The organism is Lysobacter sp. CA196, assembly GCF_052078695.1.
In the GTDB taxonomy this organism is placed as follows: domain Bacteria; phylum Pseudomonadota; class Gammaproteobacteria; order Xanthomonadales; family Xanthomonadaceae; genus Lysobacter.
The window spans coordinates 1-56,707 of record NZ_JBQJIN010000029.1 but is presented as its reverse complement, the minus strand read 5'-3'; the positions used below and the strand labels follow the sequence as shown (position 1 = coordinate 56,707).

The 56,707-nt window shown below is 68.3% G+C and carries 48 protein-coding genes and 1 pseudogene (1 of these 49 cut by a window edge); 37 read left to right on the top strand and 12 right to left on the bottom strand.

The genetic code is table 11. From position 1 onward, the window contains the following. Positions 1-1,927 carry the 3' portion of a TonB-dependent receptor plug domain-containing protein gene (locus tag ACTOWK_RS19735; protein ID WP_441331811.1) on the top strand. It extends 863 nt beyond the left edge of the window, so only the last 1,927 of its 2,790 coding nucleotides appear in the window; its start codon lies off the left edge, out of view; it ends in the stop codon at positions 1,925-1,927. A gap of 80 nt (positions 1,928-2,007) precedes the next feature. On the opposite strand, the gene ACTOWK_RS19730 is transcribed toward ACTOWK_RS19735, so the two are convergent. Further along, on the bottom strand, positions 2,008-2,778 hold the full coding sequence (locus ACTOWK_RS19730) for a trans-aconitate 2-methyltransferase (protein ID WP_441331796.1): 771 nt from the start codon (positions 2,776-2,778) through the stop codon (positions 2,008-2,010). Positions 2,779-3,058: 280 nt separating this feature from the next. Here ACTOWK_RS19730 and ACTOWK_RS19725 point away from each other — a divergent pair, with 280 nt between their 5' ends. Continuing rightward, on the top strand, positions 3,059-3,397 hold the full coding sequence (locus tag ACTOWK_RS19725; protein ID WP_441331795.1) for a hypothetical protein: 339 nt from the start codon (positions 3,059-3,061) through the stop codon (positions 3,395-3,397). 69 nt (positions 3,398-3,466) lie between these two features. Here the strand turns inward: ACTOWK_RS19725 and arsB are convergent, their stop codons facing one another. Continuing rightward, positions 3,467-4,492 (bottom strand): ACR3 family arsenite efflux transporter, encoded by a 1,026-nt coding sequence (arsB, locus tag ACTOWK_RS19720; protein WP_441331810.1) that lies wholly within the window; start codon positions 4,490-4,492, stop codon positions 3,467-3,469. Between the two features lie 44 nt (positions 4,493-4,536). Next, positions 4,537-4,896 (bottom strand): ArsR/SmtB family transcription factor, encoded by a 360-nt coding sequence (locus tag ACTOWK_RS19715; protein ID WP_441331794.1) that lies wholly within the window; start codon positions 4,894-4,896, stop codon positions 4,537-4,539. 46 nt (positions 4,897-4,942) lie between these two features. Here ACTOWK_RS19715 and arsH point away from each other — a divergent pair, with 46 nt between their 5' ends. The 6 genes from arsH to ACTOWK_RS19685 all read left to right on the top strand — a co-directional run bounded on the left by arsH (position 4,943) and on the right by ACTOWK_RS19685 (position 12,256). Further along, positions 4,943-5,791: an arsenical resistance protein ArsH gene (gene arsH, locus ACTOWK_RS19710; RefSeq protein WP_441331793.1), complete on the top strand. Its 849-nt coding sequence runs from the start codon at positions 4,943-4,945 to the stop codon at positions 5,789-5,791. 3 nt (positions 5,792-5,794) lie between these two features. Continuing rightward, positions 5,795-6,214: an arsenate reductase (glutaredoxin) gene (gene arsC / locus ACTOWK_RS19705; protein ID WP_441331792.1), complete on the top strand. Its 420-nt coding sequence runs from the start codon at positions 5,795-5,797 to the stop codon at positions 6,212-6,214. A gap of 58 nt (positions 6,215-6,272) precedes the next feature. Then, a complete protein-coding gene (gene arsN2, locus ACTOWK_RS19700) occupies positions 6,273-6,728 on the top strand; it encodes an arsenic resistance N-acetyltransferase ArsN2 (protein ID WP_441331791.1) in 456 nt (151 codons plus the stop codon). 205 nt (positions 6,729-6,933) lie between these two features. Next, complete coding sequence (locus ACTOWK_RS19695) at positions 6,934-7,602, top strand: ECF-type sigma factor (protein ID WP_441331790.1); 669 nt, start codon at positions 6,934-6,936, stop codon at positions 7,600-7,602. Positions 7,603-7,648: 46 nt separating this feature from the next. After that, a complete protein-coding gene (locus ACTOWK_RS19690; RefSeq protein WP_441331789.1) occupies positions 7,649-10,162 on the top strand; it encodes a protein kinase domain-containing protein in 2,514 nt (837 codons plus the stop codon). A 309-nt stretch (positions 10,163-10,471) separates the two neighbouring features. Then, positions 10,472-12,256 carry a hypothetical protein gene (locus ACTOWK_RS19685; protein ID WP_441331788.1) on the top strand — a complete coding sequence of 595 codons (1,785 nt, stop codon included), beginning with the start codon at positions 10,472-10,474 and terminating at the stop codon, positions 12,254-12,256. A 91-nt stretch (positions 12,257-12,347) separates the two neighbouring features. On the opposite strand, the gene ACTOWK_RS19680 is transcribed toward ACTOWK_RS19685, so the two are convergent. Both ACTOWK_RS19680 and ACTOWK_RS19675 read right to left on the bottom strand, forming a co-directional pair. Beyond that, the gene (locus ACTOWK_RS19680; RefSeq protein WP_441331787.1) at positions 12,348-12,761 is read right to left on the bottom strand and encodes a hypothetical protein; all 414 of its coding nucleotides are present in this window, start codon (positions 12,759-12,761) and stop codon (positions 12,348-12,350) included. A 69-nt stretch (positions 12,762-12,830) separates the two neighbouring features. Next, positions 12,831-13,652, bottom strand: coding sequence for a hypothetical protein (locus ACTOWK_RS19675; protein WP_441331786.1), 822 nt, complete (start codon positions 13,650-13,652; stop codon positions 12,831-12,833). Between the two features lie 329 nt (positions 13,653-13,981). Between ACTOWK_RS19675 and ACTOWK_RS19670 the strand changes: the two genes are divergently transcribed. The 4 genes from ACTOWK_RS19670 to ACTOWK_RS19655 all read left to right on the top strand — a co-directional run bounded on the left by ACTOWK_RS19670 (position 13,982) and on the right by ACTOWK_RS19655 (position 17,857). Further along, positions 13,982-15,037, top strand: a complete 1,056-nt coding sequence (locus ACTOWK_RS19670) for a two-component system sensor histidine kinase NtrB (protein ID WP_441331785.1) — start codon at positions 13,982-13,984, stop codon at positions 15,035-15,037. Further along, entirely contained in the window at positions 15,034-16,440 is a 1,407-nt protein-coding gene (ntrC, locus tag ACTOWK_RS19665) for a nitrogen regulation protein NR(I) (protein ID WP_441331784.1), read from the top strand. The genes ACTOWK_RS19670 and ntrC overlap by 4 nt, the downstream gene beginning before the upstream one ends. A gap of 258 nt (positions 16,441-16,698) precedes the next feature. Next, complete coding sequence (locus ACTOWK_RS19660; protein WP_441331783.1) at positions 16,699-17,274, top strand: superoxide dismutase family protein; 576 nt, start codon at positions 16,699-16,701, stop codon at positions 17,272-17,274. A gap of 100 nt (positions 17,275-17,374) precedes the next feature. Then, a complete protein-coding gene (locus ACTOWK_RS19655; protein ID WP_441331782.1) occupies positions 17,375-17,857 on the top strand; it encodes a GNAT family N-acetyltransferase in 483 nt (160 codons plus the stop codon). A gap of 141 nt (positions 17,858-17,998) precedes the next feature. On the opposite strand, the gene ACTOWK_RS19650 is transcribed toward ACTOWK_RS19655, so the two are convergent. Then, positions 17,999-18,916, bottom strand: coding sequence for a hypothetical protein (locus ACTOWK_RS19650; RefSeq protein ID WP_441331781.1), 918 nt, complete (start codon positions 18,914-18,916; stop codon positions 17,999-18,001). Between the two features lie 114 nt (positions 18,917-19,030). Here ACTOWK_RS19650 and ACTOWK_RS19645 point away from each other — a divergent pair, with 114 nt between their 5' ends. After that, the gene (locus ACTOWK_RS19645; RefSeq protein WP_441331780.1) at positions 19,031-20,308 is read left to right on the top strand and encodes an acetyl-CoA C-acetyltransferase; all 1,278 of its coding nucleotides are present in this window, start codon (positions 19,031-19,033) and stop codon (positions 20,306-20,308) included. A gap of 1,064 nt (positions 20,309-21,372) precedes the next feature. On the opposite strand, the gene ACTOWK_RS19640 is transcribed toward ACTOWK_RS19645, so the two are convergent. After that, positions 21,373-22,884: a sulfatase-like hydrolase/transferase gene (locus ACTOWK_RS19640; protein ID WP_441331779.1), complete on the bottom strand. Its 1,512-nt coding sequence runs from the start codon at positions 22,882-22,884 to the stop codon at positions 21,373-21,375. Between the two features lie 307 nt (positions 22,885-23,191). On the opposite strand from ACTOWK_RS19640, the gene ACTOWK_RS19635 reads away from it, so the two are divergent. Further along, the gene (locus ACTOWK_RS19635; protein ID WP_441331778.1) at positions 23,192-24,772 is read left to right on the top strand and encodes a CocE/NonD family hydrolase; all 1,581 of its coding nucleotides are present in this window, start codon (positions 23,192-23,194) and stop codon (positions 24,770-24,772) included. A 168-nt stretch (positions 24,773-24,940) separates the two neighbouring features. Next, positions 24,941-25,519: a hypothetical protein gene (locus ACTOWK_RS19630; RefSeq protein ID WP_441331777.1), complete on the top strand. Its 579-nt coding sequence runs from the start codon at positions 24,941-24,943 to the stop codon at positions 25,517-25,519. A 102-nt stretch (positions 25,520-25,621) separates the two neighbouring features. On the opposite strand, the gene ACTOWK_RS19625 is transcribed toward ACTOWK_RS19630, so the two are convergent. The 3 genes from ACTOWK_RS19625 to ACTOWK_RS19615 are packed head-to-tail and all read right to left on the bottom strand — an operon-like array spanning position 25,622 to position 28,768. After that, a complete protein-coding gene (locus ACTOWK_RS19625; RefSeq protein WP_441331776.1) occupies positions 25,622-26,887 on the bottom strand; it encodes a heme biosynthesis HemY N-terminal domain-containing protein in 1,266 nt (421 codons plus the stop codon). Positions 26,888-26,944: 57 nt separating this feature from the next. Next, complete coding sequence (locus ACTOWK_RS19620; protein ID WP_441331775.1) at positions 26,945-27,955, bottom strand: uroporphyrinogen-III C-methyltransferase; 1,011 nt, start codon at positions 27,953-27,955, stop codon at positions 26,945-26,947. A 48-nt stretch (positions 27,956-28,003) separates the two neighbouring features. Next, positions 28,004-28,768, bottom strand: coding sequence for a uroporphyrinogen-III synthase (locus tag ACTOWK_RS19615; protein WP_441331774.1), 765 nt, complete (start codon positions 28,766-28,768; stop codon positions 28,004-28,006). A 134-nt stretch (positions 28,769-28,902) separates the two neighbouring features. On the opposite strand from ACTOWK_RS19615, the gene ACTOWK_RS19610 reads away from it, so the two are divergent. The 6 genes from ACTOWK_RS19610 (at position 28,903) to ACTOWK_RS19585 (ending at position 33,830) form a co-directional block, all read left to right on the top strand. Continuing rightward, positions 28,903-29,361 (top strand): YiiD C-terminal domain-containing protein, encoded by a 459-nt coding sequence (locus ACTOWK_RS19610; protein ID WP_441331773.1) that lies wholly within the window; start codon positions 28,903-28,905, stop codon positions 29,359-29,361. A gap of 48 nt (positions 29,362-29,409) precedes the next feature. Further along, entirely contained in the window at positions 29,410-29,859 is a 450-nt protein-coding gene (locus ACTOWK_RS19605; protein ID WP_441331772.1) for a hypothetical protein, read from the top strand. Positions 29,860-30,009: 150 nt separating this feature from the next. After that, on the top strand, positions 30,010-30,447 hold the full coding sequence (locus tag ACTOWK_RS19600) for a rhodanese-like domain-containing protein (protein ID WP_441331771.1): 438 nt from the start codon (positions 30,010-30,012) through the stop codon (positions 30,445-30,447). A 173-nt stretch (positions 30,448-30,620) separates the two neighbouring features. Then, positions 30,621-31,136 (top strand): protein-export chaperone SecB, encoded by a 516-nt coding sequence (secB, locus tag ACTOWK_RS19595; protein WP_441331770.1) that lies wholly within the window; start codon positions 30,621-30,623, stop codon positions 31,134-31,136. 19 nt (positions 31,137-31,155) lie between these two features. Continuing rightward, positions 31,156-32,202: an NAD(P)H-dependent glycerol-3-phosphate dehydrogenase gene (locus ACTOWK_RS19590; protein ID WP_441331769.1), complete on the top strand. Its 1,047-nt coding sequence runs from the start codon at positions 31,156-31,158 to the stop codon at positions 32,200-32,202. Positions 32,203-32,288: 86 nt separating this feature from the next. Then, a complete protein-coding gene (locus ACTOWK_RS19585; RefSeq protein ID WP_441331768.1) occupies positions 32,289-33,830 on the top strand; it encodes a hypothetical protein in 1,542 nt (513 codons plus the stop codon). Positions 33,831-34,001: 171 nt separating this feature from the next. On the opposite strand, the gene ACTOWK_RS19580 is transcribed toward ACTOWK_RS19585, so the two are convergent. Further along, on the bottom strand, positions 34,002-34,619 hold the full coding sequence (locus ACTOWK_RS19580; RefSeq protein WP_441331767.1) for a porin: 618 nt from the start codon (positions 34,617-34,619) through the stop codon (positions 34,002-34,004). 365 nt (positions 34,620-34,984) lie between these two features. Between ACTOWK_RS19580 and ACTOWK_RS19575 the strand changes: the two genes are divergently transcribed. The 13 genes from ACTOWK_RS19575 to ACTOWK_RS19515 all read left to right on the top strand — a co-directional run bounded on the left by ACTOWK_RS19575 (position 34,985) and on the right by ACTOWK_RS19515 (position 50,704). Continuing rightward, positions 34,985-35,743 carry a 2OG-Fe(II) oxygenase gene (locus tag ACTOWK_RS19575; protein ID WP_441331766.1) on the top strand — a complete coding sequence of 253 codons (759 nt, stop codon included), beginning with the start codon at positions 34,985-34,987 and terminating at the stop codon, positions 35,741-35,743. Positions 35,744-36,020: 277 nt separating this feature from the next. Next, complete coding sequence (locus tag ACTOWK_RS19570; protein WP_441331765.1) at positions 36,021-36,800, top strand: peptidoglycan-binding domain-containing protein; 780 nt, start codon at positions 36,021-36,023, stop codon at positions 36,798-36,800. 200 nt (positions 36,801-37,000) lie between these two features. Continuing rightward, complete coding sequence (locus tag ACTOWK_RS19565) at positions 37,001-39,244, top strand: TonB-dependent receptor (RefSeq protein ID WP_441331764.1); 2,244 nt, start codon at positions 37,001-37,003, stop codon at positions 39,242-39,244. Next, complete coding sequence (locus ACTOWK_RS19560; protein ID WP_441331763.1) at positions 39,241-39,969, top strand: ABC transporter ATP-binding protein; 729 nt, start codon at positions 39,241-39,243, stop codon at positions 39,967-39,969. Before ACTOWK_RS19565 ends, ACTOWK_RS19560 begins: the two co-directional genes overlap by 4 nt. Beyond that, positions 39,966-41,369 carry an ABC transporter permease subunit gene (locus tag ACTOWK_RS19555; protein WP_441331762.1) on the top strand — a complete coding sequence of 468 codons (1,404 nt, stop codon included), beginning with the start codon at positions 39,966-39,968 and terminating at the stop codon, positions 41,367-41,369. The genes ACTOWK_RS19560 and ACTOWK_RS19555 overlap by 4 nt, the downstream gene beginning before the upstream one ends. Next, a complete protein-coding gene (locus ACTOWK_RS19550; RefSeq protein ID WP_441331761.1) occupies positions 41,366-42,862 on the top strand; it encodes a DUF3526 domain-containing protein in 1,497 nt (498 codons plus the stop codon). Before ACTOWK_RS19555 ends, ACTOWK_RS19550 begins: the two co-directional genes overlap by 4 nt. A gap of 3 nt (positions 42,863-42,865) precedes the next feature. Beyond that, positions 42,866-44,803 (top strand): TonB-dependent siderophore receptor, encoded by a 1,938-nt coding sequence (locus ACTOWK_RS19545; protein WP_441331760.1) that lies wholly within the window; start codon positions 42,866-42,868, stop codon positions 44,801-44,803. Between the two features lie 27 nt (positions 44,804-44,830). Next, positions 44,831-45,781 (top strand): GHMP family kinase ATP-binding protein, encoded by a 951-nt coding sequence (locus ACTOWK_RS19540; protein WP_441331759.1) that lies wholly within the window; start codon positions 44,831-44,833, stop codon positions 45,779-45,781. Next, positions 45,781-46,842, top strand: coding sequence for a pyridoxal-phosphate dependent enzyme (locus ACTOWK_RS19535; RefSeq protein WP_441331758.1), 1,062 nt, complete (start codon positions 45,781-45,783; stop codon positions 46,840-46,842). The genes ACTOWK_RS19540 and ACTOWK_RS19535 overlap by 1 nt, the downstream gene beginning before the upstream one ends. Positions 46,843-46,866: 24 nt before the next feature. Beyond that, positions 46,867-48,207 carry an ATP-grasp domain-containing protein gene (locus ACTOWK_RS19530; protein ID WP_441331757.1) on the top strand — a complete coding sequence of 447 codons (1,341 nt, stop codon included), beginning with the start codon at positions 46,867-46,869 and terminating at the stop codon, positions 48,205-48,207. A 32-nt stretch (positions 48,208-48,239) separates the two neighbouring features. Then, a complete protein-coding gene (locus tag ACTOWK_RS19525) occupies positions 48,240-48,572 on the top strand; it encodes a hypothetical protein (protein ID WP_441331756.1) in 333 nt (110 codons plus the stop codon). Further along, positions 48,569-49,453 (top strand): Rossmann-like domain-containing protein, encoded by an 885-nt coding sequence (locus ACTOWK_RS19520; protein ID WP_441331755.1) that lies wholly within the window; start codon positions 48,569-48,571, stop codon positions 49,451-49,453. Before ACTOWK_RS19525 ends, ACTOWK_RS19520 begins: the two co-directional genes overlap by 4 nt. 9 nt (positions 49,454-49,462) lie before the next feature. Continuing rightward, entirely contained in the window at positions 49,463-50,704 is a 1,242-nt protein-coding gene (locus ACTOWK_RS19515) for an MFS transporter (RefSeq protein WP_441331754.1), read from the top strand. Positions 50,705-50,787: 83 nt separating this feature from the next. Here the strand turns inward: ACTOWK_RS19515 and trmL are convergent, their stop codons facing one another. Continuing rightward, entirely contained in the window at positions 50,788-51,252 is a 465-nt protein-coding gene (gene trmL, locus ACTOWK_RS19510) for a tRNA (uridine(34)/cytosine(34)/5-carboxymethylaminomethyluridine(34)-2'-O)-methyltransferase TrmL (RefSeq protein ID WP_031372749.1), read from the bottom strand. A gap of 152 nt (positions 51,253-51,404) precedes the next feature. Here trmL and ACTOWK_RS19505 point away from each other — a divergent pair, with 152 nt between their 5' ends. The 3 genes and pseudogenes from ACTOWK_RS19505 to ACTOWK_RS19495 all read left to right on the top strand — a co-directional run bounded on the left by ACTOWK_RS19505 (position 51,405) and on the right by ACTOWK_RS19495 (position 56,251). Beyond that, positions 51,405-54,296, top strand: coding sequence for a M16 family metallopeptidase (locus ACTOWK_RS19505; protein WP_441331753.1), 2,892 nt, complete (start codon positions 51,405-51,407; stop codon positions 54,294-54,296). A gap of 367 nt (positions 54,297-54,663) precedes the next feature. Continuing rightward, positions 54,664-54,978, top strand: a pseudogene (locus ACTOWK_RS19500) (DUF4156 domain-containing protein); the annotation flags it as partial. Between the two features lie 250 nt (positions 54,979-55,228). Further along, entirely contained in the window at positions 55,229-56,251 is a 1,023-nt protein-coding gene (locus ACTOWK_RS19495; protein ID WP_031372746.1) for a 3-oxoacyl-ACP synthase III, read from the top strand. Positions 56,252-56,707 lie beyond the last annotated feature (456 nt).

Here is a 56,707-nt window from a genome sequence, read left to right as displayed (position 1 = left end):
GCCGGACGGCGAGGACGGCCACTACTGCGGCAGCGACGAGTCGATCGGTTACGGCACCATGATCAACAAGCGCGAAGGCCTCAATGCCTACGCCTCGTTGAGCTACGCCTTCGGCGACGCCAGCGAATGGTTCGCCGACCTGCAGCTGGGCTACCACGAGTTGTCGATGTACCGCGACGTCACCGAATGGAGCTACCAGGCCCCGGACGGCAACGAGGCCGGCTATTTCCACAACCGCGCCACCGATCAGGTCGAGTACTGGCAGCGGCAGTTTTCGCCGGAGGAAATGGGTGGGCTGGATCGCGGAATGATCCGCAACAGGCAGCGCACTTTCAGCCTCGCCACCGGGTTCAAGGGCCGCTTCGGCGAGGCCTGGGACTGGGAAGCCGCGCTGAGCCATTCGCAGTATCAGTCGACGATCAGTTGGCCGCAGATCGTCGCGTCCCGGGCCAACGATCTGTTTCTCGGCCCGCAGCTCGGCGTCGACGACGACGGCTTCGCGATCTTCGACGCCGACCCCGAGCGCCTGTACCGGCCGTTGAGCCGGCAGGAGTACGACGCCATCGCCGCGCGTTCGACCTATCGGCCGAAGTCGCGCACCGACGCGCTGTCGCTGACCCTGACCAATACCGAGCTGTTCGCCCTGCCGGCCGGCGCGGTCGGCTTCGCCGGCACGCTCGAACTCGGCAACCAAAGCTACGACCTGCGCCCCGACCCGCTCGCCACCGGCTACCACTACTACAGCTGGCGCGATTCCGACGGCCGCGGCAGCCGCGACCGCTGGGCCGCGGCGGGCGAATTGCGCGTGCCCTTGCACGAGCGCTTGAACCTCAGCGTCGCCGGCCGCTACGACCAATACCGCTACGGCGGCCACGACATCGACAAGTTCACCTACAGCGCCGGCCTGGAATGGCGGCCGATCGACTTCCTGCTGCTGCGCGGCTCCTACGGCACCGCGTTCCGCGCGCCGGACCTGCATTACGTGTTCGCCGGCGAAGGCAATCAGGAATCGAGTGGGATCGACTATTACCGTTGCCGCAGCGAAGAGCCCGACAGCGATCTCAACGATTGCTCCTACGGCGACGAAGGTCTGGTCGTCACCCGCAGCGGCAACCGCAAGCTGGAACCGGAAACCAGCACCTCGTGGACCGCCGGCGTGGTCTGGTCGCCGCGGCCGAACCTGGACTTCTCCGCCGATTACTTCGATATCGACTTGAGCGACCAGGTCCAGGACCTGCGCATCGACGACGTGTTGCGCGATGAAGCCGGCTGCCGACTCGGCACGCGCGCCGATCGCAGCGCGGTCGATGCCGGCTCGCCGACCTGCGCCGATGCCCTGGCGCGGGTCCGGCGCACCGGCGAAGGCAAGCTGTACGGCGTTTACGTCAACCCGATCAACATCGCCCGCGAACGCACCAGCGGCGTCGATTTCAGCACCCACTACCGCCTCGACACCGGCCTGGGCACCTTTCGCCTCGGCGCCAGCTACACCTGGGTACGCGAGCATGAAAGCCAGCAGTACGCCGGCGACCGCGTCGAAGACCAGTTCGCGGTCAACAGCGGTTTCGACATCCCGCGCACCAAGGCCAGCGCCAGCGTGAGCTGGGAAAAAGAGCGCTGGTCGGCGACCGTGCACGGCGAGCGCCTGGGCCGATTGCCGAGCGGGGATTCCTACAACGAGATCTACGAGCCCGACGGCGACGCCCGCGCCTGGATCGGTGCGACCTATCGCTACAACGCCTCGTTGCGTTATCGCTTCAGCGACCACGCCCAGTTGTCGCTGGCGGTGACCAACCTGTTCGACAAGCTGCCGCCGAAGGATGCGACCTACAGCAGCTATCCGTATTACGACGTGTCCTGGTTCGATGCCGTCGGCCGCCAGGTCTTTCTGCAGTACACCCACAAATTTGGCGGCCGAGCTTTATAGGCCAACCCCGCGTCCCGCGGCAAGGATGGCCGCGGGGCGATTTTCCATCGGCCGGACGCGGGCAGGCGCATGCCGCGAGGTCAGTGTTGCGCGGTGCGCGCGACGACGAAGATGCGGCGGAACTCGAACCAGGTGGTGCCGTCGCTGCGCGGCGGATAGGCGCGGTCGAGCCGCGGCGCCAGCTCGGCGCGGAAGCGCTGCCAATCGGCGCCGTCGAGCACGGCCTGGATCGGCCGCAAGGCGGTGCCGCTGATCCATTCCAGCACCGCGTCCGGGCCGGACAGACGCTGCACATAGGTGGTTTCCCAGGCATCGACCTCGCAGTCCTGGCTCGCCAGCAGTTCGGCATAGGCGCGCGGCGCCTCGACCGAGCTGCCTTCGCGCAATTCGACCGAGCCCAGCAGCGGCGCCCACGACGCGCTGGCCGCCAGCTCGCGGACCAATACGTGGGAGGGCGCATCGAAGTTGCCCGGCACCTGGATCGCCATCCACGCGCCGCCCGGCAGTTCGCGGGCCCAACGCCGCAGCAACTCGCGATGCTCGGGCACCCACTGCAGGACGGCATTGGAGACCACCACGTCGGTGTCGGGTTGCGGCAGCCAATCGCGTATGTCGCGCAACTCGGCGGCGACCCCGGCCGCTTGCGCCGCCTCCACCATCTCCGGCGAGTTGTCGCTGGCTTCGAGCGTGGCCTTGGGCCAACGTGCGGCGAGCGCGCGGGTCAGGTTGCCCGGGCCGCAGCCCAGGTCGACCACGCGCCGCGGATGCTCGGCGCGCACGCGTTCGATCAGGTCGAAGAACGGCCGACCGCGCAGATCGGCGAAGTCGAGGTATTTCTCGGGGTCCCACATGGCGAGCTCCGCGAACCGATGGTCGCTGTCTTGGGTGGTCCGTCTTCGTGCACGCGCGGCCTGCGGTCGGGCAGGCGCGCTGCGGAACTCGGCGTCGTAGTTCACGCTCAGCATTCCATCACCGACGTTAACGCGATGTTGAATCGTGTAGACGATCACAACCGGAGCGTGAGCGACTAAGGCCTTCGGCAAGCCTATGAACGAACGGTCATAAACTTCGTCGCCGCATCGATTATCGTGCCGCGCACAGGGGGCTTCGTCCTGACCGGAGCCTTGCACCATGAGTACGAAACCTTCCGTAGACGCTACGACACTGCCCTTGAGTTACTGGGCGTTGAACTATCGTCATGCGGCGTTCTATCGCGATGGCACCCGGTTCGAGGACTACGCACCGGCGATCTATCTCGGCATCACCGCACAGATCGAGAATCCGCGCCTCGTCTTCGACGACGTGGTGCCCGAGCTGGAAGCGCGTTATCAGCAGATCTGTTCCGGATCGACGCTGTCCTGGTCGCAGGCCGCCTCGGCGGCGGAAGCGGCGTGGACGCGTGCGCGGATGATTTCCGGCGCGGCCCGCGCCGCGTTCGAAACCGAGCTCGCGCGGCGTCGCGCCGCCTGAACCCGGCGATGCGCGCCCGTGGCGGTCGGCCCGGGCGCGCAGATCGTCCCCATGTAAGCGGGCCTGGGTTCAAGCGCGAGCGTCGTACCAGCCCTTGCTGGCATTGACGATCCGCACCACCGACAACATCACCGGCACTTCCACCAGCACGCCGACCACGGTCGCCAGGGCGGCGCCGGAGTGCACGCCGAACAGGCCGACCGCGGCGGCCACCGCCAGTTCGAAGAAATTGCTCGCGCCGATCAGCGCCGACGGGCCGGCGACGCTGTGCGCCACGCCGAGCTTGCGATTGAGCAGATAGGACAGGCCCGAGGTGAAATACACCTGGATCAGGATCGGCACGGCCAGCATCGCGATGATCGCCGGCTGGGCCACGATCTGCCGGCCCTGGAAACCGAACAGCAGCACCAGCATCAACAGCAGGGCGGCCAGCGACAGCGGCCCGAGGCGATGCAGCAGCTTCTGCAAAGCCGCATCGCCGCCACGGCGCAACAGCAACTTGCGCAGCAGCATCGCGATCGCCACCGGTGCGACGATGTACAGCCCGACCGAGAGCAGCAAGGTCGACCACGGCACCACGATCGACGACAGCCCCAACAACAGGCCGACGATCGGCGCGAACGCGACCACCATGATCAGATCGTTGAGCGCGACCTGGCTCAGGGTGAATTCCGGGTCGCCGTCGCACAGGTGGCTCCACACGAACACCATCGCCGTGCACGGCGCGGCCGCGAGCAGGATCAGGCCGGCGACGTAGGAATCGAGTTGCTCCACGGGCAGCCGATCGGCGAAGGCATGGCGGATGAAGATCCACGCCAGCAACGCCATCGAGAACGGTTTGACCGCCCAGTTCACCAACAAGGTCACGCCGATGCCGCGCCAATGCCGCCGCACCTGCGCCATCGCGGCGAAGTCGATCTTCAACAGCATCGGCACGATCATCAGCCAGATCAACGCCGCCACCGGCAGGTTGACCTTGGCGACCTCGGCCTCGCCGAGAGCCGCGAACAGGTCCGGCATGGCATAGCCGAGCGCGGTGCCGGCGACGATGCAGGCCAGCACCCACCCGCTCAGGTGGCGCTCGAACGCGCCCATGCGCTTGGACAACGGTGCCGGCGCGGCGGCTTGCGCGGCCGCGCTCATGCCTGCGCTTGCTTCGGGCTTGCGCAACTGCCGGCCTGCGGATCGCAGTTGGCGGGCGCGCACTGCTCAGGCTGGCCGCCGCAGCAGTTGCGGGTCAGGAACTCGATCAGGCCGTTCATGGCGCCGAAGTCGGCGCGGTAGCAGATGTAGCGGCCCTGCGACTCGCCCTGGACCAGGCCGGCGGCGCTGAGCTCCTTGAGGTGGAAGGACAGGGTCGCGCCCGGCAGCGCCAGGGTCTCGGCGATCTCGCCGGCCATACGGCCGGCCGGGCCGGCCTCGACCAGCAGGCGGAAGATCGCCAGGCGGGTGGACTGGCCCAGGGCGGCCAGGGCGGTGGTAGCTTGATTGATTTCCATAATTCCAGAATAGTAGAAACGACAATAGACCTCAAGCCGACCCGCCATGACCCAGCTGCCCCATCTCGTCAGCGCCGCGCTCGATCTGCCCGACCTCGACAAACTCGCGCCCACCGGCGCGACTCATCCGCCGCGGATCCTGATCCTGTACGGCTCGCTGCGCCCGCAATCGTTCAGCCGCAAGGCCGCGCTGGAAGCCGAGCGCATCCTGCGTCACTTCGGCGCCGAAACCCGGGTGTTCGACCCGCACGATCTGCCGATTCTCGACAGCGCCGGCGCCGACCACCCCAAGGTGCGGCAACTGCGCGAGTGGTCGCTGTGGTCCGAAGGCCAGGTCTGGGTCAGCCCGGAGCGCCACGGCAGCCCGACCGCGGTGTTCAAGAACCAGATCGACTGGCTGCCGCTGGAGGAGGGCAGCGTGCGCCCGACCCAGGGCCGCACCCTCGCGGTCATGCAGGTCTGCGGCGGCTCGCAGTCGTTCAACGTGGTCAATGCGCTGCGCGTGCTCGGCCGCTGGATGCGCATGATCACCATCCCGAATCAGTCCTCGGTGCCGAAGGCCTGGCAGGAGTTCGACCAGCACGGGCGCATGAAACCCTCGCCGTATTACGATCGCATCGTCGACGTGATGGAAGAACTGTTCAAGTTCACCTTGCTGCTGCGCGACCGCAGCGACTACCTCGGCAGCCGCTACAGCGAACGCAAGGGCGACCTCGCCGCGCAGGCGTTGGCGGTGGCTTCCGGCGCGGTGGCGCTGCCCGTGGGCGCCGCTGCGGAGAGCGCCGCGAACGATGGCGCGAACGAGGCCGATACGAACACCGCAACCCGCCCCAGCAGCGCTGCGCGCACGCCGTCGGCATGCTGCGGCAGCGCCTGCGCCTCCAACCAGAGCTGAGCTATGGACGTCACGATTTATCACAACCCCGCCTGCGGCACCTCGCGCAATACCCTGGCCCTGATCCGCCACGCCGGCATCGAGCCGACCGTCATCGAATACCTGCAGAACCCGCTCTCTCGCGCGGCCCTGGTCGAACTGATCGCCGCCGCCGGCCTCAGCGTGCGCGAAGCCATGCGCCAGAACGTAGCGCCCTACGTCGAGCGCGGCCTCGACGATCCGGCGCTGTCGGACGGCGCCCTGATCGAAGCGATGCTGCGCGATCCGATCCTGATCAACCGTCCCTTCGTGGTCAGCCCGCTGGGCGTGCGCCTGTGCCGCCCGTCCGAACTCGTGCTCGACCTGCTGCCGCCGATCACCCGGCCTTTCAGCAAGGAAGACGGCGAAGTGATGATCGATGCCGATGGGCGTCGGGTGTCGTGAAGCCGGGCCGAGCGATCGGCGAAGATACGCGCGATCCCCTACCTGCTTGGTGCCCATGATGACGTTGGCCATACGCCGCATCGCCCCCGACGAAACCGCCGCCGTGCGCGCCTTGCTGATCGACAGCGGCCTGCCGGTCGAGGACCTGTCCGGCGCCGCGATCGAATTCCGCATCGCCGTCGAGGACAACGGGGCGATGCTCGGCGTGGTCGGCATCGAGGTCTTTGATGAGGCCGGCCTGCTGCGCTCGCTGGCGGTCGCACCGCAGGCGCGCCATCGCGGCATCGGCCACGCCCTGGCCGCGTCGCTGGAAACCGACGCGCGTGCGCGCGGCCTGCGCCAACTGGTGTTGCTGACCCAGACCGCCGAAGCCTTCTTCGCCCGCCGCGGCTACGCCGTCATCGACCGCGCCGCCGCCCCGGCCGGCATCCAGCGCAGCGCCGAGTTCCGCTCGCTGTGCCCGGCCTCGGCGGTGTGCATGAGTTTGCTGCTGGAGCCGGCGCGGTTTGGTTGACGATTCGGCTGAGAATTATCCGAGCAGCGAGTTTCGCGCCTCGGTAGATCAGGCGGGACCCGAAGCGGTCTAGGCCACCTTGTAGTCAAGCTTGAGCGCCCGCGTCGCCGCTGCCAGCCACCTCTCGCGATCGCTCCGCCCTGCGTCCTCATCCGGCCGCGGACTGCGTTAGTCGTAGGAGGCAGGACAGAGATGGATCTCGGCTATGGCGGTTTTGGAGTGGTTGGAGTCGCCGCGGGCGACGGTTACGAGCGAGCCTGCGGTCGAAGCCTCCGGGTTGCCGCCGCCGACCGATGAGGGAACGGCGTTCGGGTCGCAACAGGCCGATATAACCGCGTTGCTGCAGCGTTGGGGTGCGGGCGATGCGCAGGCGCTCGATGCCTTGCTGCCCTTGGTCTACGCCGATCTGCGTGCGATCGCGCGGCGCGAGCTGTACGGCCACCGCGGTCACGACACTTTGCAGCCGACGGCGTTGGTCAACGATGTGTTTTTGCGTCTGCTCGGCAGCGATCGGCCGCAGTGTCTGGGCAGCCGCGCGCACCTGTTCAATACCGCGGCGCGGATCATGCGGCAGTTGTTGGTCGATCGGGCCCGACGCGCGGCGTGCGACAAGCACGGCGGCGCCTGGCGGCGCGACGATTTTGCTTATGCGCTCGATCTGCCGATCCCGGAGCGCACTTTGCTGCCGGAACTCGACGTGGCCTTGGATGAGTTGGCCAAGCTCGACGAGCGCATGGCCAAGGTCGTCGAGCTACGTTATTTCACCGGGCTCAGCGTGGCCGAGGTCGCGCGTTTGCTCGAGGTCGAGGAGCGCACGGTCTATCGCGACTGGGCCGCGGCCCGCGCCTGGCTGCGCGAGCGTTTGTCCGAATGACGGCGATGCCTGGTTCCGTGTCGGCGGCCGTGAGCTTGGCCGGATCATGACGCTCGACGACGCCTTCGAACGGCGTGCCTTGCAGCTGTTTCGCCAGGCGCTCGACTTGTCGCCGGACCAGCGCGACGAGGTGCTGGCGCGTGCCTGCATCGGCGACATGCCCTTGCTTGCGCGGGTGCAGGCCTTGCTGGCGCAGGTGAACGAATCGGAAGTCGACTCCGATCCGGCAAGCGCATCGCCGCAAGACGCTGCGAGCGCGATGACGCTCGGTCCTTATCGGCTGCTCGAACGGATCGGCCGCGGCGGCATGGGCGAGGTGTTCCGTGCCGAGCGTTGCGATGGCGCGTTCGAGCGCGAGGTCGCGCTGAAGCGCATCTGGAACAACTTCGCACCCTTGACCGAGCGCTTCCTGCGCGAGCGCCAGGTGCTCGCGCGGCTGCAGCACGCCGGCATCGCCCAGTTGTACGACGGCGGGGTGACAGAGGCGGGCCAGCCCTGGTTCGCGATGGAGCTGGTGCGCGGGGAACCGATCACCCGCTGGTGCGCGGTTCGATCAGCGACGATCGAGCAACGCGTCGCGCTCGTGCGGCAGGTTTGCGCAGCGGTCGACTTCGCCCACCGCGCCCTGATCGTGCATCGCGACCTCAAGCCGGCCAACGTCCTGGTCGACGACGCCGGCCAGGCCAAGCTGCTCGATTTCGGCATCGCCAAGTGGCTCGACGAGGCCGACCCCGAACAAGCCCAGACCCTGGCGATGACGCCGGCCTGGGCCGCGCCGGAACAGCGCGACGGGCGCCCGGTCACCACCGCGACCGACGTCTATCAGCTGGGCATGCTGCTGCGGGTGCTGCTAAGCGACGACTTGCCAGCGCTCGGTTCGGTGCCGACCCGGCTCGCGCAGGCCTTCGATGCGTTGCGCGAGCGCGACGCGGCGGGCGCGCAGGCGGTCGCGCGGGAGCGGGCGGCCACGCCGGAGCGTTTGCTTAACCGCCTGCGCGGCGACCTCGACTGCATCGTCGCCCAGGCCACCGCGCTGGCGCCGCAGGAGCGTTATCGCAGCGCGGCGGCCCTGGCCGACGACTTGCAGCGTTGGTTGGAGCAGCGGCCGGTGCAGGCGCGCGGCGACGACCGGGTCTATCGCTGGCGTCGGACATTGCGTCGGCATTGGCCCACCCTGACCGCCGCGACGGCGATGCTGCTGCTCGCGAGCGGCATGGCCATCTACCATTTCGCCAGGCTCGGCGACGAGCTCGAGCGCACCCGCGTCGCCCGCGATCAGGCTGCGGCCGCGCAAACCAGGGCCGAGGCGCAGCGCGAACAAGCCGCGGCGACCGCCGAGTATTTCGTCGATCTGTTCAAGCAGGCCCGGCCGCGCGAGACCACCAGCGGCGAGGTCTCGGCGCGGGCGCTGATGGCGGCCAGTCTCGAAGAGCTGATGGCCGATCGCAAACGCGACCCGTTGGTGCGCGCATCGCTGCTGGCGGCGAATGCGCGCGCGTCGAGTTACCTCGGCCGCGAGCCGGACGCCGAACGCGCCGCGGCCGCGGCCATCGCGCTGTGGCAAGCGCATCCGGACGCGGATCGCGAAACCCTGATCAAAACCCGCTGGCGGCGCGTCGGCTACCTGCATCACCTGCAGCGCGACGACGAAGCCGAGCGCGAGTTGCGGATCGCCATCGCGCAGGCGGCGCGGATCGTGCCACGCGATCCCGACCTGCGGACCAATCTCGAACTGGCGCGCGCCAATCTGGCGAGCAGCCGCGAAGACACCGGTGCGGCGCGCAGCGCCTATGCCGAAGTGTTGCGCCTGACCGCGCCTGCGCTGCAGCGTCCGCCGGCTTGCCGCGCGCATTACGGTGCGCTGGCCAACCTGGCGATGCTGGACATCGACGAGCACCGGCCGGTCGAGGCGGAGCGGCGTTTGCGCCGCGCCTTCGCGATGATCGGCCCCTGTGGCATCCGCGACCGCGCCGACGGGCTGATCCTGCGCCGTGTGCTCGCGGTGGCGCTGATCGACCAGGCGCGGCTGGCGGAGGCGCGCAGCCTGATGAACGAGGTGCTGCGCGAGTCGCGCGCGCATTTCGGCGCGACCGATTCGTTCCTGGCCCATGCCGTGTTCGTGCAGGCCTTGCTCGAGGTGATCGAACGGCGGCCGCAGGCGGCGCAGCCGTTGTTCGTCGAGTTGTCCCGTATCGACGAGGCGACGTTGCCGCCGACCAGCCCCAGGCGCCACGCCGGCGCCGGCCTGCGCGCGCTCGCCCTGATCGCCGGCGCCGACCGGATGCGCAGCGGCGACGTTGAGGCGGTCAACGCCTTGCACGAGGCGGTGCGGGCCTTGCAGGCGATCGTCCGCCACGACACGGCTGCGACGCAGAAGTTTTCCGCGAACGAACGCGCCAGTCTCCGCTTCCATGCCCTCGCGCTGGCCTATGCGCAGTGCCGGCTCGACTCCTCGTCGCCGGCGCGCGCGAACTTCGCCGTGGCGCGAACCGCCGCTGGCGCCATGCGCCCGTGGCGCACCCGCCTCGGCGAGGAGTGGCATCGGCGCTGCGGCGGCTGATCGGATCGCCGATTCGCCTGGCGCCAGGCCGCCATTCGCACACCCATCGAATCCGGCCGTCGCCGCCGCTGGCCGGCCGGCTTAGCTCCAACCTGGCTCGCCGCCGGTTCGACGCCGGCCTCGATGCCGGCCGACGCCTCCCGGTCCGAACGACCGCGCCGGCCATGTCAGGTTTCGCGGCCTCGTCTCGTACCCCTTATGCCACCGACGTGGCATCCCTCGCTCAGGTATCGGGTCGTAACGGACTGCGACGACGCAACGGCAACGCATTCGCATCGAACACCGCTGCCTTCCACCAGGAGTTTTCTCATGCAGCTCATCTTTCATCGCAAGCCGGGGCGGCGCCTGCCGCTGCTGTCGACCGCGCTCGGCGCGCTGTCGCTCGCCCTTGTCGCGACCGCTTTACCCGCTACGGCCGCGGCCGCAGCCGGGCAGGCCTCGGTCGTACAAGGCCGCACCAACACGCTCGCTTCGTTCAGTCCCACCGTTTATTCGGACGGCCTGCAGCGCCAGTACCTGGTCAAGAACGGCCGCGTCTACAAGCGCACCGAACCCAACTGGAACATCTGGGAGAACATCACCGCGGCCTTCAACACCGTCCGGCAGGGCATCGGCGAGATCACCGCGTTCGACGTCGAGCTGTACCGCGACGGCCTGCATCGGCAGTTCCTGACCCGCGGCGGCCATGTCTACCGGCGCATCCAGACCGGCGTCGACCAGTGGGGCGCCTGGGAGAACATCGACGCGGCGTTCCCGGGTACGGGCAGCGCGCCGATCAGCTCGTTCTCGGTGGCGGTGTACGCCGACGGCCTGCAACGTCAGTTCGTGGTGCGCGGCGGGCAGGTGTTCCGCCGCACCCAGACCGCGAGCGGCGGCTGGCCGGCGTGGGAAGACATCACCTCGGTGTTCTCGGGCGCGGGCAGTTCCGAGGCGACCATCACCGCTTTTCACGTCGCGCTCTACAACGACGGCAAGCTGCGCCAATTCGTGACCCGCGGCGACCAGGTCTATCGCCGCACCGAGCCGAACTGGAACACCTGGGAAGACATCTCGTCCCTGTTCGACGGCGTCGGCCGCTCCAGCGACCCGCGCGTCGACGAGCCGATCCATAAGCGGGTCATGGTGATCGAATTCAATCCCACCATCCGCAGCATGAACCACCAGCGCCTGAGTCAGGCGAAAGGCTGGTACGACCCGCGGGTGCTGGAGCAGCAGTACATCCAGTTCCTCGAACAGGCCAGCAGCCAGGTGGTGCAGTACTCGATCGCCGAGCACGTGTTCGTCGATGCATTTACCCCGCGCACGCAGAACCCGATCTATACCGAAGCGACCTATCTGAAGTGTCTGGCCGACGAGCCCGACACCTGCCCGCTGCAGAACGATTTCGACTACGTCAGCGTGCTGCGGCAATACGACGTGTGCGAGAAAGCCAACGCCGGCGAGATCGACGAGCTGTGGCTGTGGGGCGGGCCGTACTTCGGCTACTTCGAAGCCAATATGGCCGGGCCCGGTGCGTTCCCGACCAACGGCGATCCGATTCCCGTCGAACTCACCACCTGCGAGGTCAAGCTCAACATCATGGGCTTCAACTACGAGCGCGAGCCGGAGCGGATGTTGGAGGACATGGGGCATCGCGTCGAAGGCACGATGAAACACCGCTTCGGCCGTTGGGCGAACAGTCCGCCGGCGCCGCCGCCGGCGATGTTCCCGCCCGATGCCAACCTGCTCGAACGCTTCACCGCGCGCGGCTTCGATGCCACCACCGCGGCTTGCGGCAACATCCACGGCAGCCTCAACACCCCGCAGTACGATCCGGCCAACCGCTGGGGTTACGACTTCACCAACGGCCATTACGAGTACAACACCTGCGACGACTGGGAGAACTATCCGAGCCTGACGCCCGGTGCGACCACGCTCAACAACTGCACCAAGTGGGGCGGACCGCGTTGCACCTTCCCGGACGGCTACCGCGCGGCCGACCGAGGCTGGCATTTGTACTGGCTCGGCAAGGTGCCGAACTTCGTCGGCCGCCACCTCAACGTGCAGAACAACTGGTGGTGGTACGTGATGGACTGGGACGTGGTGGCGCCTTAAGCGCGGTAGCTGGGCGCGACATCGAAGCGACGGGCGGGGCGCAAGCCTCGCCCGTTCCTTGTTATGGCCGTCGCAATCGCTTGCGCAAGCTTCAACCCGTCGATCGGTCGACCAGTGTCGCCAGCTTCTTCGGCGCCAGCACGCAGTAGCTCTCGGTCAACAGGTCGGCGACTTCGTCCCAATCGGTGGCGCCGTCGAGGATCGTGCCGACGATGTTCGGAAACCACACCGGCCGGAAGAACGGCGCACGTTTGAAGCACGGCGCATCCGCGCGCGGCAACGGCAGGCGAAAAGTCAGCACCGTCGCGGGCCCTTGCGTGCCCGCGGCTTGTGCGTAGACCGGCGGCCAACCCGCGGCGATCGTCAGCACATGGGCGAAGTTCTTCTTGCCGATCATCCAGCGCGTGCCGACCCAGGCGCGCTCCTCGTGCGCCTCGGGCAAGCCGAGGCAAATCGATGAGAGCCGGGTCACGATCGCGGTGGAGACGTCGGGGTGGTCGGCCATGACTCGGTCTCGGGAGCGGGGCAGAGCGGATTCTGCCGGTTTCGCGGCGAAAGCGGCGACGGCCCGCCTTCACCCATAAACGATCGCGACGACTCCATTCGGATTGGAGCCCTGCTCCACCATCACCCCGGTGACGTTTCCTTCGTAGCAGACCTCGCGCAGCGGCGCGTGATTGCGGTCGTCGAAACCGGGTGCGATGCCCCTGTCCTGGGCGTAGTACTGGCAGTAGATGGGCGGCGGCGATTCGTTTTTCTTGCGCTGCGTGGTCACCGCGATGTAGAAGCCCTCCAGCGATTGGCCGCCGACGCCGCCGAACAAGGTGAAACCGACGCAATCGTAGTTCTTCTTGTCGACCGGGTTCATGATCGACTTGGCCGCCGGTATCGTGGCCGACAGCGGCAAGATGTTGGGCAGACCGTTCGGGCCGAAACGGAAGTCGATGTTTTCCAGGTCGGTGGATGCGGTGTTGAACAGCACGCCCTGGAGATGCAGCTTGATGTTGAAAATTTCGATCAGGTCCAGCACCAGGTTGTACAGGCTGATGCCGATGCCGATCTCGGTCATCGCCGCGCCGGCGATGCCTTCGATCAGGTCGTTGGCGAAATTGTTGCCCGGGTCGTTGGGGTTGCTGGGGATGTCGGGCAGGGTGTACTCGCGGGTCGAGATGATGCCGGTCGCGTCCTGGTAGGCCCGCAGCAGGGCCATCATGTCCGCGTGCGGACGCAGCCCCCTCTTGAACGCCTCATGCGCCGCGGTCATGTTGGCGAGGAAGGTCGTCACCGCGCCGGGCGCCGTGTGCGGATTCTTCAAGCCCTCGCTGAGCGCCTGGAAGGCCGCGCTGTCCTTCCTGACCCAGGTGACGTGCGAGTACTGGCAATCCGGATAGCTCATGGTCGTGTCCTTTCTGGGTGATGGCAGGGCGAGGCGAAGCGCTCGGCGCGTTGCGCACGAGCGCGGTGGCCGGCGGGGCCGGATCTGAACTTGGTCGCCGCGCAAGACGGGTGGTCTCACGCGGGCCCGGCCGTCCTCGCCTGGATCAACGTTCCCCAACGCTTCCAAGAGGCGGGTGGCACGGCTTCGTGCGTGTTAACGGGGCCGGTCAGGGCAAGCGGCCATTCGGGGGCCATGCTCCGAACGCGAATGCACCGGAATGGGCCGGCGTTTCCAGGCCCGTGGCGGCTCTTGCCAACGCCGCCGGCGCTTTGCACTAGTATGGTGCAATGCCCTCCGATCCCCTGCCCACGCCGGACCTCAGCCTCGACAGCCTGACCACGCCGATGGCCTGGAGCGACGCGGCCGGGGCGATCATGGGCTGCAACATCGCGTTCTCGCGCTGGTTCGGGATCGGCGCGCGGCGCCTGCTGGGCTGGACCCTGGCCGGACTCGATGCCGGCGACGGGCGCCTGGCCCTGGCCCTGACCCGTCAGGGCGGCGACGAAGCGCCGCTGCGGATGCGGCGGATGCGCCTGCGCTATGCCGACGGCGAGGACCGTTTCGCTGACCTGTGGCTGAGCCGCCGCGACGATGGCGGTTGGTTGCTGGAGGCGCACCCGGTCGACGAATTTCCCGGCGACGACCCGGCGCTGTTGCTGCCGTCGGCGCTGTCGGCTTCGTTGAAGGGGCTGGCGCACGAGTTGCGCAATCCCCTGGCCGGGCTCAAGGGCGCTTCGCAGTTGCTCGCGCGCCGGGCCGAAGACGCCGAGTCGCGCGAGCTGATCGAACTGATCGACAGCGAGGTCGAACGCCTGACCGAACTGGTCGACCGCCTGTTGAACCCGGCGCCGCCGCGGCCGCATGCCTTGCTCAACATTCACGCCGTGCTCGAGCGCGTGCTGCGCCTGGCCGAGGCCGATGCCGGCTGGGCGGTGCGGCTGGTGCGCGACTACGACCCCAGCCTGCCCGAGTTCGCCGGCGATGCTGACCGCCTGATGCAGGCGGTGTGGAACCTGGTGCGCAACGCGATCGAGGCCAAGGCGACCCACGTCAACCTGCGCACGCGCATCGAACGCGGCGTGCGCATCGCCGACACCGTGCATCCGATCGCGCTGCGCTTGGAGATCGTCGACGACGGCCACGGTGTGCCCGACGAACTGGCCGAGCAGTTGTTCCTGCCGCTGGTGTCGGGCCGCGCCGAAGGCAGCGGCCTCGGCCTGGCCCTGGCCCAGCAGGTCTCGCGTGAGCACCGCGGGTCGCTGGCCTACCGTTCGCGCCCCGGCCACACCGTATTCACCCTGCTGTTGCCGATGCAGATCGAAGCCGAAGAGGACGCGACATGAGCGCTGCACGCATCTGGGTCGTCGACGACGACCGTTCGGTCCGCTTCGTCCTGTCGACGGCGCTGCGCCAGGCCGGCTACGACGTGGACGGGTTCGAGAACGCCGGCGATGCGCTCGATGCATTGGAGCAACGCGGCGTGCCCGATCTGTTGTTCACCGACGTGCGCATGCCCGGCGACGGTGGCCTGGTCTTGCTGGAGAAGCTCAAGGCGCGTGCACCGTCGCTGCCGGTCGTGGTCATGAGCGCCTACACCGATGTCGCCAGCACTGCGGGCGCGTTCCGCGGCGGCGCCCAGGAATTCCTGTCCAAGCCCTTCGACCTGGACGATGCGGTGGCCCTGGCCGCGCGCACCTTGGCGGCGAGCGAGCCGCAGGAGCAGGCGAGCGCGGTCGCCGACGGCGCCGCCGCCGACAGCCTGATCGGCGACACGCCGGCGATGCTGACCTTGTTCCGCGCGATCGGCCGCTTGGCCCAGGCGCCGTTGTCGGTGCTGATCACCGGCGAGACCGGCACCGGCAAGGAACTGGTCGCGCGCGCGTTGCATCGCGAGTCGCCGCGCGCGTCGCGGCCGTTCGTCGCGCTGAATACCGCAGCGATTCCGGCCGAGTTGCTCGAAAGCGAATTGTTCGGCCACGAGGCCGGCGCCTTCACCGGCGCGCAGCGGCGCCATGTCGGGCGTTTCGAACAGGCACACGGCGGCAGCCTGTTTCTCGACGAAATCGGCGACATGCCGCTGCCCTTGCAGACGCGTTTGTTGCGGGTGCTGGCCGAAGGCGAGTTCTTCCGGGTCGGCGGCCGCGAATTGATCCGCGTCGACGTGCGGGTGATCGCCGCCACCCATCAAGACCTGGAGACTTTGGTCGCGCAGGGCCGGTTCCGCGCCGACCTGCTGCATCGCCTCGACGTGGTGCGGCTGCGCTTGCCGCCGCTGCGCGAGCGTCGCGCCGACGTGCCGCAGCTGGCCGAACGCTTCCTGGCTTCGGCGGCGGTGCGTTTCGCCGCACCGGCCAAGCGCCTGTCGAAGCCGGCGCTCGAACGCTTGATGGCGCACGATTGGCCCGGCAACGTGCGCGAGCTCGAGAACGTGTGCTGGCGTTTGGCGGCCCTGGCGCCGGGCGAGACCATCACCCGCCAGGACATGGACGACGTGCTGGGCGTATCGACCCAGACCGCGGCCAGCGCCACCGAGTGGGAAGCGCAGTTGTCGAGTTGGGCGCGTGCGCAGCTCGCCGAGGGGCGCGCGAACCTGCACGCCGATGCGCGCGAACGCTTCGATCGCGCGTTGTTGGAAGCGGCGCTCGAACACACTGGCGGGCGACGCACCGAAGCGGCGACACGGCTCGGCCTGGGGCGCAATACCTTGACGCGCAAGCTGGGGCCGGGGCGTCGCGGCGGTCAGTGACCGGGTTTTCGTTTCTGCCCCGGACGGTGTCGGACTTGCAGCAGCGCGATGCGTCGCGGTTGCGTTCGCACGAACATGCCGTGGTTGGCGGAATGCGGTCGCGGGCCGCGCGGGCTCGGCATTCGTGCCCATAATCGCTCATGCCCGTTGCGATGCCGGCGGTGCGGCGGCGCGTTTCACTTGCGCTGAACCTGCGCCGGGCTAGCGTCGAATCACCTTCTACGTGCGCCTGCTCGGCGCCGACGACAGGAGTCCCGCATGAACCCGATCCTTCGCATTTCCATCGCCACGGCCGTGCTCGCACTCGCCGCGTGCGGCGGCCAGACGACGCGGCCGACCGCGCCGGCCAAACCCATCGGTCCCAAGCCCATGTCCACCGCCCAAGCGGGCCAGGTCGTCCTCGCCTCGGCCTCCGGCAGCCTGGTCAGCGGCAAGCTGGCCTTGCGGCCGATGGGCGACGGCGTGCATTTCACCGGCGAGATCGGCGGCCTTGCGCCGAACAGTTCGCACGCGATCCACGTCCATGAGAAGGGCGATTGCAGCGCGGCCGATGCCAGCAGCGCCGGCGGCCACTTCAATCCGGTCGGCCAACCGCACGGCCAGGTCGATCACGGTCCGCACCATGCCGGCGACATGAACAACATCGTCGCCGACGCCGAAGGCGTGGCCAGGGTCGACGTGCATGCCAGCGGCGTGACCCTGGGCGGCAATGCGATGAACGATGTCGGCGGTCGCGCGGTGATCGTGCATGCCTCGGCCGACGACTACCGCAGCCAGCCGGCCGGTAATGCCGGCGCGCGCCTCGCCTGCGGGGTGATCAAGATTCTGCGCTGAGCCGGGCGCCGAGCCGGGCGACGTGATGCGGCGCATGCGATGGCGTCCCATGCGGGCGCCGTCGCTTTATCCTGTCCGCTCCGAACCCGTGAAGCCCGCCATGACCCGCCTGCGTATCCGCGAAGCCGTTCCGACCGACCGCGACTTGATCGCCCAGTGGATGATCGCGATGGCGTGGGAGACCGAACACAAGCGCCTCGACCCGGACACCGTGCGGGCCGGCGTCGCCGCCGGCCTGGCCGATGTGGCCAAGGCGCGTTATTTCGTCGCCATGCGCGAAGCCGACGTCGGCGGCCACGAAACTATCGCCGTACCGGCCGGCACCTTGATGTTGACCCACGAATGGAGCGATTGGCGCAACGGCGACTGGTGGTGGATCCAGAGCGTATACGTGGCGCAGGAGCATCGCCGCCAAGGCGTCTACAACGCCTTGCACCGCCACGTCGCCGCGCTCGCACAGGCGACCCCGGGCGTGGTCGGCTTGCGTCTGTACGTCGAGCGCGCCAATGCCAATGCGCAGCAGACCTACACGGCGATGGGCATGGTCGACGCGGGCTACGACATCTACGAGCAGCACACTTGATGCGGTGGGTTGTTTGCCGGCGTTCGTGCGGCAAGAGCAAATCCCCCACGACCGCTGCGCGGCCGTTTGCCCCCTTTTTCGAAGGGGGCAGAAGCGAAAGCGGCGTCGGTATCGGAGGGAGCGAAAGCGGCTGTCTATGGGTCAAAGCTGGTTGGCTTCGCTCTCGCCGTCGCAGTGCACGAACGTCACCGGCACCGCGTGGGCGCCCAGCACTGCCGAGATCTGCTTCAGCCGGGCTTCGAAATGCTGGTAGCGGCGGTTGAGCTTGTCGCGACATTCGTCGGTGTTGCACGGCGCTTCGGGCGCGTAGCGCGCATGCCACGCAGCCGGCGAGAACAGGGCGATACGGGCCTCGCCTTCGCTGTAGTGGATCAGCGGTTCGGGGCGGGCGTCCAGCCACTCCTCGCCGTCGGGCTGCAGCAGGGCGGTTTCGAGCAGCGGCCATAGCGGGCCGAGCCCGGCGTGTTCGTACTGCATCGCCATCATCGCGGCGAGGTCGTGCACGGTCAGGTAGCGGGCGTGCTCGACCTGCAGGCCGAACGCGGCCTGCGCGGCCAACGCGGTGCCGGCGCCGGCCATGCCGCGTTCGAGCAGGCTGGATTCGAGGATCTCGCCGACGCGGGCGACGACGTCGGCCTCGCCGCTGAGCACGAACGGCACCAGCCGCAGCGGGCCGCCGGCGAAGTCGGGCGAGGGCGCCAGGGCGCCGGGCAGGCGTTCGTCGTGAGCGCCGAAGGCGATCACGCGGGCGGCCGAGGCGGCGGCGCGGTCGCGTGGCGCATTGGCGGCCAGCTGATCGAGTTCGCGGTGCAAGGGCCAGCCGGGGCGCAGCAGTTCGACCGGGTCGTAGTGCGCGCCGACGGTGATCAGGTCCAGGCCACCGGCTTCGGCGGCGAAGCTCGCCAGGTCGCGTGCGATCTTCTCCGACAGCGCCCCCGCGTCCTGGAGGGGCAGGGCGTTGCGGTCGACCGTGGCGTCGCCCTTGAGCTCCAGCGCGAGCGCGCCGAGGACGTGCAGGGGCGCGGACGGAGCGCTGGCGGGAGTGCTGGCTGAGGTCATGATCACCGAGGATACGCTGGCGTTTGGTAGAGCGCGTGTGCAGCGCTACACTGGGCGCCATTATGCCCGCTCCGCTGCGGCGGGTCGGTTCGAAACTCCCTGTGAGGTGTACCGATGCGTCAAAACCGTCCCGTCGCCGTGCTCGGTGGCGTGCGTATTCCGTTCTGTCGCCAGAACACCGCCTATGCGGATGTCGGCAACCTCGGCATGTCGGTACGCACGCTCGGCGCGTTGGTCGAAAAGTTCGGCTTGCACGGGCAACAGCTCGGCGAAGTGGCGATGGGCGCGGTCATCAAGCACAGCAGCGACTGGAACCTCGGTCGCGAGGCGGCGCTGTCGTCGGGGCTGTCGCCGCTGACCCCCGGCATCACCCTGCAGCGCGCCTGCGGCACCTCGCTGGACTCGATCATCACCGTCGCCAACAAGATCGCCCTGGGGCAGATCGACGTCGGCATCGGCGGCGGTTCGGACACCACCTCCGACGTGCCGATCGTCTATGGCAAGAGCCTGCGCCGGCGCCTGCTGGAAGCGGCGCGCGCACGCAGCACCAAGGAAAAGCTGGCTGCATTCAAGGGTTTCAGCCTGCGCGAACTCAAGCCCGAGTTCCCCGGCGTGGCCGAGCCGCGCACCGGCAAGAGCATGGGCGAGCACTGCGAGGACATGGCCAAGCAGTGGAACATCTCGCGCGATTCGCAGGACGAATGGGCCCTGTCTTCGCACCAGAAGCTCGCCGCGGCCTATGAGCGCGGTTTCTTCGAAGACCTGGTGGTGAGCTTCCGCGGCGTGTCGCGCGACAACAACCTGCGCGCCGACAGCAGCCTGGAAAAGCTGGCGACCTTGAAGCCGGCGTTCGACAAGACCTCCGGCCGCGGCACCCTGACCGCGGCCAATTCCACGCCGCTGACCGACGGCGCGGCGGCCTGCCTGCTGGCTTCGGAAGAATGGGCGCAGGCGCATAACCACGAAGTGCTGTGCTACCTGCGCGACGCGCAGGTCGCCGCGGTCGATTTCGTCCACGGCGAGGGCCTGTTGATGGCGCCGACCGTGGCCGTGCCGGAGATGCTCAAGCGCAACGGCCTGACCCTGCAGGACTTCGACCTGTACGAGATCCACGAAGCCTTCGCCGCCCAGGTGCTGTGCACCTTGCGTGCATGGGAGAGCGAGGATTACTGCAAGACGCGCCTCGGCCTGGACGCGCCGATGGGCCGGATCGACCCGGCCAAGATCAACCCGAACGGCTCGTCGCTGGCAGCCGGTCACCCCTTCGCCGCGACCGGCGCGCGCGTGATCGCCACAGCCGCCAAAGAACTCAAGCAGCGCGGCGGCGGCCGTTGCCTGATCTCGATCTGCACCGCCGGTGGCATGGGCGTGGTGGCGATCCTGGAGCGTTGATCGGGTGGGCTGCTGTCCTGCAGCTTCGTCCCAATCCTTCACGGCTTGCAGGTTATTCGCCCGGCCTGGGTGGGATAGGTTGTGATTCGCTTTGCCGCTTTGCCGCTTTGCCGCTTTGCCGCTTTGCCGCTTTGCCGGTCAACCGTAGACCCGGAGGGCGGCCTGCATGGATGCAGGCCGTTTTTCATCGGGACAGGGATGTCCCGTATGTAGATCCCTGCGTCGGCAACGCGCGTGCGGGCCTGTGATTCAAAGAAAAACATTTTTCTTTGGTTACCTTTGACCGAAGGAACTCCCTGTGGGACTTTTGTTGCTTATGACAAAAGAAAGTAACCCGCCGCTTTAGTGGCGGAAGCTCTTAGCGTTTGATCTAGCTCCTGATCTTGCTTGAGCGAGACGCCGCAAGATTGTCACGCCGAGGTCGCGGCTTGCGCCGCTCCTACCCTGGCTCCAGCCGGGAGCGGCACGAGGTTGAAGCGTCGTGGTCGCCGCTTCTAGGGTAGGAGCGACGCAAGTCGCGACCGCGTCCCGGCGGCCTCCGGCGAACCTTTCAAGCAAGTGCACATGAAGCAAGAGCAAAGCTTCCGTCCGCTGACGCGGCCGGGTTACTTTCTTTTGCTGGCCCAAAAGTCCCACAGGGAGTTCCTTCGGTCAAAGCTAACCAAAGGGAGGCCTTCCTTGACAGAGCTCCCCTGCGAGTTCGCAGCTGTCGCCGGGATTTTTCGATAGGACATCCCTGTCCTATCGAAAAACGGCGCACGTCCTGTGCGCCGCCCTTCGGGTCTACGGTTGCATCGCAAGTTCGGAACTGCGCCAAGCTTTCACGGCAACGGCAACGGCAACGGCAACGGCAACGGCAACGGCAACGGCAACGGCAACGGTAACGGCAACGGTAACGGCAACGCCGCGACACTTTCTCGATCGACCCGGAGCGCTTCCTTCTCCCGCTTGCGGGAGAAGGTGGCCGTAGGCCGGATGAGGGCTCGGTCCTCTCTGGCTGCCCTCACCCCAACCCCTCTCCCACAAGTGGGAGAGGGGCTGAAAAGCGAAAGCGCATTGGAGCCTCAAGCCGCCGGCGCACCGCGGCTGGTGCCGGCGATGTATTGCGGCGGCCACACCGAGCTCGGCGGGGTGGTGCCCTTGGTCCGCATCTGTGCCTGCAGTTCGGTGTCGAGTACGAGCTGTTGCATCGCGAAGGCCGGGTTGCCGGCGAGATTGTCGTTCTGCTGCGGGTCGGCAACCAGGTCGTACATCTCCCAGTCGCCGCCCTGCCCCGGGTCGGATGCCGACCCATACACCGCATAGGTCCACTGCGATGAGCGGATCGCGCGGATCAGGCTGGGGCCGCCGCCGGCGATGTCGTCGTAGGTGTAGTGCACGTAGTCCTGCACCGAGCTGCTGCTGCCGTCGAGCACCTGACTGAGGTCGGTGCCGACCAGGTCGGCGAACTGCCCACTCACGCCGAGCAGGCTGGCCAGGGTCGGCAACAGGTCGACCGAACTCGCCAGGGCCTGGGTGGTCTGCGGCTGCGGCCAGGCGACCGGGTTGGAGAACAGCAGCGGCACGTGGATCGCTTCGTCGTAAGCGTTGACGAATTTCTCGACCATGCCGTGCGAGAGGCCGAGTTCGCCGTGGTCGGCGAAACGCACGATCAGGCTCTGCCGGATCAGTTCGCTGCCCATCGCATCGAGGATCTGCTGGATCTGCGAATCGACGTATTCGACGAGATACGCATAGAAGTCGACGAAATCCTGTTGGCTGGCCTGGCCCTCGCTCATCTGGCCCCAGGTGAAGCTGGATTGCGCGCGCGGCTTGCTCGACAGGTCTTCGCCGGCATTGGTGGGGATCGGTGCATTGGTGAGGCTGTAGGTCGCCTGGTCGTAAAAGCTCGAAGCCTCGTTCAAATAGCCGAGGTGGGCGTCGTGCGGATTGACCAGGGACACCACCAGGCAGAACGGGCTCGCCGGCGGCGCTTGCAGGAAGGCGCGGGCGTCGGCGACGTAGCGCTGATCGTTCTGGTTCGGCTGCACCGGCTGCACCGGCTGGCCCGGCGGTTGCACTGGCTGCATGGGGATCAGGGTGCCGCCACCGAGGAAGGTGGTGCCGAGGTTGAGTCCGGCGTCGTTCGGGTCCCAGCTCTGGAAGCCCCAGGGTTGCAGGTCGGTGCTCAGCGAGCCGGGTTCTTCGCCGCCGAGCAGATGCCATTTGCCGATCCAGTAACAGTCGTAGCCGGCGGCCTTGAGCACGGTGGCCAGGTTGGGCACGCCGTTGGGGAAGTACGGCGGCAGCGGCACGTCCGGTTGCGGCAGAGCCTGCCCGCCGGTGGTGGTGCAGCCGGTGCGCGCCGGGTATTGGCTGGTCAGAAAGGTCGCGCGGCTCGGCGAGCACATGCAGGCGCCGGTGAAGGCATTGGCGAACTCGATGCCGTTGGCGGCGAGCTGGCGCATCGCCGGCATCTTCGCGGCGAGCGTGGGCCGATACGCCGCCGGCCATTGCAGCAGGCTGCGTTCCTGGTCGGTGACGATCAGGATCAGATTGGGCTTGTTGCCGTTCGAGAACAGATCGCTCAAGGCCATGACGGTCGCTCCGTGAAGTGCAAGCTCAAACGCGCGATGCCTCGCGCTCAGGCCGGCACAGACTGCGGCGCGATACCAAGCCGTGATCGTGGTCACGCCGCGGCGACGTTCGACGCCGGGTTCCGGCTCGATGGCGGCCCGGAACCCGATAGTTCGGGCGGTTCCGTGACCGGCGTCGCCTGGGTTCACGAAAGTCGGTTTGCCGGCGCTAGCCCGGCCTCCATGCGCAGTGGTACGGTCGTTGCGCAACAAACCATACGCAAACGTATCCAATCGTGCTGGTCAATCCTTGGGAGGGGATGCACTCATGCGCAGAATCTGGTCGTGGTCCGTGTCGTGTTTGGCCCTGTTCGTCGTCGCCCTGCCGGTCGTGGCGGGCGGATTCACAGGCAGTTACCAGCGCATTCCGGGCTGGGATGGGGCCGAGATGGGCGCCTTCGTCATGCTGCCCAAGGATCAGGGCCCGGGTCCGTTTCCGCTCGTGGTGATGCCGGCCAGCTGGGCCGTGCCGAACCTGGAGTACGTCGGCCGCGGCGGCATCCTCGCCAGCCAGGGCTATGTGGTCGTCAGCTACACCTCGCGCGGGTTCTGGGATTCGGCCGGGCAGATCGACATCGCCGGGCCGGGCACGGTCGAGGACGTCAGCTCGGTGATCGACTGGGCGCTCGCGCACACGCCGTCGAACCCGGCGCGGATCGGCGCCAGCGGCATTTCCTACGGCGCCGGCATCAGCCTGCTCGCGGCCGAGCGCGACCCGCGCATCAAGGCGGTTGCGGCGCTGAGCGGCTGGGCCGACCTGGAGGCCTCGCTGTATGCCAACCGCACCGTCAGCCAGCAGGGCGCGGCCTTGTTGGTGGTGGCCGGCAGCCTCACCGGCCGGCCCGGTCCGGAGTTGGCCCAGGCCACCGCGCGCATGGCGTTCGGCGACTTCGACGGCGCCGTCGCTGGCCTGCTGCCGGTGATTCCGCAGCGCAGCCCGGTCACCGAGGCGGCGGCCTTGAACCGCAACGGCACCGCGGTGCTGCTCGCCAACGCCTTCAACGACAGCCTGTTCACCCCGGGCCAGTACATCGATTTCTACAACGGCCTGAGCGGGCCGAAGCAATTGCTGTTCAGTCATGGCGACCACGCCACGGTCGAAGCGCCCGGCGCGCTCGGCCTGCCGAACGAGATCTACGACGCGGTCGGCCGTTGGTTCGATCATCACCTCAAGGGCGTGGCCAACGGCGTCGATCGCGAATCGCCGGTGCGGCTGAAGTCGCAGGACGGCGACTGGCGCGGTTACGCCGACTGGAACGCGGTGCAACGCGGCGCGACGGTGTATGCGCTGAGCCGGCCGACCGGCCTGTTGGCGCCGACCGGCGAGCTGTCGAGTTCGCCGAGCACCGGCTGGAACCACGCGATCCTGACCGGCCTGCCGACCGTCGCCGATTCCGGCGTGGCCATGCTCAGCGGCTTCCTGCAGTCGCTGCAAGTCGCGCCGCAGGCCTCGATCCCGCTGGTGGCGCGCGCCGGCGCCGGGGTGTGGTCGTCGCCGACCTACTGGACCGGCAAGCAGCTCAGCGGCATGCCGCAGTTGCACGTCACGGTTACGCCGACCCAGGCCGACGTCAGCCTGTTCGCGTATCTGTACAGCGTCGACCTGCTCGGCAATGGATCGTTGTTGAGCCATAAGCCGTACTCGCTGCGCGGGGCGACGCCGGGCGTGGCGAAGACGATCGATCTGCGCATGGAAGCGACCAGTTGGGACATTCCCGCCGGCCGCAAACTGGTGCTGGTGGTCGACACCGTGGACCCGCGTTACACCGCGGCGACGCGCATCGGCGGCTCGGTCAGCTTCAGCTCGCCGGCGTTGAACCCCTCGACCCTGACGGTACCGTTGCGCTGAGCCTGCGCGCCAACGCAACTCGCGACAACGGCGCCCCAGGGCGCCGTTGTCGTATCGGCGCCGCGCTTGCGCTGCGTCCGTGCCCGGCTAGGATGAGCTGCGAAGGAAAGCGGTGATGCGAGACTCCGCTGCGGTCCGCGCCGTGCCAGGGGATGCAAAGAGGACGCGATGTCGAGCTTCAATCCGTACGAGGCGCCGAAGAGTGCGCTGGTCCATCCCGGCAGGAACGCCGGCGAACAGGCCGGTGAGCAGGCCGGTCCATGGCGCGACGGCAAGGATCTGGTGGCGCAGCGCAACAGCGAGCTGCCGGCACGTTGCGTCAAATGCAATGCCGATGCGAAGACGCCGAAACTGTTCCAGCGCTACTACTGGCACCATCGCGGCTGGCACCTGTTGATCCTGTTCAACCTGGTGATCTACGTGATCGTGAGGGTGGCGATCAGGAAGAGCGCGCGTCTGAACGTCGGGGTCTGCGCCGACCATGCGCGCCAGCGTCTGGTTGCGATGTGGGCGGTGGCGTTGTTGCTGGTGGCCAGCGTGGCGACCTTGCTCGTCGCGATGAATGAACGACTCGGTGCCGTGGCTTATCTATCGAGCCTGGCCCTGCTGATCGCGGCGACCGCGGTCGGCCTGCTCAAGGCCAGGTTGTTGTACCCCAAGCGGATCGGCGAACGTTATGCGCGCTTCGCCGGATGCGGCGACGAGTTCCTCGCCACCTTGCCGAGCTTCGGCGACAGCGAACGTTGAGCGTCGGCGTCGATTCGAAGCGCGTTCGAGCCGGGCACAAAAAACGGCCGCTGCGAAGGCGGCCGTTTTCGAGGGGAACAACCTGCTTGCCGACGCCTTGGCTCAACCGCGCAACCGCGGCATGCCGTGCTCGTCGCGCTCTTCGATCACCGCCTCGTCGAAGATCTTCTGGCGCAGGTCGCGGCCGGGCAGCTCGGTGGCGGCTTCGCCGCGCGCTGCGTGCAGGGCGTTGACGTAGCTGAGACGGGCGCGGTTCTCGTCGCCGGCCTGGGCATAGCCGTGGCCGAGTTCTTCCCAGGCGTCGCTGTTCGCGCCCTGGGCGAGCGCGCGGTGCAGATAGCCTTCGGCCTGCGGCCATTGGCCTTGGGCGCGGGCGATCCGGGCCAGGCTGACCAGCAGGCCAGGGCTGCCCGAGTGCGCCTGCAGCCAACGCTCGGCATTGGCGCGACGCGCATCGAGGCGGCCGATCGGCAGGCGGCCGTACAGGGCCGCCAGCGACTCGTCCCAACGCGTGTCGAGCGCCTGTTCCAGGCTCTTGGCGGCGGCCTCTTCCCAACGCAGCGCGGCGGCGCGTTCGGCGTAGGCGGCGACCGTGGCCGGCTCGCTCTTGAGCGGCTTCGGCAGGGTTTCCCAATGGTCGGCGAGGACGTTGGCGTCGGCGGCTTCGCGCAGCGCCGCTTCGGCCCAGGCGGCCTCCAACTGGGCGAGGCGTTCGGTCGGCCACACACCGTGCTGGCGCAGTGCGCCGAGCAGGCCGTAGGCCTCGCCGGCGCGGCCAAGTGCGGCCAAGGCCTGTGCACGCAGCGCCAGGCCGCGCGGCGGCAGCGGTTGCACGTTGGCGGCGTCGAGCGCGGCGAGCGCATCGCCGGCGCCGCCGTCGGCCAGGGTGGAGTCGGCCAGGGCGAGGTCGGCGACGGCGAGCGCGCGCGCGACCGGGTAATCGACGGCCAGCGCATCCAGATGACGGCCCGCGGCGGCGGCGTCGCCGCGCGCGCTGGCCGAGCGTGCGGCCGCGACTTCGGCGATCGCCGCGACGTCGCGGCTGCGCGCAGCCTGGGCGAGCGATTTCTCGGCGCGCGCCCAATGGCCCTGGTGCAGGGCTTCGAGGCCGTCGATCAGACGCGCACGCGCCTGCTTCTTGCGATGGCGGCGCATCGCCACGAACGGCAGGCTGATCACTTTCCACACCAGCCACAGCGCGAGCAGGCCGCCGATCAGGATCAGCAAGGCCTTCGGCAGGTTGGTGACGTAGTCGATGCCGCCGTAGGTGACCACGACTTGACCGGGGTCCTGCACCAGCAGCTGGGCGACGAGCGCGCCGACCAGGGCCAGGACGATCCAGAACAACAGATTGCGGAACAGATTCATGTGCGGCAGCTCCTTATCGCGCCAGCTTCCGGATCGGGTGTCGGCGGCCCGGCCGCTTCATTGCGCCGTGCGCAACTGGCGCAACTGCTGCAGTGTCGTGCCCAGGGTCGGAACCGACAGTGAAAGCGGTAGCGCGGCCAGTTCGCGCAACTGCGCGAGTTGGCGGGTCTGGGTCGGCGAAGGGGCCGACAGGCGCAGCACCCAGCTTTCGGCGCGCTTGAGCGCGGTGCGATAGCCGTCGGCGTCGCGCCGCTCGGCGGCGGCGCGCGCCAGCGAGATTTCCAGTTGCAGGCCGGCGAGCGCGGCGGCGCGGTCGCTGGGATGGGTGGCGACGGTGCGGTCGACCGGGCGGGTCTCGATCAGGGTGCCGAAGGCGCGGCGCCACCACGGCGCCAGCGTCGGTGCGGCCGCGGTCGGGCGCTCCGGCGGCAGGCTCAGGTTCTGCGCCAGGACGTCGAGCTTGGCCATCGCCTGCACGCGCGGTTCGATGCCGAGCTCCTTGAGCGCGGCGGTTTCCTGCAGCAGGGTCTGGCGCAGGCTCAGGTAGGCCGGGTCGTCGACGCCGTCGAGGACGCCGCCGGCCAGCGCATAGGCGCGGCGCGCGCCTTCCAGGTCGCCGGCGATCTGCAGGCGCTGTTGGCCCAGGGTCAGCAGCAGTTCGGTCTCGTCCAGGCGCATGGCCTGGGCGCCGTGGCGGTCGGGATCGGCGAGTTTGGAGACGCTGTCTTCGATCAGCGCCGCACGCTGGCCGATGCCGTGCAGCTCGTCGCGCAGGACCCGGTTGGTGGTGTCGGCCTGGGCGATGCGGCGGTTCTGCGCTTCCTGGTTGGTCCGGATCGTGTCCAGGCGCTCGCCGAGCGCTTGCAGGCGCTCGCCGGCATCGGCCTCGGCGGCGCGGTCGCGCGCCTGCCGGTTCTGCCATTGCTGCCAGCCGTACCAGCCGCCGCCGCCGGCGATCAGCAGCACGATGAGCAACCAGAGCCAGCCGTTGGAACCGCGACGCGGCGTCGGCGAGGCGGAAGCGGGGGATGCGGGAGTCGTGGACACGGTATCGAGGGGGGTGTTCATGGCCCGGCCATGCTACCGGATCGGTGCATCAAGACTGCCTTGACGCGATCAGGGCGCCGGCGGCGGTCGGCCCGGGGCGTCGTCGCCGGCGAGCGCGGCGCAACCGGCCAGCAAATCCTCGGCGCGCGGACCGGCGGCCACCTCGACCTCGCCGAAGCCGAGGCTGCGCGCGAGTTCGGCCAGGCGCGCGCTGGCGGCGCTGACGTGCGCCTGGCGCAGGCGCACGCCGGCGTCGTCGGGCAATTGCGCGAGCGCGCGTTCGAGCGCTTCGCCGCTCGACAACGCCAACCACAACGGACCGTCGAAGCCGAGCAGGCGCGCGATTTCGAACCGCGACGGCGCGGCCGGTTCGCGCAGGTAGATGTCGGCGCGCAACACGCGCGCGCCGCGCGCCTGCAACGCCGGCGCGAGCACGCCGCGTCCGCCCGCCGCAGTCAGCAAACCGAACGCTTCGTTATCGAAATGTTGCAGTTCCGCTAACGCGAGCAGGCCTTCGCTGTCCATGCGTCGTGGCCACAGCACGTCGGCGATACCGATTTCGTGCAACAACGCGGCGGTGCCTGCGCCGACCGCGTACCAACGCTGGCCGGCGCGCGTCGTCAACGACGGTTGCAGATCGCGCAGCGCGCGCGCTGCGGCGGGACTGGTGACGAGCACGTGCGGCGCCGCCAACGCATCCGATAACGCACGCCGGGATGCCGAATTGTCCTGCGTGCGCACCGACCATGGCGAAAGCTCGATCAATCCGCCGCCGTACTGTGCGGCGATACGACGAAGTTCTTCGTGATCGCCGCTCGGACGCAGTGAGATCACGTACCATCCCGGCGGTTGTCGCAGCTCGCGGCTCATGCGAACAGCTTCGCACAGCACTGCCGATCGCGGCACTCGCCAGTGGCCGCCGTCTCCGACGCGACACTCAATACTCCCCCGAACTGCAACTGCCTTCGATGACTTCCGACGCCGCTCTGCAACGCCTTCATCAGCACTACCAATCGATGCCGCCGGTCGCGGCCATGCAGGTCAACATCGCCGGTTACGACGGCTCGCGCCTGCGCCTGCACGCACCGCTGTCGCAGCACGTCAACGACAAGGGCTGCGCCTTCGGCGGCAGTCTGGCCTCGATGATGACCCTGGCTTCCTGGGGCGTGATGTCGCTCGGTATCGAACAGGCCGGCCTCAAGGCCGAGGTGTTCGTCGCCGACAGCCAGACCCGCTACCTCGCGCCTCTGTTCGCCGACCTGGACGTGCACGCCGAGCTCGCCCCGGGCGCCGACTGGGGCAGCTTCCTGACCACCCTGCGCGAGCGCCGTCGCGCCCGCACCTCGCTGATCGCGCGCGCGCTGCTGCCCGAAGGCGGGGTCGCGACCGAGTTCACCGCGCGCTACGTGGCCATCGCTAAGCCCTGACGCGAACGGTAGGATGCACGCCGAACGTCCTTTCCGCCGGAGTCCGCGATGCGCCCGCTTTCGAACAGCTCGCTCCTGATGCGCTTGTTGCAGCTCGCCCTGATGTTGTCGTGCGTGCTCGCGCTCGGCGGTTGCCAGACCACCGGCACCCAGAACAACAAGATCGGCGAGACCCAGTACGCCTACTCGGCGGCGATCCGCTGGGGCGACTTCGAGGGCGCGGTCAATCTGATCGAACCCAAGCTGCGCAAGCAGCAGGCGCCGACGACGATGCAACTGGAGCGCTACAAGCAGATCCAGGTCTCCTCCTACCGCGACGTCGGCACCGAGATGGACAAGGAAAAGGGCACCGCGGTGCGCCTGATCGACATCGGCGTGATCAACCGCCACACCCTGGCCGAGCGCACCGTGCGCTACACCGAGGCCTGGACCTGGGACCCGGTCGCCAAGACCTGGTGGCTGGTCAGCGGCCTGCCGGACTTCTGGGCCGGCCAGTAACCGCTCCGGGCCGCCTGCCGGGGCGGCCCCGTTCGGACCGGGCTTTTGCGCCGCCGCGCGCGCTGGGCGACAATCGCCGCCCGTTCGGGCCTCTGCGAGCCCGATCCTGTGAGCCCGACCTTGTGAGCCCGACCTTGTGAGCATGACCCTGTGAGTCTTGAAGAACTGCTGGCGTTCGCCGGCCGCCACCTGTACCTGTCGCTGGGCTTCGCCGGCCTGACCGTGGCCATCGTCTACACCGAGATCGCGCGCCTGTTCCGCGGCTACAAGGCCCTGCGCCCGGCCGAGCTGACCGGGCTGATCAACCGCGACAACGCCCTGGTCATCGATCTGTCGGCCAGCGCCGAGTTCGAGAAAGGCCACATCCCGGGCAGCCGTTCGGTCCAGCCGAGCCAATTCGACCCGGAGAGCAAGCTGCTCGCCAACGCCAAGGCGCTGCCGGTCGTGGCGGTCTGCCGCACCGGCCAGGCCTCGGCCGACGCCGCCAAGCGCCTGAAGAAGGCCGGCTTCGAACAGGTCTACTGGCTCGACGGCGGCATCCAGGCCTGGCAGCAGGCCGACCTGCCGCTGGTCAAGGGCCGCGGCTGAGCCCCTCCCGCGGCGGTGCGACCCTGTCGCGCCACCGCCACGGGCGCCGCCTAGACTGCGCCTCATCCACTCTCGATAGCCGCTTGCGTGATCCCGGTCCGGGGGTTTGGTCCCGGTCCGCGCGAGCGGGCATAATCGACCTCTTTTCTGAATTCCGCTGGGGAGTCACCCGAATGTCCGAAGAAAACGTCAACGGCGCCACCGCGCCGGCCGAAGCCGCAACCGGCCCCGCGTTCACCGTCGAGAAAATCTACGTAAAGGACGTCTCCTTCGAGGTGCCCGGCGCTCCGGCCGTGTTCGCCGAAGCCGCGCAGCCGCAGCTTCAGCTGAACCTGTCGCAGAACGTGCAGCGCGTCGGCGAGAACGCCTTCGAAGTCGTGCTCGGCATCACCCTGACCTGCAGCGCGAACGACAAGCCGATGTACCTGGCCGAAGTGAAGCAGGCCGGCGTGTTCGGCCTGATCGGCTTCGACGCGGCGACCCTCGACGCGATGCTCGGCACCCACTGCCCGAACGTGCTCTACCCGTACGCGCGCCAGCTGGTCAGCGACCTGATCCAGGCCGGCGGCTTCCCGCCGTTCTTCCTGCAGCCGATCAACTTCGACGCCCTGTACGCCGAAGGCGTGCGTCAGCGCGGCGCCCAGTCCGAAGGCGGCCTGGCCGACGCGGAAACCGCGGGCAACGCCTGAGCCACGGCTCGGTTTGCGCATGAGCCACGATCCGTCGCCGGCGATTGCGCCGAAACCGCGCGTGGCGGTGCTCGGTGCCGGTTCCTGGGGCACCGCGCTCGCCGCATTGATCGCCCGGCACGGTCATCCGACCGTGCTGTGGGGCCGCGACGCCGCGGGCGCCGCGGCCATCGATACGCGGCATGAAAACCCGCGCTACCTGCCCGGTATCGCCTTGCCGGACTCCTTGCGCGCGACCACCGACCTGGCCTTCGCCCTGCGCGAGGCCGACCTGGTCCTGGTGGTAGTGCCCTCGCACGCCTTCGCCGAAACCCTGCGCGAGCTCGCGCCGCACCGTCCCGCGCGGGCCGGCGTGGCCTGGGCGACCAAGGGCTTCGAGCCCGGCAGCGGCCGTTTCCTGCACGAAGTCGCGGCCGAAGTGCTCGGCGACGACGTCCCGCTGGCGGTGGTGACCGGTCCTTCGTTCGCCAAGGAAGTCGCGCAAGGCCTGCCGACCGCGCTGACCGTGCATTCCGACGATGCCGCGTTCGCCCAGAGCGTCGCCGATGCCCTGCACGGGCCGGCGTTCCGCGCCTACACCGGCGACGACATGCTCGGCGCCGAGCTCGGCGGCGCGATGAAGAACGTGCTCGCAGTCGCCACCGGCGTCGCCGACGGCATGCAGCTCGGCCTCAACGCCCGCGCCGGCCTGATCACCCGCGGCCTCAACGAAATGCTGCGCCTCAACCAGGCCATCGGCGGCCAACCCGAGACGCTGATGGGCCTGGCCGGCCTCGGCGACCTGGTGCTGACCTGCACCGGCGATCTGTCGCGCAACCGCCGCCTGGGCCTGGCGCTCGGCCGCGGCCAGTCGATCGAGGACGCGGTGCGCGAGATCGGCCAGGTCGTCGAATCGGTGCAGACCGCCGACGAAGTGATGCGCCAGGCCGAACGGCACGGCGTCGAACTGCCGATCTCCAACGCGGTGCGCGCCGTGCTGCACGGCGAGATCACCCCGGCCGACGGTCTGCGCAAGCTGCTTTCGCGCGAACAGAAGCCCGAATACCCGACCGACCTGTTCGGTTGAGTCGCAACGCCGGCGCTGGTGCCGGCGTCGCCGCCGCGTTTACCGCGGCCACCCACCCCCTCGAAACCCTCGGGAAAGGAACTCCTATGCGTCGTACGCGGGCCGTCTGGCCGCTCGTGCTCTCCCTGTTGTCGTTGCCGGCCTTCGCCGCGGCGCCGCCCTGCGGCAGTTATGTGACCGATGACTCCCCCGATCGCCTGATCTTCGACGGCAGCCGCGTCGAGTTGCGCGATGAGGAAGGTTTCCTCTCGGAGTTCTCGCCCTACGCCTATCGCGTCGAAGGCAACACCCTGTGGCTGCGCTCCGGCGACAGCAATCTGCTCAAGACCTACACCATCGAAAGCGACGGCCGCCTGGTCCAGCAAGCCGATCGTTTCGACAACGGCGGTGCGGTCTACAAGCAGGTCGCCAAGGCGCAATGCCAGTCGGCGGGCGTCCAGGTCGTGGCGGTGGCGCCGAACCAGGGCAAGGAGCGCGGCGACGACAAGCAAGACTGCGCGCTCGGCGACGTCCAGTCCTGCGTCGCGGCGATCGAATACGACCACACCCTCGCGCCGGCGCAACGCGCGGCGAAATTCGAAACCCATTGCCGCCGCGACCGCAGCCCCTACGCCTGCAAGCAATGGGTCAAGGCGCTGAGCGCCGAAGAAGACGGTGCGCCGCTGTATCTGTTCCGCACCAAGCGCTTGCCCGAGGCCGGCCTGGCCGCGTTGCGGGTGTCCTGCCGCGACATCGGCTACGGCGAGGCCTGCGCCTCTCTGGCCGATCAGCAATGGCTGGCCGGGCGCTATGCCGATGCGCGCGACAGCTTCGCCTTCGCCTGCGACGGCAAGCTGTCCAAGGAGGCCTGCAAGCGTGTCGAAGCGCTGCGTGGGCTGAGCCTGCGCAACGACGCGCCGCGCCAGTCGCCGCGACAGCCTTGCGGCAGCTACGCCTCGGTCGACGCCGAATCGAGCCTGTTCGGCCAGTTCCGTTTCACCGACGGGCAGGGGGCGAGCGTATCGGAAGAAGGCGAGGCCGACATGCGCTATCGCCTGCGCGAAGACGAAGTGCTGGTGCGCCACGACAAGGGCGACGATTTCGTGCTGCGCTGGTTCGATGCCGACACCCTGATCGGCATGGACGAGTGGACCCGCTACAAATCGTATCGGCGCGTCGAACCCGCGCAGTGCGAGGCCATCGCCATGCCGGTGGCCGGCAAGCGGGTCAAGGAAACGCCGTACCGCGTCGACCATTGCGCCTTGACCGATCCGGGCGGCGCCGCGGCGTGCTGCGCGAAGGGGTCGATGTCGGCCTGCATGGGCGAGGGCCACATGGCCGCGCTCAAGAACGACTGGGCCGCGGCCGCGCGTTCCTACGACAAGGTCTGCGCGATGCACGTGCGCGAAGGCTGCGGCAACCTCGTCGCCGCCTACCACAACACCGGCGACGACAAACTGCTCGCCGGCATCCGCAAGGTCTGCGCAGACACGCCCGACTCGGTGGCTTGCGAAGAACTGCAGCTGGCCAGCTCGCAGCAGGTCGAAGAAAAGCGCCTGGAGCGCGAGATGGCGCAGGAGCTGCAGAAGCTGCTGCAGGAAGGCGCGAAAGACGGCGAATCGCAGGAAGCGTCCGAAGGCGAGCGCTGAGCGAACCGATTGCCCACGGGCGGCCGATGCCCGCGCGCGCCGCATCGATGCGCACGAGCGAATCGCGAACAAAAAAGAGCCCGGCCTTTCGGCCGGGCTCGATCGCGACGTTTCGGGGGAGAGAGAGAACGGATCGCGGTGTTGCGGAATACTTATCGGTAGCGCTTTCTATCAGAAGCTGAAGCGCGGGCCGATGAAGAATTCCTTTTCGCCGCCGTCGAGGAACTTGGCGTCGGCGGTGATGCCCCAGTTCTGGTTGAACTTCACCAGGGTACCGACACGGCCGTAGAACTTGCCGTCGTAGTGCTTGTCGTAGTCCTGGTAGCCGGCGAAGGCATAGCCTTCCCAGTTCGGCGTCAGGGTGCCGTTGATGCCGGCTTCGACGCTGCCGCCCTTGAGCTTGTAATCGCCGAACGAGCCGAAGTCGGACTTGTTGTTCTCGTAGGCGACGCGGGTGACCAGGTCGACGCGCTTGCTCAGCTCGTGGTTGTAGCCCACGCCCAGGCGCCAATGATCGACGTCGTTGCCAGGAACGCGGACGTTGCCGAACACCGCATCGTTCCAGTTGTACGAATCGGTCTTCTGTTTGCTGTAGCTGCCGAACACATGGAAGCTCGGGTGGAACGCATACGAGCCGCCGATGGCCCAGCCGTCGGCGTCGGAGAACTTGTGCTCGCCGTCGGTCTTGGCATAACCGGCTTGGGCGTAGTTGTAGGACACGCCTTCGGCCGCGGAAGCTGCGAACGGCAGGGCGGCGGCGAGGGTGAGGGCAAGCAATGCACGCTTCATAAGGTCTAAGCCTCTTTATTGGTTTTATTCCGAATCCTCGCGCCTCGGAGTAAGGCGTCCGTTGTGGATTCGGTGTGCGCAGTATCGGCATCGCGCTTCAATCGAACCTGAATTTTGTGTGCCTTTTTACAGGAACTAAACGTTCTGCTTACGGTACTTGGACATTTACCTAGGCCGTAAGTCACGGATTTTTTCGCTTGGTTCAGCGAATGACGATGCAATCTTGCTCGCGGCTGAATGTTTCGTTTCGCCGCATTCGGCAAAGCCGCGACGAGGCATCGGCGGCGAATGCAAGAAACGGATATCGCAGCGGGCGGTCGCGCGCCGAAGATGCGCTCGACCCGACTGCCCGACGCGCACCGAACATGACGTTTGTCATCGATCACCCCACACGCCCGGCGCCGCCGCGCGAACCTTCCGGCCTTGACGAACGCATCGATCGTCTGGACTGGAGTGCCATTGCCGCCGATCTGGATGCCGGCGGGCATGCCCTGTTGCGTTCGCTGCTGACCCGCGAGCAGTGCGATGCCGTCGCGGGCGCTTACGACGACGAAGCGCGTTATCGCAGCCGCGTGGTCATGGCCCGGCATGGTTTCGGCCGCGGCGAATACCGTTATTTCCGTTATCCCTTGCCCGAGCTGATAGAGGGCCTGCGTCAGGCCTGCTACCCGCGGCTGGCGCCGATCGCGCAGCGTTGGAACGAAGCGATGGGCATCGAGGTGGCTTATCCGCCGCGGCTCGACGAGTTTCTCGCCCGTTGCCATGGCGCGGGCCAGACCCGGCCCACGCCGCTGCTGTTGCGTTACGCGAGCGGCGACTACAACTGCCTGCATCAGGATCTGTACGGCGAGCACGTGTTTCCTTTGCAGATCGCGATCCTGCTGTCGCAGCCGGGTCGCGATTTCGACGGCGGCGAGTTCGTACTGACCGAACAACGCCCACGCATGCAGTCGCGGGTCGAGGTGGTGCCGCTGCAGCAGGGCGATGCGGTGGCGTTCGCGGTCAACCAGCGGCCGGTGCGCGGCGCACGCGGTCATTACCGGGTGGCGATGCGCCATGGCGTCAGCCGCCTGCATTCGGGACAGCGGCATACCCTGGGCCTGATCTTCCACGACGCGAACTGAGCCAAGCTCACGGCGATAACGTCAGGGCATGCCCGGCACGGCCGGCGCCAGCGCTGCCGACGGCGCAGCCAGGTACGACCGTGCGCGAACGCCGGTGTTTCATGCATGAACGATGGCAGCGTGACCGTGTTCGCGCGGCCGCGGCGTTGGCTATGGAGTCGCGGCCCATGCGCCGCGGCGACGCGACGATTCCCGATCGCGGCGCGCGCCTGAGGGCACGCGTCGAGGCCGAAGGCTTCGCGCGTCCATGGACGTAGTCGCCGTCAGGAGTCGGGTCATGGCATTGCACGAACAAGCGTATATCCGTCGCGAACTGGAGTTTCCGGGGCCCTTGAGCAATGGCGCGAGCGGGGTCGGCGCGAGACGGGTCCAGGAATGGCTGGGGTTTCATGGCAACGGCACACCGATCGACGGCAAGTTCGGTCCGGCCACCAACCGCGCCATCGAAGCCTTCGCCGCGCGCAAGCGTCTGAGCTACGCCGGCAGCTTGAACCAGGAGGTCTGGGCGGCGTTGACCGAACCGATGGCGCGCGTGGTCGGCTTGCCGGCGAGGGCGCCGAACAAGACCTACCCGCAACTGGTGCGCTGGTTCGCCGAGCAGCACCTGGCCGAGCATCCGGTCGAACTCGGCGGCGCCAACCGCGGGCCCTGGGTGCGCATGTACATGAAGGGCAGCGAGGGCGAGGCGATGCTTTGGTGCGCCGGCTTCGTCAGCTTCGTCATGCAACAGGCCGCCGAGAAAGCCGGGCGCGCCGCGCCGATCGCCGGCAGCTTCGGTTGCGACGAACTCGCGCGCCAGGCGAAGGCGGCCGGACGTTTCGTCGCCGGCAAGAACGTCGCCCATAACGGCGGTTTCGGCGCGCTCGGCGCCTGCGGCATCTTCCTGGTGCGCAAGACCTCGAGCGACTGGATCCATACCGGCTTTGCCTTCGACGGCGGCGAAGAAAGCTTTCTCAGCATCGAAGGCAACACCGACCACAAGGGCTCGGCGAACGGCTTCGAGGTCGCGCGCCGCACCCGCCGCACCACCGCCAACGATTTCATCCGCCTGGCCTAGGCGAACGCGTTCCGCCGTCGCGCCGGCTTGCTGCGCTCCGCCCGCCGAACGCGCGGAGCGTCCCGGTTCCGCTCTCACCGACCCCGCCAGACGAAATGTTGGCGGGGCGTATTGACGTGCCCTTCACCTCGACTTACATTGCGTCGTAAATGAAATGATATATCGTTTCATTTCACATTCGACATGGGGCGAGGATCACAGTGAGCGCAGGCAAGCAGGGCAGCCGGGCAGGTGCGGCGTACTTCGGGCGGATGACGCTCGCATCGGCTTTGGCATCGGTGACGTTGGCGTCGCCGGCGGCGGCACAGGAGGCCGCCGGCGGCGCGGCGGCGACCCTGCTCGACACGGTCACCGTCGAAGGCCGGCGCGCCGCGACCGCGCCGCTCGACACCGCCAACGCCACCGGCTCGCGGCTCGGCCTGACCGCGCGCGAGACCCCGGCGATGGTCGAGGTGCTGAACCAGGACACGATCCAGGCCCGCGGCCTGCGCGGCAGCGTCGACGCGCTCAACGCCGCGCCCGGCGTATTGGCCGGGCAGTTGCCGTCGTCGCCGGGCATGACCTCGATGCGCGGGTTCACCGGCGGCGCCATCGCCTTGCTCTACGACGGCGTGCGCCAGACCGCGGCGCCGTTGGTGACGCGCGACTTCGACAGTTGGAGCTTCGAGCGCATCGAAGTGCTCAAGGGCCCGGCCTCGGTGTTGTACGGCGAGGGCGCGCTGGCCGGCGCGATCAACCTGGTGCCGAAGCGGCCCCAGCTCGGCGACAGTGCTGTGGATGCCCGCGCCTTCGAAGGCATGGCCGGCTGGGGCAGCTTCGGCAGCCAGCGTTATGCGGTCGACGCGAATATTCCGCTCAGCGACCGCTTCGCCCTGCGCGCGGTGGCCAGCCACCGCCGCAGCGACGGCTACGTCGACGACACCGCCAGCGAAGCGACCTCGGCCACCCTGGCGGCGCGCTGGCGTCCGAGCGACGCGCTCGACATCGACCTGGCCCTGGATCATTACCAAGACGACTACGACACCGCTTACTGGGGGACGCCGCTGCTGCCGCGCGCGCTCGCCCGCGACCCGAGCGGGCTGGTGCGCAGCGGCAACGATTACGTGCTCGACCGCTCCCTGCGAAAGCGCAACTACAACGTCGACAACGGCGTCCAGGACGCACGCAGCGACTGGCTGCGCACGCGGGTGAACTGGCAGATCGGCGATGGCCTGCGCTTCAGTAACGAATTCAGTTACTACGATGCGAAGCGGCGCTGGCTGAACTCCGAGACCTACACCTACAACCGCCGCAGCGGCCTGCTCGATCGCGGCACCACCCGGATCGAACACGAACATCGCTTCTGGGTGGAACGCGCGACCCTGTTCTCCGAACACCGCCTGGCCGGGCGCCGCAACCGCGCCTCGGTCGGGGTGGAGTTCAGCGACGGCGACTTCTTCGTCATGCGCCGGTTCGGCACGACCACGGCGGTCGACCCGTTCGCGCCGGCCCGCGGCCGGGTGTCGTTCGACGACGAGGCGCGCAACTTTCCCGGCGCCGGCAACCGCGTCGATTTCGACTCGACCACGCGAGTCGCTTCGATATTCGCCGAGGATGCGCTCAACCTGACCCCGCGTTGGTTGTTGCTGGCGGGGTTGCGTTACGACCGGATCGAACTCGAACGCAGCATTCGCGATCTCAACACCGCCGCGCTGACCCGGTTCGAACGGCGCTATGAGCCGCTGTCGTGGCGGCTCGGCACGGTGTTCGACTTGAGTCCGAAGACCCAGTTGTTCGCCCAGTACAGCGAGGCGGTCGCGCCGGTCGGCAGCCTGCCGCTGCTGTCCTTGGCTAATTCGCGCTTCGAGCTGACCCGCGGCCGCGCCGTAGACGCCGGCATCAAGAGCAGCTTCTGGCGGGACCGCATCGACCTGAGCCTGGGCGGTTACTGGATCGAACAGGACGACATCGTCACCCGCGATCCGGCCAACGCGAATCTGTCGGTGCAGGGCGGGCGCCAGTCCTCGCGCGGCATCGAGTTGTCGGCGTCGGCGGCGTTGACCCGCGGCCTGCGTGTCGATGCCAGTTTCGCCGCGCTCGATGCGCGTTTCGACGAACTGCGCGAGGCCGGCGGGGTCGACCGCGCCGGCAACGTCCCGCCGAACGTGCCCGAGCGCGTCGCCAGCCTGTATGCGAGCTATCGCTTCGAGGCGATCCCGCTGACCGTGGGCGGCGGCGTGCGCCATGTCGGCGCCTTCTATACCAACAACGCCAACAGCATCCGCGTCGACGGCCACGACGTCTGGGACGCCTCCGTCGCTTACCGCCTGCCGTTCGGCGAGATCGCCCTGCACGGGCGCAACCTCGGCGATGCCTTCTACGCCGACTGGTCCGGCGGCGCCGCCGACCAATTGGTGATCGCAGCGCCGCGCAGCGTCGAACTGACCTTCCGGGTGAACCTATGAGCCTGCTTGAAACCCGCAGCGACGCGCTGCGCCTGCACGCGGTGCGCAAGGACTTCGGTGCGCGCCATGCGCTCGAAGCTTTGTCGCTGGCGATCGCGCCGGGCGAGGTCTATGCCTTGCTCGGCCCGAACGGCGCCGGCAAGACCACCGCCTTGAACCTGATCCTCGGCTTCCTGACTCCCGAGTCGGGCCATATCGATGTCGCCGGCACCCGGGTCGACCGCGACCCGCTCGCGGCGCGGGCCAAGATCGCCTACCTGCCGGAAACGGTGATGCTGCATCCCACCCTCGACGCGATCGAGAACCTGAGCTATTTCGCCCTGCTCGGCGGGCGCCGCCTCGACCATGCGCAGGCGCGCGCCTTGCTCGCCGAAGCCGGCCTGCAGGAAGAGGCGCATACGCGCCGCGCCGCCGGTTTCTCCAAGGGCATGCGGCAGAAAGTCGGCCTGGCGATCGCGCTGGCCAAGAATGCGCAACTGCTGCTGCTCGACGAACCCACCTCGGGGCTCGACGCCAGCGCCGCCAACGACCTCTCGCAAGGCGTGCGCGCGGCGGCCAAGCGCGGCATCGCGGTGCTGATGGCGACCCACGATCTGTACCGGGTCAAGGACGTGGCGCATCGGCTCGGCATCCTGCGCGCCGGGCGTCTGTTGGTCGAACGCCACACCGATGAACTGTCGGCGACCGAGATCGAAGCCCTGTACCTGGAGCAGCTCGCCGCATGAGCGCGTCGCTGACCGGTTACGAATGGACCTTGTTGCGCCGCGACCGTCGCGCCTGGTGGGCCTTGCTCTGCCTCGGCGCGCTGGTGCTGCTGGCGTTCGCGGTCAATCTGGATGCCATCGCCACGGCCAATGCGGCCAAGAGCGAGATCGCCCGCGCCGAGCGCGCGCGCTGGCTCGGCCAGGGCGAGAAAGACCCGCACTCGGCCGCGCACTACAGCATCTACGCGTTCAAGCCGACGCCGGTGCTGGCCGCGCTCGATCCCGGCGTCGAGCCCTTCGTCGGCCAGGCGGTCTGGCTGGAAGCGCACGTGCAGAACGACATGCTGTACCGGCCGCAGGGCGAGGCCTCGACCTTGCAGCGCGCCGGCCTGGTCAGCCCGGCCGGGCTGCTGATCGGCTTCGCGCCCTTGGTCGCCTTCCTGCTCGCCTTCACCGCGGTGGCGATGGACCGCGAACGCGGCACCTTGCGCCTGGCGCTCGGCGCGGCGATCCGGCCGCGCGCGATCGTGATCAGCAAGGCCCTGGCGATCTGGAGCGCGCTGGTGTTGGTCTTGCTGTTGCCGGTGACGGCCGCGACCGCCGCGTCGAGTTTCGTGCTGGGCGTGTTCGACTTCGACACCGCCACCCGTCTGGTCTTGTGGGGGGTGGCGATGGCGCTGTATCTGGCCTTGCTGACCGCGGTCGGTATCGCCGTGTCGATGCTCGCCGGCAGCGTGCGCGCGGCCTTGGCGGTGTTGTTCGGTTTGTGGATCGTGTTCGGCCTGGCCTTGCCGCGTTGGGCCAACAGCGCGGTCGAGGGCGCGCAACCCTTGCCGTCGACGCAGGCGGTCAAGCAGCGTCTGCTCGACGAGGCGCCGGCGTTCTGGACCGCCGAAGACGCCAAGGCCAATCAGGCCAAGCTGCTGGCGCAATACGGCGCGGCCAGCAAGGACGAGTTGCGGGTCGATCTGCGCGGCGCCGAGCTCGATCTGAGCGAGCGCCACTCGCATGCGGTGTTCGATCGCGTGCTCGGCGGCTTCTACGATCGCGTCGAAGCCCAGGACCGCAGTTACGCCATGCTGGGCCTGCTGTCGCCGATGGCAGCGATGCAGAGCCTGTCGCCGGCCCTGGCCGGCAGCGACTTCGTCCATCACCGCCGCTTCGTCGACGGCGCCGAGCGTTACCGGCGCGAACTGGTCAATCGCATGAACCAGGACGTGATGGTGCACCCGCTCAACGGCGAGGGGGCGCGGCATACCAACGATGCCTCGCTATGGGCGCAGATCCCCGAGTTCCGCCATCGCGTACCGCCGTTGGCGACCGCCTGGGGCGTGAGTACGCCGGCCTTGCTGGCCCTGCTGGGCTGGTGCGCGGCGGTGCTGGCGGCGTTGGCGCTGGCGGCGCGGAGGATGCGTCCATGAGCGCCGCCGTCGATGTCGGCTTCGCCGCGCTGTGGCGTTGGGAACTGCGCCATGTCGGTCGCAATCGCTTGTTGTGGATGGTAATCGGCTTGCTCGGCGCGGCGATGCTGTGGGGCGCGCTCAGCGGCGCTGCCCTACATCGCAACCAGGGCGCGGCGAGCGAACGCAGCCGCGCCAGCGATGCCGCCTGGACCGCGCAGATCCGCGAACGCGCGCGCCGTTACGCCGAGCCGGCCGAGAGCGAAGTGCCGTACTGGCAGGACCCGACCGACGCCGCCGGCTTCAGCCGCTATTTTCTACGCGCGCACAGCTACAAGCCGCACTTGCCGCTGTCGCCGCTCGCGGTCGGGGTCAGCGACCTGATGCCCGGGCGCTTGCCGGTCAAGCTGGAAACGCCGTTCGGGGTCGAACCGGTCTACGACTTCGAAAATCCGCGTGGGCTCGGGCTGGGACGCTTCGACCTCGGCTTCGTGCTGGTGTATCTGCTGCCGATTGCGGTGGTGCTGTTGATCGGTCTGCTCGCCACCTTCGAGCGCGACCACGGCATGCTGCGTTTGATCGCCGCGCAACGGGTCGGTCCGCGGACCTGGCTCGGCGCCCGCGTCGCCGCGATCGTCGCCTGGCTCGCGCCGGCGACCTTGCTGCTGGCGACCGCCTCACTCCTGGCCGCCGGCGCCGATCTCGCCGCGGCCTGGCCCGAACTGATTGCGTCGGCGGTACTGGTGGTGGCTTACCTGTCGTTCTGGGCCGCGCTGGGATTCGTCGTGGTCTCGGCCTGGCCCAGCGCCGCCGGCGCGATCAGCCTGATGAGCGCAGTGTGGGCGCTGCTCGCAATCGGCCTGCCGTTGCTCGGCAGCGCGCTCGCCACGCGACTCGGCGACGCGCCGTCGCCGGTGGCCTATGTCGATGCGCAACGCCGCGCCAACGACGCCATCGCCGAGCAGCGCGACGCAATCGTCGCTGCCGCGTTCCGCCGCTCCTCCGCACTCGCCGCGGTGACCGAGCGCGTGGCCAAGATCGACTACGCGACCCGCATGAGCTTCCTGACCCCGGAGCTCGAGCGTCGCCTGCAGCCTCTGCGCGAGCGTCAACAGGCCGCGCGCGCATGGCGCGGCCGGGTCTCGGATTGGGCCGGCTATCTCGCGCCGCCGTTGGGACTGGAAGAAGCCCTGGCGGTGCTCGCCGGCACCGATGCCGCGCGTCATGAGCGCTTCGAGCAGCAGACCCGCGCGTATCAACTGCGCCTGCGCGATTGGTTCTACCCGCGCATCCAGGGCCAGATCGCCGCGCCGACGCCGCGCGCGGTGGCCAACAGCTACGGGCGGATGAACTTCGCCGAGTACGACGCGATCCCGGCCTATCGCGACGCCGAGTCGCCGGCGAGTGCGCGGGTGGTCGCGGTGTTGCCGATGATCGGTTGGTTGTGCCTGTTGGCAGGCCTGCTGACCGCACTCGCCTGGCGGCGCTTGCGTCGCTGGCCGACGGAGCTCTGAGCGATGAGACCAGACGCACTGGCCTGGACCTTGGGCCTGATCGCCGCGGCCGCGACGAGCGCGGTGCAGGCGCAACGCACCGACGACAACGCCGTCACCGCGGCCGAGGACGCGTTCGGCGCCACCCTCGGCAACGAGACCATCGGCTTGTACAGCGCCAAGCAGGTGCGCGGCTTCTCGCCGGTCGACGCCGGCAACGTGCGCATGGACGGAATCTATTTCGATCGCCAGGGCACCTTGCCGTCCCGTCTGGTCGAAGGTTCGACGATCCGCGTCGGCCTGTCGGCGCTGAGTTATCCGTTTCCGGCGCCGACCGGGATCGTCGACTATCGCCTGCAGAAGGCCGGCGACGAACGCGTGATCAGCATGGTCGGTGCGCTCAACGCCTACGGCGCGCCGGCGTTGGAACTGGACGCCAAGCTGCCCTTGATTCCGGGCCGGCTCGGGCTCGCCGCCGGCCTCTCGTATGCGCGCGAGGAGTATTACGACGGCGCCGATGCGCGCTATCTGCGCGCCGGGGTGGTGCCGCGCTGGCGGCCGAGCGAGAACATCGAGATCCTGCCGTTCTGGAGCATCTCGCGCGGCCGCGACGAGGAAGTCGCGCCGACCATCATTACTGCCGGCAATCACCTGCCGCCGAAGATCGAACGCCGTCGTCATTTCGGCCAGACCTGGTCGGACAACGAGTACGACAGTCGCAATTACGGCGTGCTCGGCAAGGCGCGTTTCGGCGACGACTGGGCTCTGACCGGCGGCGTGTTCCGCTCGATCAACCACATGCCGAGCGGTTTCGCCGAGTTGTTCGTCGACACCACCCGCGATGGCCTGGCGCGCGAGAAAGTCATCGCCGATCCGCGTCAGCGCTCGGCTTCGACCAGCGGCGAACTGCGCCTGAGCCGCAGCTTCCGCGACGGCCCGCGCCTGCACGTGCTGCACGTCGCCGCGCGCGGCCGCCGGCTCGACAGCGAGTATGGCGGCTCGGCGCCGGCCCTGGACTTCGGCGTGCGCCCGCTCGGCGAACCCTTGCCGATGCCCGAACCCACGGCGTTCGCGTTCGGCCCGCGCACCCACGACCAGGTTCGCCAGTGGACCGGCGGTATCGCCTACGAGGGGCGTTGGCGCGAGGTCGGCGAACTCAGTCTCGGCATCCAGCGCAGCCGTTACGAAAAAAGCGTCGACCAGCCGGGTCTGCCGCGCACCGCCACCCACGATCGGCCCTGGCTGCCGAACGCCAACGTCGCGGTTTATCTCGGCAAGCGCCTGGCCTTGTACGCCGGCCACACCCGCGGCCTGGAGGAAAGCGGCATCGCTCCCGACGACGCGGCCAATCGCAACGAAGCCCTGCCGGCGATCCGCACCCGGCAGAGCGATGCGGGCCTGCGCTGGGCCTTCGCCGACGGCATGAAACTGGTGGCCGGTGCATTCGATGTCCGTAAGCCGTACTTCACTACCGACGAGCGCAACGTCTACGGCGCGATCGGCGAAGTGCGTCACCGCGGCGTCGAACTGAGCCTGAGCGGCCGGCCGGTGGACGCCTTGAGCCTGGTCGCCGGCGCGGTATTGATGCGGCCGAGGGTGAGCGGCGAGGCGGTGCGCCTGGGTCGGGTCGGCGATCGCCCGATCGGCCAGACCGAGCGTGTGCTGCGCGCCGATCTCGAATACCGGCCGCCGTCGTGGGCCGGGCTTTCGTTCGACCTGTCGATGAGCCACTACGGCGAGCGCATCGCCTCGCGCGACGGCTTCAACCGCGTACCCGACTACACCCTGGTCGATGTCGGCGCGCGCTATCGGTTCCGGCTCGGTTCGGCGCCGGCGACCTTGCGCTTGCTGGTCGCCAATGTCGGCGACACCTACACCTGGAACATCCACGGCAACAACAGTTTCGGACTCACCGATGGGCGGCGCTACGTGGCCCAGCTCGCGGTCGATTTCGACGGTTAATTCGACGGTTTTGGGGAGCGTGCGGCCATGCTGAGGCAGGAGCGGTACCGCGATAACGACCACGTGCGCGCTGGGGCCCGCGCGCAGGTGCAGGCGTCGAGTGAGCACGAACAAACGCCGAGGATCTACAGCGGCGTCTGCCACGGCACGCTCGGCGAGCTGTTGCAGGGACCGTATGCGCAGGACGGCGAGTTGCACATCGGCCTGATCTCCTTGCCGGTGCGCAAATACAGTTGGATGCATTTCGCCCCCGGCGAGGACGGCGACATCGCCGTCGACCTGGCCGGCAAGGACAAATGCCGCCAGGCGATCGCGCGGTATCTGCAACTGCACGGCAAGCGTCTGCCGAGCGGGCGCTGGAGCCACGACTCGGAACTGCCGCTCGGCAAGGGCATGGCCAGTTCGACCGCCGACATCGTCGCGACCATCCGCTGTCTCGACCGCATCTTCGGCCTGGCCTCGACGCCGGCGGCGATCGCCGACCTGCTGCGCGGCATCGAGCGCTCCGACAGCGTGTTCCTCGACACCCACGCGCTGTACTTGAGCGGACGCCAGCGGATCGTGCAGGCCTTCGATACGCCGCTGCGCTTGCACGCCTGCTACATCGACGAAGGCGGCACGGTCGAGACCGAGAAGTGCGCACATCCCTTGCTGGCCCACTACCAGCGTCACCTCGATGCCTATCGGGACAATCTCGAACGTGCGCTGCAGGCCTTCGCCGTAAACGATCTCGCCACCATCTGCGCCTGCGCGACCCGGAGCGCGCAGTTGGCGCAGGGGGTGATCGCCAAGCGCCACCTCGATGGACTGCTGGAACGGCGCAGCGATTTCGCCGCCGACGGCATCGTCGTGGCCCACACCGGCAGCCTGCTCGGCTACCTGTTCGTCGAGCGTCCCGACCCGGCGCGCATGGGCGAGCTGTCGGCCTTCTTCCGCGGCCTGGGCCACCAGTGCCGTTTCGCCGAGACGGGGTTCTGATGAGCATGCACACGCATATCGCCGACGCGATCAAGGCGCCCGACCTGGTCCGGCTGGGCGCCAATCTCTATGTCGCGCGCTTCGAGACCATGAAGGTTTACTCGACCCTGGTCGCGGTCGAGCGCCTGCTCGCCAGCGGCCGCATTCGCCCGGGCGCGACCCTGATGGACAGCTCCAGCGGCATCTATGCCTATGCGCTGGCCCTGGCCTGTCACAAGTACGGCCTGCATTGCCACATCGTCGGCTCCAAGACCGTCGACCGTACCCTGATGCTGCAGTTGCGCATCCTCGGCGCGACCATCGAGCAGGTCGAACCGCAGGCGACGTTGAAGATGGACCAGAGCCTGCGCGTGGCGCGCATCCGCGAGCTGCTCGACAGCCGCCCCGACGTGCACTGGATGCAGCAGTACCACGACGACATCCACTACGACGGCTACGAGCCGGTCGCGGCCTTGCTCGCCGAGACCCTTGGCGCCGCCGCCCTCAGCGTGGTCGGCGGCGTCGGCTCGGGTTGTTCCACCGGCGGCCTGGCCAGAGCCTTGCGTGTGCACGACGGCGCGGTGGAACTGATCGGGGTGCAGCCCTTCGGCAGCATGACCTTCGGCTGCGAGCACATCGAAGACCCCGGCATCATCATCGCCGGCATCGGCAGCTCGATTCCGTTCCGCAACGTGCGCCACCGCCTGTACGACCAGATCCACTGGGTCTCGTTCGACTACGGCCTGTCGGGTTCGGTGGCCCTGTTGCGCGAACACGCGGTGTTCGCCGGCTTGTCGACCGGCTGCTGTTATCTGGTCGCCGCGCGCGAAGCCGCGCGTCGGCCCGAGCGTAACGTGGTGTTTCTCGCCGCCGACACCGGCCACCGCTACGTCGACGGCGTGTTCGCTTATTACGAGCAAGCGCTGGACCTGCGCGGCCTCGAACCCAAGCCGATCGAGTCGCTCGACGAACTGGCGCTGCCGTGGTCGGCGATGGCCTGGGCACGCGCCGATTTTGTCGACTCCGCTCACGACGTCGCGGCGCCGCCGCCGCGCGATGCGGCGCTCGTCGCCGCGCACTGAATCCCCTCACTGGAGCAACTCGTCATGGCGCATTTGTTGATGATCGAAAGCTGGGTCGGCGGCACCGGCCGGATCTTCCCGCCCGTGATCGGCCGGCTCGGCCACCGCTACACCTTCGTCACCCGCAACCGCGGCCACTACCGCGATGCGCGTTCGCGAGAGATCCACCCGGTGATCGACCACGCCGAGCACGTGCTGACCGCCGAGACCAACGACGTGCCGGCGCTGATCGAGTTCCTGCGCGCCCAGCACGCGATCCTCAAGTTCGACGGCGTGGTGACGATTTGCGACTACTACATCGACACCGTGGCCCAGGTTGCGCAGGCGCTGGGGTTGCCGCAGGCGTTCTCGGCCAACGTGGTGATGGAGCGGCGCAAGGACCAAGTGCGCGAGGCGATCGAACGCGCGGGCCTGCCGAACCCGAAGTTCGCGGTGACCCGTTCCTGGGACGAAACCCGCAGCGAGGCGCAGCGGATCGGTTATCCGTTGATCGTCAAGCCGACCGACCTGGCGTCGAGCGCGTTCGTGCGCCTGATCCACGACGAGGAAGAATTGTGCGCGGCCTTCGATGCGCTCGAACAGTTCCCGCGCAATTTTCGTGAGCAGGCGCGCGTCCCCTTGTTGTTGCTGGAGGAGTACCTGCGCGGCGAAGAGTTCAGCGTCGAGGCCTGCACCTATCGCGGCCGCACCACGGTCATCGGCATCACCGACAAGAGCCTGACCGGCTTTCCGTATTTCATCGAGGACGGGCACATGTTCCCGGCCAGGGTCGATGCGGCCGACGCCGCGGCCATCGAAGCCTTGGTGCTCGGTGCGCTCGATGCGGTGGGGCACGACCACGGCATCAGCCACACCGAGGTCAAGCTGACCGCGCAGGGGCCGCGCATCGTCGAGATCAATCCGCGCCCGGGCGGCAACTACATTGCCGAGCTGATCCAGCGCGTGACCGGCATCGACCTGCTGGATGCGCAGATCGAACTCGCCCTGGGGCACGAGCCGGACCTGCGGCATCGCGACACCGGCGTCTTCAGCGCCGCGATCAAGTTCCTGGTGCCGCCGCGCGGCGGTTATGTGCTGGCGATGGACGGCGCCGCGAGCCTGGAGGCCGACCCGAACATCGAGCGTTGGAGCCTGAGTGCGGTGGCAGGCAGCGAAGTGGCGGCGCCGATCGACAACGCCTGCTATCTGGGCCACGTGATCGCGGTCGATCGCGAGGGCGGGCAAGCGCGCGGGTATGCCGAGCGGGCGCTGGAGCGGGTTGCGTTGCGTTATGCGGATGAGGACGTCGGTAAGGGGGCGGACGCGGACTGCGCTGAGCCGTCTCAGGCGCGTGGTGCTGCAGAACCTGAGTCGAGTGCAGCCTGAATCGTCATCTATGTGACCACACCCTCTTTCTAGTGGCCCCGGTTGCCGGACTGTTCCCCGGTTGCCTAGCTGTTCCCCGCTTTGAAAAAGGGGGGCAGGGGGGATTTAGCTTTTGCTTTTCGCCCGAGAGCAACAGCAACAGCAAATCCCCCCGCGTCCGCTACGCGGTCGCGGCCCCCTTTTCCAAAGGGGGCGACGGCAACGGTAATGGCAGCAACAACAGCAACGACAGCAACGACAGCAACAATGACAGCGACAGCAACAACAACAGCAACAGCAACAGCAACAACCGCAACCGCAACCGCCCCATCGACCGCAATCCGCCGCGCCTCCCTGGCATAACTTCTCCGAGACCGACGACATGACGCTTTCCGTACCGACGGCCATCGCTGCCGCACCTTCCACCAGCCAACTGCCGCCTGCCGACGTCGCCGCCCTCACCGAGGCGGTGCTTCGCGGCGATTACGGCCCGAATCCCGAAGGCTTGCACGCGGTCGGTGCGTTCTGGGTGCGCCAGAGCACCCAGTTCCCGGGCACCGAGACCAAGTACCGCAACTACTATCTGGTGCTGCGGGTGGAGTCGGGCTTCGGCGGTTGCTGTGTGGAGCGCGATCAGCTCGACTCGGTGATCGCCGAGGAGTTGTCCGGACGCAGCGTCGCCGAGTTGCTGCGCGATGCGCGCACGCCGGTGCGGGTCGCCGCGCTCGATGCCTATCTGTCGCTGGTACGGCCGCATCGCGAGGCGGCCGAGGCGCTGGTGTTCATGCTGCCGCACGGCACGCCGCTGGAGCGGGCGCGGGCGCGCGACGAGGCCATCGCCGGCTTGCTCAAGATCGAGCCGGGCATGCGGGTGGGCCTGATCGGCGTGGTCAATCCGCTGGTGGCGGCGATCCAGGCCCAGGGCGGCGTCTGCCTGCCCTGCGATTTCAACCTGCAACGCACTCAGGACGGCACCGAGGTCGTGCGCGATATGCGGCCGGTGTTGGCGCAGGCGGACCTGGTGATCGCCACCGGCATGACCCTGAGCAACGGTTCCTTCGACGAGATCCTCGCCAGCGTGCGCGCACGCGGCATTCCCTTGATCGTCTACGCCCAGACCGGCAGCGCGATCGTGCCGCGTTTTCTCGGCCACGGCGTCGCCGCGGTGTCGGCCGAGCCGTTTCCGTTCTCGCAGTTCAGCGCCGACCCGACCCCGATCCATCTGTATCGCGCCGCCAGTGCCGGCGATGCGCGTGCGGCGGCCTGAGTCCAGGCGATGAGCGCGAGTCCGCCGCAGGCATCCGTTCCCGTCAGCGCAATCTCCCTCAGCGCCGACGCGCGCCGGCGCGGCCTCAACGGCTTACTGGTCTACACCTTCTTCATGGTGACCGGCTTCGCCATGTTGATGCCGCTGGTCGCGGTGCACTTCGTCAACGATGTCGGCCTGGCCGCGGCGGCGGTCGGGCTGGCCTTGGCGGTGCGGCAACTGACTCAGCAGGGTCTGGCCTTGGTCGGCGGCGTGCTCTCGGATCGCTTCGGCGCGCGCCGGATGATCTGTCTTGGCGTGTTGCTGCGCGCGGCCGGCTTCACCAGTTTGGCTTTCGCCGACGATCTGCCGCTGCTGCTGGTCGCGATGGCGGTGTCGGCGCTCGGCGGGGCGATGTTCGAGGCACCGTACCAGGCGTCCATCGCCGCCCTCACCGACGAGCGCACGCGGCCGCGCTATTACGCGATCAGCAACTGGGTCAGCGGCGTGGCGACCACGCTCGGGCCCTTGCTCGGCGTCGCCTTGCTGCGTTTCGATTTCCGCGTGGTCTGCCTGGTCGCCGCGGCCTGTTTCGCGTTCAACTTCGTCATCGCCCTGCGCCTGCTGCCGTCGGTGGCGATGCCGGAGCGGCCGCCGCCGCTGCGTCACGGCCTCGACCTGGTGCGCCGCGACCGCGCCTTCCTGAGCCTGGTCGTGCTGATGATGCTGTACTGGTTTCTCGCGGTGCAGATCAACATCAGCCTGCCCTTATTGGCGCAGCGCCTGACCGGCGAGGTCGACAGCGTCGGGGTGATGTTCGCGGTCAGCGCCGGCCTGACGGTGTTGCTGCAGTACGGCCTGGTGCGCTGGCTCGAACGACGCTTCAACACCGCGCAGGTGCTGGTGCTCGGCGTCGTGCTGATGTCGCTGGCGGTCGGCGCGATCGGTTTCACCGATGGCTTCGCCGGTTTCCTGGTGTGCATCGGCGGCTTCGCGATCGGTGCGGTGATGACCCGCCCGACCCAGCAGACCCTGATCGCCGGCCTGGCCGATCCGCGCGCGCTCGGCACCTTTCTCGGGGTGAGTTCGCTCAGCCTCGCCATCGGCGGCGGCCTGGGCAACGTCGCCGGCGGTTGGCTGGTCGACGTGGCGACGGCGCGGCACTGGCCGTGGCTGCCGTGGACGGTGTTCTGCGCCATCGGTCTGCTCAACGCGTTCGGCCTGTCGCTGTTGCTGCGCGCGCCGCGCGCGCAGGCGCTGCCGGCCGCATGAGGCTCGGTCAGGTTCGATGCGCTTTGCTCCCTCTTCCCGCACCCGAGGGGAAGGGGGAGTCTTTTTCTTCCTGTTCTTTCTGTTTAGGCGCCGCCGGCGAAGTCGTGCTGGCGCCAGGCCTCGAACACCACCACCGCGACCGCGTTGGACAGGTTCAGGCTGCGGTTGTCCGGGCGCATCGGCAGGCGCAGGCGGTGTTCGGCCGGGATCCGGTCGAGCACGTCCTCGGGCAGGCCGCGGGTTTCCGGGCCGAACACGAAGGCGTCGCCGGCGGCGTAGCGCGGCTGGTCGTGGCGGACCCGGCCGCGCGTGCTCAGCGCGAACAGGCGCGGCGGCGCGATCGCGTCCAGCGCCGCGGCCAGGCTGTCGTGCACTTGCACGGCGGCGTACTCGTGATAGTCGAGCCCGGCGCGGCGCAGTTGCTTGTCTTCCAGGGTGAAGCCCAGCGGCGCGACCAGGTGCAGGCGCGCGCCGGTGTTCGCGCACAGGCGGATCACGTTGCCGGTGTTGGGCGGAATCTCGGGTTGGTAGAGGATGACGTCGAACATCCGCACATTATGCGGGCCGGGGCCGGCCCCCGCAGCCGCAACGCAGGCAGGGCGTCACACCCCCTATGACCGCCGGCCTAGTGCCTGGGCGGGCCGACCCGCCTAGGATGGGGGTTTCGTCCGTGTGCGGACGACCCCAGCCAGGAGTGCCCATGTCGCCGAAGTCCCCGTTGTCCCCGAACGCGCTGCGCGCCGCCCGCCCGCGCGCCGCCGCGCTCGCCCTGGCGCTGGCGACCGCGCTGGCCGGCACGGTCTGCGCGCCGGCGCTGGCGGCACCGGTCGCGGCCAAGGCCGAGGTCTCGATCCCGTACGAGGAGTTCACCCTGCCCAACGGCTTGCGGGTGATCGTCCACACCGATCGCAAGGCGCCGATCGTCGCGGTCAACGTCTGGTACCACGTCGGCAGCAAGAACGAGCAGGCCGGGCGCACCGGTTTCGCCCATCTGTTCGAGCACCTCATGTTCCAGGGCTCGGAGAATCACAAGGGCGAGTTCTTCGCCCCGTTCGAGCTGGTCGGCGTGACCGACCAGAACGGCACCACCAACCAGGACCGCACCAACTACTTCCAGAACGTGCCGACCACCGCGCTCGACATGGCGCTGTGGATGGAGTCCGACCGCATGGGCCATCTGCTCGGCGCGATCGACCAAAAGACTCTCGACGAACAGCGCGGCGTGGTCCAGAACGAAAAGCGCCAGGGCGAAAACCAGCCCTACGGCCGCCGCATCAGCGCCAAACTCTACGAGGCGCTGTACCCGGCCGACCACCCCTACAGCTGGCAGACCATCGGCTCGATGGCCGACCTCGACGCGGCCTCGCTCGACGACGTCAAGACCTGGTTCCGCAGCTGGTACGGCCCCAACAACGCGGTGCTGGTGCTCGCCGGCGACATCGACCTGGCCACCGCGAAGGACAAGGCGCTGCGTTATTTCGGCGACATCCCGGCCAGCGCGACCCTGCCCGACATGGCCGCGCGCGTGCCCAAGCGCGAGCGCGACACCGACGAAACCGTGCCCGACCGCGTGCCGCAGGCGCGCGTCTACCGCGCCTGGCCGGTCGCCGAATTCGGCAGCGCCGACGGCACCGAGCTCGGCCTGTTCGCCCAGGTCCTCGGCGGCAGCGCCGCCTCGCGCCTGGACGCGCGCCTGGTCCACGCCGACCGCATCGCCGACAGCGCCAGCGTGTCGATCAACGACGCCGAGATCAGCGGCACCCTGGTGGTGGTCGCCAACGTCAAGCAGGGCGTCGACCCGGCGAAAGTGCGCGCGGCCATCGACGAAGAGATCAAGCGCCTGATCGAGCAAGGCCCGACCGCGCAGGAGCTCGAACAGGCCAAGACCTCCAGCCGCGCCGACTTCGTCCGCGGCGTCGAGCGCATCGGCGGTTTCGGCGGCAAGTCCGACGTGCTCGCGCGCTGCGCGGTCCTGCTCGGCAAGCCGGATTGCTATCGCGACGAACTCAAGGAGCTCGCCGCGGCGACCCCGGCCAGCGTCCAGGCTGCCGGCCGTAAGTGGCTCGGCGTCGGTTCGCACACCCTGATCGTGCAGCCCGGCGACAAGCCGGCCTCGTCGCTGCCGGAAACCGTGCGCGCCGCGCCCGCGACCCAGCCCGCGGCGATCCCGGCCGCCGACCCGCGCTTCAAGACCGTGGCCTCCACGGTCGATCGCAGCGCCGGCGTGCCGGTGACCCAGCGCTTCCCCGATCTTGATTTCCCGACCCCGCAGCGCGCGCGCCTGGGCAACGGCATGGAAGTGGTGCTGATCGAACGCCACGAAACCCCGGTGGTGCAGATGGCGATGGAATTCCCCGGTGGCTTCAGCGCCGACCTCGGCAAGAAGGTCGGCACCGCCAGCTTCGGCATGGCCATGCTCGACGAAGGCGCCGGCGACTACGGCGCGCTGCAGCTGTCGGCGCGCAAGGAAGCGCTCGGCGTCGAGCTGTCGTCCAATGCCAGCCTCGACAGCGCCAACGTGGCGATGTCGGCGCTGACCGACAAGCTCGAACCGTCCCTTGACCTGTTCGCCGACGTGGTCCGTCGCCCGCGTTTCGAGGCCGCCGAAATCGAACGCGTGCGCGCGCAGTGGCTGGCCGGGATCAAGCAGGAGAAGGCGCGCCCGCAGACCGCGGCGCTGCGCGTGTTGCCGCCGCTGCTGTACGGCGTCGGCCACGCCTATGCGATTCCGTTCACCGGCACCGGCACCGAGGCGTCGATCGCCTCGCTGAGCCGCGAGGACCTGGTCGCGTTCCACCGCGATTGGCTGCAGCCCGACCGCGCTCGCGTGTTCGTGGTCGGCGACACCACCCTGGCGCAGATCGTGCCGCAGCTGGAACGCCGCTTCGGCGACTGGAAGGCCGGCGCCAACGCACCGGCCCTGCCGGCGCTGGCCACGGTGGCGCGTCCGAAAGCGCCGCGCGTGTTCCTGGTCGACCAGCCGGGCGCGATCCAGTCCAACCTCTATGTCGGTGAGCTGATCGCACCGACCGGCGATGCCGGCACCATCGATTTCGATTTCGCCAACGGCGTGCTCGGCGGCGAATTCAGCTCGCGCCTCAACATGAACCTGCGCGAGGACAAGCACTGGGCCTACGGTTCCTACAGCGGCTCGGGCAACGCCAAGGGCCAGCGGCCCTGGATCGCCCAGGCCGCGGTGCAGTCGGACAAGACGGTCGAATCCTTGGCCGAACTCAAGCGCGAGATCGAGTCCTTCGCCAGCGGCAGCGCGCCGATCAGCGCCGCCGAGGTCGCCAAGATCCGCGCCTCGAACACCTTGAGCCTGCCGGGCGCCTATGAAACCACCGACGCCCTGATGGCTCAGGTCAGCGCCGACCAGCGCTACGGCCGCCCGGCCGACTACATCCTCGAGTATAAGGCGCGCAACGAAGCGATGACCCCGGCGTTGGCGCAGGCCGCGGCGAAAACGCTCGACCCGGCCGCATTGACCTGGGTCGTGGTCGGCGACCTGTCGAAGATCGAACAGCCGATCCGCGCGCTCAAGCTCGGCGAAGTCGAGGTCATCGACCAGGACGGCAAGCCGCGCCGCTGAAACGCGGTACGCGTCGTGCACGGCGACGGGCCGCCTCTTCGGGGGCGGCCCGTTTCGTTTGCGGGGTGTTGCAGCGGCTGCAGCGGCAAAAGCTAAATCCCCCGCGTCCGCTTCGCGGTCGCCGCCCCCTTTTCCAAAGGGGCATGGGTCGTGTCGCTTCTGTCACGCATGCTTGCAATGGAGAACGATCGGAGCAATGCCGCATCCGCCACTTCGCCTCCCCAAGACGAGTTCCCCCTTTGCGAAGGGGGCGGGGGGATTTGCTCCTGCCTTCGCTCTCTCCGGCCGGCGCCCATTCCTACCGCGCTCAGCCGATTCCGGTGACAATGCGCGCGATCGCATCCCTAACGAGGTTTCCATGCGCGCGTTGGCAATCGTCTCCCTGGCTTCGACCCTGGCCCTGATGGGCTCGGCCTGCACCTGGGTGCAGATGGCGCCCGGCGCGCAAGCGGTGCGCGTGCTCTCCGCCGGCCCCGCGCCATCGGGTTGCGAGAAGCGCGGCGAAGTCGTGGTCGCGGTCAAGCACAACGTCGCTTTCTACGAACGCAACGCCCTGCGCGTGCGCGAAGAACTCGAAACCCTGGCGCGCAACGAAGCCCCCGGTCTGCAGGCCGATACCATCCAACCGATCGCGGCGCCGGCCGACGGCCAGCAGCGTTTTGCCGCCTACCGCTGCGGCCCCGGCGCGGCCCCGGCTGCGCAATCGGCGCCTTCTGCGGCCGCCCAGACCTATCCAGTGGGCGGCTGAGCGCATTTCCAAACCCTCGCGTACGGCCTGTTAAGGCCCCGGGCGCCGTCCTAATCTACTGTTTTTCAAGGGATTTCGGGCGCCGGGCAAGCGTCGGGTACCGGCCGCACGCCAACCCTGGCTAATGCATAGGGTGCGTGAAGGCGCTAATCTGTCGCACTTTGTCTGCGAAGGGTTTGCGCCCATGCTGTTCCAACACGTCGCTATTGCCGGGCTCGCTCATGTCGATGCTCCGCGCAAGCTGACCTCCGACGAAATCAACGCCCGCCTTAAGCCGACCCTCGATCGCCTCGGCATCAAGGTCAATGTGCTGCAGGACGTGGCCGGCGTGCACGAGCGTCGTCTGTGGGATGGCGAAATGCGCGCATCCGATGCCGCCACCCTGGCCGCGGTCAAGGCGCTCGCCGATGCCGCGGTCGATACCGATCGCATCGGCCTGCTCGTCAACACTTCGGTGAGCCGCGACTATCTGGAGCCGTCCACGGCCAGCATCGTCGCCGGCAATCTGCGTCTGGGCGAGAACTGCCAGAACTTCGACGTCGCCAACGCCTGCCTCGCCTTCCTCAACGGCATGGACATCGCCGGCCGCATGATCGAGCGCGGCGAGATCGACTACGCCCTGGTCGTCGACGGCGAAACCGCCAACCTCGCTTACGAGAAGACCATCGAGCGCCTGAGCAAGGCCGACGTCACCGAGTCGCAACTGCGCGACGAGATGGCGACCCTGACGCTCGGCAGCGGCGCCGCCGCGATGGTGCTCGCGCGCGCCGAACTCGCCCCGGGCGCCCCGCGTTACCGCGGCGGCGTGACCCGTTCGGCGACCGAGTGGAACCAGCTCTGCCTGGGCGACCTGCATCACGACCGCATGGTGGCCGACGGCCGCATGCTGATGATCGAAGGCCTCAAGCTCGGCCACAAGACCTTCGCCGCGGCCAAGGCTGCGCTGGGTTGGGCGGTCGAAGAGCTCGACGAATTCGTCATCCACCAGGTCAGCCGCGCCCACACCCAGGCCTTCCTCAAGGCCTTCGGCATCGACCCGAAGAAGGTCATGACCATCTTCGGCGAGCACGGCAACATCGGTCCGGCTTCAGTGCCGATCGTGTTGAGCAAGCTGCGCGAGATGGGTCGCCTGAAGAAGGGCAGCCGCGTCGCGTTGCTCGGCATCGGTTCGGGTCTGAACTGCTCGATGGCCGAAGTCGTCTGGTAATGCGCGACTGAGCCGCGCGGCGCGAGCCGACGGTGCAGTCGAATACGAAAGGCCCGGTGCGAAAGCGCCGGGCTTTTTGCTTTAGGGGGTTCGGTGTCAGTGTCGCGTCGAGTGATCCTCTGGCATGCGATGTTGCTTATCGGAGTGCGACGACGCCGGGTAGCGCGATTGTTTTGCTTGCCGTTGCCGTGCGCAGCTTCGGGCTGCGATGCAATAGAAGACCCGGAGGGCGGCGCGCAGGGATGCGCGCCGTTTTTCATCGGGACAAGGATGTCCCGTATGAAAAATCCCTGCGTCGGCATCGCTCGTGCGGGCTTGTGATTCAAAGAAAAGCATTTTTCTTGGGGCTGTCCTAGATAAGGATTCGATCTAGGATGCGAAATGGCGATAAGTCGTTGTCGGATAAGAAAAAAAGACCAACTTAGGCTGGTCGAGCTGTTCGTGGCCCAAGCGACA

Excerpts from the sequence above, each read along its gene's own strand:
- ACTOWK_RS19730 (WP_441331796.1), bottom strand. The coding sequence starts at position 2,778 with ATGTGGGACCCCGAGAAATACCTCGACTTCGCCGATCTGCGCGGTCGG.
- ACTOWK_RS19725 (WP_441331795.1), top strand. The coding sequence starts at position 3,059 with ATGAGTACGAAACCTTCCGTAGACGCTACGACACTGCCCTTGAGTTAC.
- arsB (WP_441331810.1), bottom strand. The coding sequence starts at position 4,492 with ATGGGCGCGTTCGAGCGCCACCTGAGCGGGTGGGTGCTGGCCTGCATC.
- ACTOWK_RS19715 (WP_441331794.1), bottom strand. The coding sequence starts at position 4,896 with ATGGAAATCAATCAAGCTACCACCGCCCTGGCCGCCCTGGGCCAGTCC.
- arsH (WP_441331793.1), top strand. The coding sequence starts at position 4,943 with ATGACCCAGCTGCCCCATCTCGTCAGCGCCGCGCTCGATCTGCCCGAC.
- arsC (WP_441331792.1), top strand. The coding sequence starts at position 5,795 with ATGGACGTCACGATTTATCACAACCCCGCCTGCGGCACCTCGCGCAAT.
- arsN2 (WP_441331791.1), top strand. The coding sequence starts at position 6,273 with ATGACGTTGGCCATACGCCGCATCGCCCCCGACGAAACCGCCGCCGTG.
- ACTOWK_RS19695 (WP_441331790.1), top strand. The coding sequence starts at position 6,934 with ATGGCGGTTTTGGAGTGGTTGGAGTCGCCGCGGGCGACGGTTACGAGC.
- ACTOWK_RS19690 (WP_441331789.1), top strand. The coding sequence starts at position 7,649 with ATGACGCTCGACGACGCCTTCGAACGGCGTGCCTTGCAGCTGTTTCGC.
- ACTOWK_RS19685 (WP_441331788.1), top strand. The coding sequence starts at position 10,472 with ATGCAGCTCATCTTTCATCGCAAGCCGGGGCGGCGCCTGCCGCTGCTG.
- ACTOWK_RS19680 (WP_441331787.1), bottom strand. The coding sequence starts at position 12,761 with ATGGCCGACCACCCCGACGTCTCCACCGCGATCGTGACCCGGCTCTCA.
- ACTOWK_RS19675 (WP_441331786.1), bottom strand. The coding sequence starts at position 13,652 with ATGAGCTATCCGGATTGCCAGTACTCGCACGTCACCTGGGTCAGGAAG.
- ACTOWK_RS19670 (WP_441331785.1), top strand. The coding sequence starts at position 13,982 with ATGCCCTCCGATCCCCTGCCCACGCCGGACCTCAGCCTCGACAGCCTG.
- ntrC (WP_441331784.1), top strand. The coding sequence starts at position 15,034 with ATGAGCGCTGCACGCATCTGGGTCGTCGACGACGACCGTTCGGTCCGC.
- ACTOWK_RS19660 (WP_441331783.1), top strand. The coding sequence starts at position 16,699 with ATGAACCCGATCCTTCGCATTTCCATCGCCACGGCCGTGCTCGCACTC.
- ACTOWK_RS19655 (WP_441331782.1), top strand. The coding sequence starts at position 17,375 with ATGACCCGCCTGCGTATCCGCGAAGCCGTTCCGACCGACCGCGACTTG.
- ACTOWK_RS19650 (WP_441331781.1), bottom strand. The coding sequence starts at position 18,916 with ATGACCTCAGCCAGCACTCCCGCCAGCGCTCCGTCCGCGCCCCTGCAC.
- ACTOWK_RS19645 (WP_441331780.1), top strand. The coding sequence starts at position 19,031 with ATGCGTCAAAACCGTCCCGTCGCCGTGCTCGGTGGCGTGCGTATTCCG.
- ACTOWK_RS19640 (WP_441331779.1), bottom strand. The coding sequence starts at position 22,884 with ATGGCCTTGAGCGATCTGTTCTCGAACGGCAACAAGCCCAATCTGATC.
- ACTOWK_RS19635 (WP_441331778.1), top strand. The coding sequence starts at position 23,192 with ATGCGCAGAATCTGGTCGTGGTCCGTGTCGTGTTTGGCCCTGTTCGTC.
- ACTOWK_RS19630 (WP_441331777.1), top strand. The coding sequence starts at position 24,941 with ATGTCGAGCTTCAATCCGTACGAGGCGCCGAAGAGTGCGCTGGTCCAT.
- ACTOWK_RS19625 (WP_441331776.1), bottom strand. The coding sequence starts at position 26,887 with ATGAATCTGTTCCGCAATCTGTTGTTCTGGATCGTCCTGGCCCTGGTC.
- ACTOWK_RS19620 (WP_441331775.1), bottom strand. The coding sequence starts at position 27,955 with ATGAACACCCCCCTCGATACCGTGTCCACGACTCCCGCATCCCCCGCT.
- ACTOWK_RS19610 (WP_441331773.1), top strand. The coding sequence starts at position 28,903 with ATGACTTCCGACGCCGCTCTGCAACGCCTTCATCAGCACTACCAATCG.
- ACTOWK_RS19605 (WP_441331772.1), top strand. The coding sequence starts at position 29,410 with ATGCGCCCGCTTTCGAACAGCTCGCTCCTGATGCGCTTGTTGCAGCTC.
- secB (WP_441331770.1), top strand. The coding sequence starts at position 30,621 with ATGTCCGAAGAAAACGTCAACGGCGCCACCGCGCCGGCCGAAGCCGCA.
- ACTOWK_RS19590 (WP_441331769.1), top strand. The coding sequence starts at position 31,156 with ATGAGCCACGATCCGTCGCCGGCGATTGCGCCGAAACCGCGCGTGGCG.
- ACTOWK_RS19585 (WP_441331768.1), top strand. The coding sequence starts at position 32,289 with ATGCGTCGTACGCGGGCCGTCTGGCCGCTCGTGCTCTCCCTGTTGTCG.
- ACTOWK_RS19580 (WP_441331767.1), bottom strand. The coding sequence starts at position 34,619 with ATGAAGCGTGCATTGCTTGCCCTCACCCTCGCCGCCGCCCTGCCGTTC.
- ACTOWK_RS19575 (WP_441331766.1), top strand. The coding sequence starts at position 34,985 with ATGACGTTTGTCATCGATCACCCCACACGCCCGGCGCCGCCGCGCGAA.
- ACTOWK_RS19570 (WP_441331765.1), top strand. The coding sequence starts at position 36,021 with ATGGCATTGCACGAACAAGCGTATATCCGTCGCGAACTGGAGTTTCCG.
- ACTOWK_RS19560 (WP_441331763.1), top strand. The coding sequence starts at position 39,241 with ATGAGCCTGCTTGAAACCCGCAGCGACGCGCTGCGCCTGCACGCGGTG.
- ACTOWK_RS19555 (WP_441331762.1), top strand. The coding sequence starts at position 39,966 with ATGAGCGCGTCGCTGACCGGTTACGAATGGACCTTGTTGCGCCGCGAC.
- ACTOWK_RS19550 (WP_441331761.1), top strand. The coding sequence starts at position 41,366 with ATGAGCGCCGCCGTCGATGTCGGCTTCGCCGCGCTGTGGCGTTGGGAA.
- ACTOWK_RS19545 (WP_441331760.1), top strand. The coding sequence starts at position 42,866 with ATGAGACCAGACGCACTGGCCTGGACCTTGGGCCTGATCGCCGCGGCC.
- ACTOWK_RS19540 (WP_441331759.1), top strand. The coding sequence starts at position 44,831 with ATGCTGAGGCAGGAGCGGTACCGCGATAACGACCACGTGCGCGCTGGG.
- ACTOWK_RS19535 (WP_441331758.1), top strand. The coding sequence starts at position 45,781 with ATGAGCATGCACACGCATATCGCCGACGCGATCAAGGCGCCCGACCTG.
- ACTOWK_RS19530 (WP_441331757.1), top strand. The coding sequence starts at position 46,867 with ATGGCGCATTTGTTGATGATCGAAAGCTGGGTCGGCGGCACCGGCCGG.
- ACTOWK_RS19520 (WP_441331755.1), top strand. The coding sequence starts at position 48,569 with ATGACGCTTTCCGTACCGACGGCCATCGCTGCCGCACCTTCCACCAGC.
- ACTOWK_RS19515 (WP_441331754.1), top strand. The coding sequence starts at position 49,463 with ATGAGCGCGAGTCCGCCGCAGGCATCCGTTCCCGTCAGCGCAATCTCC.
- trmL (WP_031372749.1), bottom strand. The coding sequence starts at position 51,252 with ATGTTCGACGTCATCCTCTACCAACCCGAGATTCCGCCCAACACCGGC.
- ACTOWK_RS19505 (WP_441331753.1), top strand. The coding sequence starts at position 51,405 with ATGTCGCCGAAGTCCCCGTTGTCCCCGAACGCGCTGCGCGCCGCCCGC.
- ACTOWK_RS19495 (WP_031372746.1), top strand. The coding sequence starts at position 55,229 with ATGCTGTTCCAACACGTCGCTATTGCCGGGCTCGCTCATGTCGATGCT.